Source organism: Alteromonas sp. McT4-15 (assembly GCF_020515205.1).
Lineage (GTDB): Bacteria > Pseudomonadota > Gammaproteobacteria > Enterobacterales > Alteromonadaceae > Alteromonas.
In genome coordinates this window covers 1-47,006 of sequence record NZ_JAJALG010000033.1, presented here as the reverse complement: position 1 = coordinate 47,006, position 47,006 = coordinate 1, and the positions used below count along the sequence as shown (strand labels likewise).

Here is a 47,006-nt window from a genome sequence, read left to right as displayed (position 1 = left end):
TTTTTTAACATGCCGTAGTCGTTACATTTCTACTAAGTTCAAAAATACCCATGAATGAGAAGGACACTCCTTCACATCCTCTACTAGCATAGTGGCATCGAAATCATTTGTTTCAGCCCTCATTTATAAGGGGATAAAAAGTGAAAGACAGAAATCATTTGGCCGCAGTAAAAACAACAACTAAGGTCAACATTATCGAGAAAGGGGTAGTTGATATCCCAATGCTACAGATACTTTCTTCAGAGGGTACATTGCTTGACGAGGCCGTTGAGCCAGAACTCAACCAAGAAGAAGCATTAAAAATTTACAACACAATGGAATACATTCGTGTTCTTGATGAACGAATGGTCGGTGCGCAGCGCCAAGGTAGAATCAGTTTTTACCTTGCCAGTACTGGGGAAGAAGCTGCATCAGTTGCGAGTGCTGCAGCGCTTTCTGATGACGATATGATTATGTCACAGTATCGCGAGCAGGGGGCACTAGCTTATCGCGGCTACACGACTGACCAATTCATGAATCAAATGTTCAGCAATGAGGCCGATCCTAACAAAGGCCGCCAAATGCCAATTCATTACGGTGATAAGCCGCTTAACTTCATGACAATTTCGTCGCCATTAGGTACACAAATTCCTCAAGCGTCTGGCTATGCTTATGGTCAGAAAATGTCAGGCAAAGATGTTGTCACCATATGTTACTTTGGCGAAGGTGCAGCATCTGAGGGCGATTTTCACGCTGGGCTAAATATGGCTGCGGTACTTAATTGCCCTGTTATTTTCTTTTGCCGAAACAACGGTTACGCTATTTCTACGCCTGCTGAAGAGCAATTCGCAGGAGATGGTATTGCATCTCGCGGTCTTGGCTATGGCATTAAAACCATACGGGTTGACGGTAATGACGCGCTTGCGATATATGCCGCTACAAAAGAAGCGCGCCGCATTGCGATAGCGGAAAAATGCCCGGTATTAATTGAAGCTATGACTTACAGATTAGCTGCGCACTCTACTTCAGATGACCCGACAGGTTACCGTTCACGTGAAGAGGAAGATAAATGGCGTGCTAAAGATCCTATCGCTCGTATGGCTAAATGGTTGAGCGAAAAAGGGTGGTTTGATGAGAAAGACAATAAAGCCAAAGTTGAGAAAGCACGTCAAGACGTACTGGCTTCACTAAAAAGTTGCGAAAAAACAGATATATGTCCGATAGAAGATATTATTGAAGACGTATACGACACACCGCCTTGGCACTTAAAAGAGCAACTTTCCAACCTTAAAGCACATATCAAAAAGTACCCACAGATGTACCCTAAAACAGCAGGGAGAGTGAAGTAATGGCTAAAATGAATCTATTACAAGCGATCAACAACGCCCTTATTACCGCTATGACTGAAGACGAAAAAGTCATGGTGTTTGGTGAAGATGTGGGGCATTTTGGTGGTGTATTTCGTGCAACAAGTCACCTACAGGAAAAGTTCGGTAAGGCGCGCTGTTTCAATACGCCTTTGACTGAACAAGGTATTATCGGTTTCGCAAATGGTCTAGCGTCGCAAGGCTCAGTGCCGGTTGCAGAAATTCAATTTGGTGATTATATCTTTCCTGCCTTTGACCAAATCGTGAATGAAACCGCTAAGTGGCGGTACCGTTCAGGTGGCCAATTTGATGTTGGTACATTAACTATCCGAACTCCTTATGGTGGCGGTATCGCTGGCGGTCATTACCATAGCCAGTCACCAGAGGCATTTTTTGCGCATTGCCCAGGTTTAAAAATCGTCATTCCTCGCGACCCGTATCAAGCTAAAGGTTTGTTGTTGGCCTCTATCCGCGACAAAAACCCGGTTCTTTTCATGGAGCCCAAAAGATTGTATCGCGCCTCTGTGGCCGATGTACCTGAAGACGATTATGAATTGCCGCTAGGTAAAGCCGATGTTGTTCAAGAAGGTAATGACATTACGTTACTTGGATGGGGCGCTCAAATCGAAATACTCCAAAAAGCCGCTGAGATGGCATTAGAAGATGGTGTGTCTTGCGAGATTATAGATTTACGCAGCATTCTTCCTTGGGATGTTGAGTCTGTAATGCAATCAGTTATGAAAACGGGGCGTCTTCTTATAAACCATGAAGCGCCGCTAACAGGCGGCTTTGCAAGTGAAATTGCCGCTACTATTCAAGAGCGTTGCTTTTTGTACTTAGAAGCGCCCATTGCACGTGTGTGTGGTCTAGATACACCATATCCATTGGCGCATGAGAAAGAATACATGCCTGATGAAACTAAAACATACGAAGCTATCAAGCGTACGTTGCATTACTAAGTCAGGGAGAAAGTATTATGACAATAGAATTCATTCTTCCCGATATCGGTGAAGGCATTGTTGAATGTGAGCTACTTGAATGGCTTGTAGCTGAAGGCGAGCACATTGAAGAGGATCAACCGGTTGCCGAAGTAATGACCGATAAGGCAACTGTGCAAATTCCCGCAATGCATGCTGGTCTAGTCGAGAAATTGCACTATGCAGTGGGCGACATTGCAAAGGTTCATGCACCTCTATTTTCAATGACACCAGACGATGCTGTTGAGCAAGGTTCTGAGCAAAATATAAAAGAAGCAGATGAAGCGGTTGTATCGCTAGCAAATGAAGATAGTCAGCAACTGACGGGTCAGCTTGAAAGTGCCATTGAAGATTTTATTTTGCCCGATATCGGCGAAGGTATTGTCGAGTGCGAGATAGTTAAGTGGAATGTTGCTGAAGGCGATCAAATTGAAGAAGACCAAGCTGTTGTCGAAGTAATGACAGACAAAGCTGTGGTTGAAATTCCCGCAAAAAACGCTGGTGTTGTACATAAGCTTTACTATGCACAAGGTGATATTGCGAAAGTACACAGCCCGCTTTTTGCTCTAGCGGTAGAAGGTGGTGTTCAACAGATAAATACCTCGTTTGAACAATCTGCAACGCCAAATAACAATGACAGCGCTGCAAAACGCGATAACAGTGCTGTTGATACTAGCACGCCTTCGGCTAAGGCGGCCTTACCAGTAGACAATGCAAAATTTAAAGACGGTGAATTTGAGCCACCAATTGCTATACCGGGAAAGGTACTCGCTAGCCCAGCCGTGCGTCGTATTGCTCGAGAACAGGGTATTGATTTGCTGAAGATAACGGGCAGCGGTAAAAAAGGCCGCATCCTAAAAACGGACGTTATTGCATACGTTAGTCAAGCTGGCTCAGCTTTACAGAGTAAAGAAGGCCAGCCAAGTGATATATCTGTAACGTCGAAAGGCGTTGGCATGGCATCGAGTCAAGCAACGGGTGGTGTAAAAACCGAAAAAGTGCGCGGAATACAGGCCGCAATGGCTAAGCAAATGTCTGCATCAGTTTATACCATTCCGCATTTCACGGTTAGTGATGAAGTAGTAATGGACAACCTAATGGCACTTCGTCAGGCCCTTAAGCCAGAGTTCGAAGCAAGGGATGTAAAACTTAGCTTCATGCCATTCTTTGTAAAAGCGATGTCTTTAGCGTTGACAGAATTTCCGGTTATCAATAGTCAGTTAAACGACGACGCCACAGAAATAAGTTACTTCGAAGACCACAACATCGGTTTTGCAGTTGATTCTAAAATTGGTTTGCTTGTACCAAATATTAAAGGTGTTCAGCACTTGTCGTTGTTTGAAATAGCAACACAGATGCAGGATATTATTAATCAAGCGAGGGAAGGGCGGGTGTCTGGTGAACACCTTAAAGGCGGCACAATAAGCATTTCAAATATTGGTGCTATTGGCGGTATTACTGCAACGCCTGTTATCAACAAACCCGAAGCTGCAATTGTCGCGTTAGGCAAAACACAAAAATTGCCTCGTTTTGATGATAACGGGAATGTTTGTGCACAACATATAATGGCGGTTAACTGGTCTGGCGATCATAGGATCATCGACGGTGCGACTATGGTGCGCTTTAACAATCTTTGGATGAGTTATCTGACTCAGCCAGAAAAAATGTTGATGCATCTGCGCTAGCGAAGCAAAACAGAAATACCTAAAGGCTAATGACATTGGTTATTAGCCTTTTTTTGAATACCAACACCAAATCCTATCGATGCACTATCAAAATATAATGAAAGGCATGGTTCACCTTTAGCCTAACTATTTGTGTATTGGCTCATATGGTAACTGATGTGCATATCGGGGTAAGATAGCAGCTTTATTTATTATCGCGTTTTATCGAGGTTTTGTGCTTAGTTATCAACATGCATTCCACGCAGGCAACCATGCTGATGTTATAAAACACCTTTGTTGGTTAGGTGTCATTAATTCACTTAAAAAGAAAGACAAACCTTTCACGCTTTTTGATTCACATGCAGGGGCAGGTTGTTACGACTTTAGTGACGCGATGTCGTCAAAAAATAAAGAGTATGAGACTGGTATTAGTCGAATACAAAACATATATGCAGATTCGGCGCTACTAAAAGATTATCTAACGCTTTGCGGTACATTCTTAACACACAATAACTATCCAGGCTCGCCGGCAATAAGTGCAGTTGCGAAGCGCGAAGGGGATACGCTACATGCGATGGAACTTCATCCTGCGGAGTTTGAAAAGCTCAATACTAATTTGTATCGATTAAAGTCCGCTAATACCCATGTGCACAAGCGTGACGGATACCAAGGATTACGAGCGCTTACGCCACCAAAGCCGAATAGAGGTGCAATTTTAATTGACCCACCGTATGAACGTGCAAGTGAATATTCTGATGTCATCAAAGGCGTAGAGCAGGTCCTCAAACGTTGGAAACAGGCTCAGATAGTTATTTGGTATCCACTTTTGTCTGCTCGCGCAGGTGCTAAACAAGGTGCTAGTGAGGTTATGGTAGATAAGCTGGCTCAAACTGGATTGCCATGTTTTAAAGCTGAGATAAAAATAGCACCAAACTCAGAAGACATAGGCATGTATGGTTCGGGCGTTTTGGTTATCAACCCTCCTTGGCAGCTCGACTTACAACTAAGCACTGCACTAGACGATGTCATCAAAGACATGGGTGAAGCATCGACTGCTGAATTGACTTGGATAAACCAAGACACGTAACGTCGTGGCATAGGTAAATTAGTATGACCCAGCTCAAAGGTTTAAAGCATTTCTATATCCCTGATGAACAGTCAATTTACCTATTGTCTCATGCTGATGCAAAAAAGTTAAAAGACTGGGTAAACCTTTGCATTAACCAGTTGAGAAACTTAGGCTATGGCCAAATCGAATTACTAGGTAAAGGTGCGTTTGGTTTCGCGTTTGCGGGCATAGCGCCAGACGGTGAAGAGCGTGTATTTAAATTTTCAAGGATAACGCTCCCTCAACATGTGCAAGACCGGTTGGAAGAGGAAGCCTTTATGCTTTCACATGTCCACCATCAATATGTCCCTCGTTTTATTGAGTATCAGCAAGTTAGAAAACAGTCTATTTTGGTAATGGCACGTGCGCCAGGTGAAGATTTAGAAAAGGTCAGCCTAAAGCACGGCCCATTGCCACCACGTGTTATTGTAAAAATTGCGGTTCAAGTGGGTGAACTATTGGCTAATTTTCGCCAATACAGTGAACAAGGTGAAATCAAGCCCATCGTTCACGGTGACATTAAACCGTCTAACCTTGTATGGGATGATAAAAATGAAGTCGTTGGATTGATTGACTGGGGATCATCTGTATTTGCCCAAACTGATATCAACGGCCAATATGTGGGCAATAACGTGATGGACTTGATGTCAGGCGAACTGCATCAAACAAATGCTCGCCTTGGAGACGTCTATTTTATCGGGGAAGAGCAACTAAATGGTGCACTATCAAGTCCGCGGTTTGACGAGCAAGGTCTAGCTAGTACGTTATATGCTCTGGCGTCTGGTCAATCTTGTCGCTATGGTAGCAAAGTTATTACACCATCATCGTTGGGCTTACCAAAGATGTTGGCCAACATTTTAGACTATATGCTAAGTGATGACGCTGAGAAAAGGCGGCAAGGCGGTGACTATCTTTTTAACCACTTACATGTTTTAAAAAACATGGTCTTTACAGAAGATAGAGATTATCAATACCAACCACTTATACCCACATGGGTGTCGCATCAAAAAACAAGTATTGAAACTGTTGTTTATAGCTCGAGGAAGTCATACCTAAGGCAACAAGCCATACTGGGTGAAAAGGACGCACAAGATCTACGTTACATTGATGATGCGCAGTTTGATCGTTACTACAAGAATTATCTCCAAGGTATGGGAGATACTGAAAAGGCCTTTGTATCAGCCATTAGTCGCTTAGGTAAGTATCCAGTTGTAGGCGGGATGGCTGTTCGTTGGGAGCCGGAAGGAATATACGTCGACTCAAGTCTAAATCTTTATGATGAGTCGCTAAAAACCGCGTTCGAATTAGCGGTAAATAACGTAATCAACTTAGCCAGAGCAATTCACAAACCTGCGGTATTCAAGTGTTGTATGTTCAACGCAAAGAACACCCTTCATATCGACAGAGAAAGTGAGGAAGACGAGTTCATTCCTGCACATGATTTAATTATCCCCTATGAGCTATCTCGGGTCTCTTCACATAAAGATGACTCTCGCACACATTCTTATTTTGAAGATGGCGACGACCCTGACGAGCTACTCAAGTTGCCAGACGGCATAATTGAAACAATTAAGCAACTTAATGCTATTCACCATACAGGTTGCATTATTTTTGAAGCGTTGCCTACCCATTTAAAAATTCATAATTATTATACGTTGCTTGATCACAGCCAAGAACAGAATTTCAGTGAGTTATTATTAACATTGGTCAAGCAAATACCATCAATAAAAGGTTTAGGTATTTCAGGCTTTATGAAGTTACCCTATAAAGATACTCGCTTTTTTGAGCACAAAGCTAAGTTGCCAGAAAAGTACTATCCCAGAAATCCTAAAGCCGTAGTAGAAGAGAGCAATCACAATGTCTGAGATAAAACTATCATCTTTATTTGAGTTAGAAACCGTTGAAGCGGGCATTTATCGTGGGCAGAGCTGGGACCTAGGGTTTCGTGCACTATTCGGAGGACAGGTTTTAGGTCAAGCGCTAGCTGCTGCCTATGAAACCGTAGAATCGGACCGAATTGCTCATTCGTTTCATACTTACTTTTTGTTACCCGGCGATGCAAAAAAACCGGTCGTTTATGATGTAGAAATTGTGAGAGATGGAAGAAGCTTTTCAGCACGACGGGTTAAGGCTATCCAAGACGGGCGCAATATATTTTATATGACAGCATCTTTCCAAGTACCACAAGAGGGTATGGAACACCAGCAGCCTGTCATGCCGAATGTGCCGCCCCCGCAAGAAGTTCAGTCTGATCTTGAATTTTATCAGGCCCATTTCGATAAAATTGCTCGCCCCATGCGAGAGGCACTTAGCTATCATGAACCCGTGGATATCCGAACCGTTGATGCTGCAAATTCATACCAGCCAGTAAAGCGAGAACCTACGCGCTACATATGGATGAAAGCGCGTAATCATTTGGCAGGGTCGTTATCAATGCATCAAGCTGCACTTGCCTATGCGTCCGACTATCATTTTTTAAGTACTTCTCTTCAGCCACACGGTGTCGCAGTTACAGATAAGTCATTGCGTATCGCTACAATTGATCACGCTATGTGGTTTCATCGCCCAATTGATATGAATGAATGGTTGTTATACGCAATGGAAAGTCCGTTTAGCGGAGGTTCAAGAGGATTAGTTCGCGGTCAAATTTTCAATCAGAAAGGCGAACTTGTTGCATCAACGACACAAGAAGGCCTGATGCGCAAAGTTGATTAATTCGTAAGGGAGAACACCATGATTTACAAACTAGAAAGTCAAATTCCTCAAATGGCTGATAATACGTATGTTGCACCAGGTGCTCATGTTATTGGAAATGTTGAATTAAAAGCTGGCAGCAGCGTATGGTTTAATGCAGTGCTACGCGGTGACATGGACAAAATAACGGTAGGCGAAAACACCAATATTCAAGACGGTAGTGTTTTACATACTGACGAAGGTATTTCATTGACGCTAGGTACTGGTGTTACAGTGGGGCATAAGGTGATGTTACATGGATGTGAGATCGGCGATTATTCACTTATAGGAATAAATGCAGTGGTTCTCAACGGGGCTAAAATTGGCAAGTTTTGCATTATTGGGGCGAATGCGTTGATTACTGAAAATATGGACATTCCCGATTATAGCTTGGTGGTTGGCTCGCCAGGTAAGGTTGTGAAAACGCTAGATGCCAGTGTAGAGCCCAAATTAAAAGCATCAGCAGCGCATTACGCAAACAATGCTCAGCAATACGCCGACAAACTTGAACCACTCGTTTAGCTAACTGCTCGATTAGCTAAGAGCTCGGCGAGTATCTTTATGATACCTGTAAAAGCTCCCCCCATAAAAAATGCCCAGAACAAACGTTCCGGGCCTAGGGGAATGGCTCATTGCTGAGCCGTGCGCTAACTTTTACAGGGAGAGTGTATGTAAAATCCTTCAAACGGACAATGATTATAGAATACATTTGGTTATTTTATAAACACAATGTGTGTGAATTTTATTTTACAATTCTCTTATCTCAGTAATTATTCAATTAACTCCCATAATTTCAATTAGATAGAAACTGGTCGGATCTTTACATAAAAGTGAATATATTTTATACAGACTTTGCGCACTTTCTGTACACAACTTATCCACTTTGATGTCATGTATGCATGACGCACTTGCCATTCATATTATTTATGTTCGCTACAGATGGTTGTGTGCACATGCTTTCCTTGTACTATGTCTAATAACACCACTTTACAGAACAAAATAAGGATGGAATCATGCAATCGCTTTCTACTTTTCTTCCCCCTGAACGCACATTAATGGGCCCAGGACCATCCGACGTTAACCCTCGAATTCTTAATGCAATGGCTAGACCCACATTAGGGCATTTGGACCCACTATTTATCGAGTTAATGGATGAGACGAAGTCACTTCTGCAGTATGCATTTAAAACAGAAAACGCACTTACAATGCCCGTTTCTGCGCCAGGTTCTGCTGGTATGGAAGCATGCTTTGTCAACTTGCTTGAGCCCGGAGACAAAGCGCTAGTATGTATTAACGGCGTGTTTGGCCTTCGTATGGTTGAAAATGTTGAACGCTGTGGTGCGGTGGCAGTGACCATAAATAACACGTGGGGTGAACAAACAGACCTTAATGCAGTTGAAGACGCACTTAAAGCTAACCCAGATATTAAAGTACTGGCCTTTGTGCACGCCGAGACATCAACGGGTGTGCGTAATGAAGCGAAATTACTCTGTGAGCTCGCTAAAAAATATGATTGTTTGACAATCGTTGATGCAGTGACATCTTTAGGTGGTATTGAGCTAGATGTTGACGGTTGGAATATTGATGCGATCTATTCAGGTTCGCAAAAGTGCCTTAGTTGCGTTCCCGGTATTTCGCCTGTCTCGTTTAGTGAAAAGGCCGTAAGCGTAATACAAAACCGCAAAACAAAAGTACAAAGCTGGTTCTTAGACATGAACCTTATCGTGGGTTATTGGGGGCAGGGGGCTAAGCGCGCTTATCACCACACAGCCCCAGTAAACAGTATGTATGCCATGTACGAAGCCTTATTGATCCTAAAAGAAGAAGGATTGGAAAACGCATGGAAACGCCATGCAAATGGCCATGCAAAGCTTGCCGAAGGGCTGGCTGATTTGGGCTTAGAGTTAACCGTTGATAGTGCCTATCGCTTACCACAACTTAACGTAGTTAAAATTCCTGATGGCGTAGACGACGCGGCGATACGTAAACAATTACTTGATGAGTTCAATTTAGAAATTGGTGCAGGTCTAGGGGAACACGCAGGAAAAGTGTGGAGAATAGGGCTTATGGGATACGCTTGTAAGCCTCGCAATATAGACCATTGCCTTGCAGCGTTGCGCAGCGTTTTAAAATAATAAGCGCACAGTATGATTATTTTTAAGCCAGCCCAAATGCTGGCTTTTTTAACTGCCTTAAAAATACCACCACTCACCTCAAAAGTGGTCTACCTAATCAGCCTAAATGCGTAAAGTATAGATACCCGTTCTAATGCCATTTGTGCCACACTTAAGCGATAGGCTTCGTTCATAGTGCGTTCATCACACGTTGATAAGGTATTTATCACCCAGAATTAATTGAAAGGACTTTTATGACTTTTTATCGCAATAAATCACGAATTTTTGGGCTGTTTGCTGTATTACTTACTGGGTTTTCGCAGTCAGTTTTAGCGAATGATGCAGTAATTAATGTTCAAGGAAGTGGCGCAATCGAGGTCACACCTAATGCTTATTCAGTGACTTTTGTCGTTGAAGAAGAGGGCGATACTGTGAGCAAGCTAAATAGTCAGTTAAATGCTGACTTACGCCAAGTGGTGCAGTTTCTATTGAGTCAGGGCATATCGGAAAAGCATATACAAAGCATGCAGGTAAGGTTGCAACCGCGATATGTCAATACACCTCAAGGTAGAGTTCAACAAGGCTTTAGTTTGTCGCGTGATATTATTGTCACATCTACAGATCTTGATACTTACGATAGTGTATTAGATGGCGTGTTAAAACGCGGCGTGGATAGAATACAACAATTTAATTTTATCGCACTGAGTGAACAAAATGCCTACGAGCTTGCTCTAGTCGCTGCGGTGAAAGATGCAAAGCAACGTGCACAGCTTCTTGCTAAAGAATTGGGAATAGAAGTAGGCGAAGTTGTTGCAATCTCTGAAAGTGGTGGCAATATGCCGATTCCGGTTATGCGCGCCGAAGCAATGGCCAAAGATATGTCTATGTCTTTACCAGGGCAACAACGTGTTGAAGCGCGAATTAACGTAACGTTTAAAATTGTTCAATGACAGGATTTACGATTGAAAGAACAACTCTATAACCAGTTAGTCAGCCAAGCGCAAAGCTTGGTTTCTGGTGAGCATGACCTCATTGCAAATATGGCCAATATTAGTGCACTTCTTTTTAACCAACTGGAAGATGTCAATTGGGCAGGCTTTTACTTGTACAAAGAAGAACAGCTTGTACTTGGTCCGTTTCAAGGGCAACCAGCGTGTATCAGAATTCCTATGGGCAAAGGTGTGTGCGGAACAAGTGCTGAAACACGTACAGTTCAACGCATTGCCGATGTGCATCAGTTCAAAGGACACATTGCATGTGATGCAGCGTCTAATTCCGAAATCGTTATTCCTTTGGTGCTAAATAGCGAATTAGTCGGTGTATTGGATATCGATAGCCCCATTCACGACCGTTTTAGTGAAGAGGATGAGGTAGGATTAGTAAAAATTGCCAACATCCTAATGGAATCTCAGCAATAATTATGAAAACGAGTGTTGATATACATGTTGTTCTGTCGACGTTTGAAGATATGGAAGACTTTCACGATGACCCAGATGAGGCATCAGAACGTTTAAATTTCATTCTTCACGCAATTTACGACGCCGCAGAAGAAGATATAGAAACGCAGCGATTAGAGCGAATTTTGCACTACGCATGGGAATCTTGGCAACAAGATAAGCATTTATTAGAAATAGATGACGACGAATTGCTTGATTGGGTTGACCACACGCTGGCAACTTGGGATGATGCAAGTAACGATGAAATCTCCTGAATAATTTAGAAAGTTAATGGAATCACCAGAGAAGTTTACAACCAGTAAGGAAGTTATTGCTTTCCTTGCAGAGACCTTTCCGAAATGTTTTAGCATTGAAGGCGAGGCCCGCCCACTTAAGATTGGCATTTTTCAAGATTTAGCCACTCGTTTAGAAGACGACGAACGTGTAAGTAAAACACTTCTGCGTTCCACGCTACGTCACTACACCAACAGCTGGCGCTACTTGTATAGCATCAAAGAAGGTGCTAACCGCGTAGATCTAGATGGAGTTGAAGGCGATACAATCGAGAAAGATCACGCCGATCACGCGCAACAACAATTGGAAGAGAGTAAAGCTAAGGCGGCTGAAAAGCGTAAAGCTAAGCAAGCTCAACAACCAAAGCGCAAAGAAAAACGTCAATTTAATCGCCCGAAAGGTGAAAAATCTGAAAAATCGGACCATGCTGATAGTAAGCGCGGAACTAAACCGAAAAATAACAGACCAAACAATACACCACCTGCAAAATTGACTGAAAGCGATTTGCAACAGGGAACGCGAGTTACCGTTAAACTAGGTAAGGCTCCTATGCCAGCAGTTATTACTGAAGTAGCGAAGGACGGCATTCACGTTCAGCTCGATTCAGGCATGGTGGTAAAAGTAAACGCAGACGCTTTACGTTTGGCACGCTCCAAGAGGTCGTAAATATGAGAGACATCCTTCGAATTTCCATTGCTAGTGCATTTCTTACCGTAGGGGTAGGTGCTGGCGCCGTTACTTCAACTCCAGAAGTTGATGAGCTTCCCATTCTTCAACAGGAATCTCAGCACAGTGTTGCAGCAAAACGCGTAAGCGCGCTTTTCACAAGGGCGCATTACAAGGAAATTTCGTTGGATGATGCTCTTTCTGCACGTGTTTATCAGCGCTTCGTCGACTCGTTAGACCACAACAAGCAAGTTCTTTTGCTTTCTGATGTTGTAGGTTTCGAAAAGTATCGCGGTTTGTTTGATGATGCATTGAGCAAAGGCAACTTATCGATTGCTTATGACATGTACAACGTGAGTGCAAAACGCCGAATTGAGCGTTATGAGTACGCGTTGGCATTGTTGGAGTCGGGTCCTTTCGACTTCGAGAAAGAAGGCGATAAGTTCTTTTATGATAGAGAAGATGCTGAATGGCCGACATCAACTGCCGAGTTAGACGAAATTTGGCGCCAGCGAGTTAAATACGATGCTCTAAATCTAGTTTTGGCCGACAAAACATGGGAAGAAGCCAAAGAGCTTCTAACCAAGCGTTACACTCGCGCAATTAAACGCACCAAGCAAGCGAAAAGCGAAGACGTTTTTCAAACAGCTATGAATGCATTTGCGCGCACAATTGAAGCACATACAAGCTATCTATCGCCACGCAACGCAGATCGCTTCCAAATGGAAATGAATTTATCCTTTGAAGGGATTGGCGCTGTATTACAAAGCGAAGATGATTATACCGTTATCAAAAGCATAGTGCCTGGCGGTCCTGCCGATGAGTCTGGTGCAATTAAACCTGAAGATAAAATCGTTGGTGTTGCACAAGAAGATGAAGAGTTTGTTGATGTCATCGGGTGGCGCTTAGATGAAGTTGTCGATTTAATTAAAGGCCCTAAAGGCAGTACTGTACGCTTACAAGTAGAGAAAGGTGCAAGTGATGCAAAAACCACTTCTGTCGTTAGCTTAACTCGAGACAAAATTAAGCTTGAAGATCGCGCAGCAAAATCTGAAGTGTACGTGCCTGAAACAGGCCCTCACGCTGGTGAGCCGCTAGGTGTAATCACCATACCTAGCTTTTACAACAACTTAAGTGTTGATGTGGCAAAAGAGATAGAAAGTCTCAAATCGCAAAACGTAAAGGGCGTAATAGTCGATTTACGTGGTAACGGTGGCGGCTCTTTAACTGAAGCTACGTTGCTAACAGGCTTGTTTATTGAAAAAGGGCCTGTGGTACAAATTCGATACGGGCAAACCAAAGTAAGCGTGAATCGCGATACTGACGGCGAAGTAGCCTACGATGGGCCACTTACTGTATTGGTTGACCGTTATAGTGCTTCGGCATCAGAAATTTTTGCCGCAGCGATGCAAGACTACAATCGCGCGCTAATTGTAGGTGAGCAGACCTTTGGTAAAGGTACTGTGCAGCAACACCGCGGCCTAGGTAAAATTTATGATCTTTACGATAACCCGTTAGGAAGCGTTCAATTTACTATTGCTAAGTTCTATCGCATCAATGGTGGTAGTACTCAACACAAAGGTGTTATTCCAGATATTCTTTATCCTTCTGCAATAGAACCTGCAGAGTGGGGTGAAAGTCAGGCGGAAAATGCGTTGCCTTGGGATAGCATCAACCGTGCTAACTATACAACCTTTGCAGACGGCACCGCTGCACTGGATGTATTAACTGCAAAGCACAATAAACGCATTCTACAAAACCCTGAATTCTCTTACATTCAACAAGACATTTCGGAATATAAAGAGAACAAAGATAAAAACTATATCTCATTAGTTAAGTCAGTTCGTGAAGCAGAAAAGAAGGAAGCGGAAACTAAATCCCTTGCACGTGCTAACGAACGTTTACAGCGTATGGGATTAGAAACTGTCGCAACATTGGACGACCTACCTGAAGATATGGAAGAATTAGACCCATTCTTAGATGAAGCAGCCAATATCACATTCGACATGATTGAAACTGGCCGTTACGCAATTACAAGAAATTAGTGGTGACGGAGAAAGGGCTGGTCTGTGGCCAGCCCTTTTTTTGTGTCTATAAAATACTAAAACAATAATAAAGGGAAATAACATGGCTATCAGAGGCGAATTTTCCTCTCGTATAGGATTCGTGCTAGCAGCAGCAGGTTCAGCAGTAGGGCTCGGAAACATCTGGGGCTTTCCTACGAAAGTAGCCAGTAACGGTGGTGCTGCATTTGTACTTGTGTATCTTCTATTAGCGTTTGTCTTAGCATACCCAGTGTTAATGGCAGAACTCATCATAGGGCGGAGCTCACGCTCAAATATGGTCGATGCGTTAGGTAAAATTTCAGGTAACTTCATTGGCCGCGCAACGGGGATTTGGGGTTGCATAACGGTGTCTTTGATATTGGCATTTTACGCAATTGTTGGTGGCTGGATGCTGGTCTATTTTGCAGATGCCGCCGTTCGTATCTTCGGTTTAACTTCAGCAAGCGACTGGCTACTTACTTCTTCAGTTACGCGTAACGTTGTTTTTTGTCTTTTTTTCATGGCGTTAACTGCATTTATAGTAGTAGGTGGTGTTAAAGCGGGTATAGAAAAATGGTCAGTGCGTTTAATGCCAACATTGGTTATTTTAATTCTTGCACTGATTGTCTACGTTAGCTTGCAACCTGGTGCGGTAGAAGGATGGAGTGCATACTTGGTTCCAGACTTCTCTCGTGTACTTGATCCAGAACTCTTAATTAATGCCATGGGTCAGGCCTTCTTCTCTATGTCTTTGGGTGTTGGCACCATGCTGGTATATGGCTCTTATTTAAGTAAGTCTGAAAACCTTCCAACAATTGGTGCGTCTGTCGCGCTGGTTGACATTGGCGTAGCGGTTATCGCGGGTATGTTGATAATTCCTGCCATGTACGTTGCTCTTAATAATGGCGTCGAAATATTTACACCCGATGGTGCGCTCATTCAAGGTGACACCCTTATTTTTAAAGTATTGCCCGCACTCTTTGACACTATTGGTTCAGTAGGTGTATTCGTTGCTTTTGCTTTCTTTGCGTTAATGGCCATTGCAGCAGTGACCTCATCTATTTCTATGCTTGAAGTTCCGGTCGCTTACATGGTTGAAAGTAAGGGGCTTAAGAGAAAGAAAGCCGTTGTGTTTATGGCTGCACTTATATTCACGTTAAGTTGCATTATCATTCTTAACTTTGACAGCCTGTTCGGTTTTGTCATTGCGCTTACTACAGAATACAGTCAGCCTCTACTTGGTTTCGCTTTGTGTATTTTTGCTGGATGGGTTTGGAAACGCGACGCAATTTTAGCGGAATTGAAAGAAGGCAATGCACATGCGGAACATGGTTTGTTCTGGAAGATATGGCCGTGGTACGTGCGCTTTGTATGCCCTGTAATTATCGCGCTAATGTTCTATCGCTCGGTTTTTTAACGCCGGAAGAAGTATAAAAATAAGGTTTTAAAATTAAAAACAATGACGACTAAAGAATTAAAAACACCGTCTTTACTGGATGCGCTTACCCCAATTGTAGCATTGGTTGTAATGATGGGCAGTGCCGTGTACTTGTTCGAAGACAACTCATCATATGGCCCTAACCAAATTGCATTACTTCTTGCTATGGGCCTCGCTGCAATTATCGGCATGAAAAACGGGTTTAGTTGGAAAACAATTGAAAAGGGCATTGTAGATGGTATTTCAATGTCTCTTGGTGCGTGTCTAATTCTGTTGGCGGTTGGCTCGCTAATTGGTACTTGGATGTTAGCGGGTACCGTTCCTACACTCATTTATTTTGGCTTGGAACTACTTAACCCTTCGTTCTTTTATGCAGCTGCTTGCTTGATTTGCGCAGTGGTGGCAATGAGTATCGGGAGTTCTTGGACTACCGCCGCTACCGTAGGTGTCGCATTGATGGGCGTGTCTGCGGGCATGGAAATGTCTGCAGCGATAACAGCTGGCGCGGTGGTATCAGGTGCTTACTTTGGTGACAAAATTTCTCCATTGTCAGAAACAACAAATCTTGCACCCGCAGTAGCAGGCACAGATCTGTTTGAACATATTCGTTATATGCTTTGGACTACCATTCCAAGTTTTGTCATTGCGCTTATTCTATTCACCATATTGGGCTTTAGTGAAGTTGGTGAGGCAAAGGCTGAGCGTATTGAGCAAATGCAAACATTGCTGAATGACTCTTTTGATTTGGGGTGGCATCTTCTTATCCCTCTTGTGGTATTGCTCACACTTGCCATTAAGAAAATGCCTGCATTCCCAGCGGTCTTTATTGGTGCGCTTCTTGGTGGTGTATGGGCGGTTGTTTTCCAATGGGACGTGGTTACTGCGATGGCAAGTGCAGACGACTCTACAAATATTGGCGCGTTGAAAGTTGTTTGGACAGCATTATTTGATGGCGTAAGTTTTTCAACGCCGGACGAAAACCTAAATAGCCTATTGTCACGTGGTGGCATGTCTTCAATGCTTAATACTATTTGGTTAATCATATGCGCGATGTCGTTCGGTGCTGTATTAGAACGTGTTGGGCTACTTAAACGAGCAGTGTCAGCTATTTTGCTCGGCGCAAAGTCGGCAGGTGATATGGTAAGCCGCACAATTTTGACTTGTTTTGGTACTAACTTGGTAACCGCTGACCAGTACATCTCAATTGTTATGCCTGGCCGCATGTATAAAGAAGAGTTCAAAAAGCGCGGACTCGACCAACTCAATCTATCACGTAGTTTGGAAGACGGCGGTACGTTGACATCGCCTCTTATTCCTTGGAACACCTGTGGTGCATATATGCACAGTGTGTTGCTTGTAAATCCGTTCGACTATATTTTTTACGCATTCTTCAACGTAATCAATCCGATCCTTGCTGTTATTTATGCGTACTTAGGTATCAAGATATTGCGCATTACACCACCAACTGTAGCCGCAGACAGTCAAGGTAATCAGTAATTTAACGTAGGCTTTCTTTTAGGAGGATCTATGTCAGTTCAAGCTAAGCGCCGGGCGGATTATAAACCGCCCGCTTTTTCAATAGCGACAGTTGACTTACACATCACACTTCACCCCACTGAAACACAAGTTTGCAGTAAACTCGCCATATCACGCGAAGGCAAACATAATGAGCTTCTTGTTTTAGATGGAGATAATTTACCTGTTAATTCACTCAAAATTAACGGGCAGACTATTGGCACAGATAAGTCAGCATCAAGCTACTATGTGTTAACTGACGCCACGCTTTCTATCTACACTGAGCTGAATGAATTTAGTGTAGAAATTGAGACCACAATCGCGCCAGAGAACAATAAAGCGCTGGAAGGCTTATACCTTTCAGGAGGGGCATATTGTACACAGTGTGAAGCAGAAGGTTTTAGGCGTATAACGTTTTTCATGGACCGGCCTGATGTGCTTTCTGTTTATACCGTTACTGTTGAAGCCGATAAATCAATTCCTATGTTACTCGCAAACGGTAACCCTATAGATAAAGGTGAGTTGTCAGGTAACAAGCACTTTGTAAAATGGCATGATCCACACCCTAAACCCTGTTATTTATTTGCATTAGTTGCTGGTGATTTTGATTTACTAAGTGACACCTACACCACAATGAGTGGTAAAGACGTTGCGCTAGAATTGTATGTTGACAAGGGCAAGAAAGAACAAGGGCAATTTGCGCTTGAGTCTTTGAAACGCGCGATGAAGTGGGACGAAGATGTATTCGGTCTTGAATACGATTTAGACATTTACATGATTGTAGCCGTCGACTTTTTCAATATGGGTGCAATGGAGAACAAAGGGCTCAATGTCTTTAATAGCAAATTCGTTTTGGCTGATCAGAATTCAGCAACAGATGATGATTTCTTCAATGTAGAATCTGTCATTGCACATGAGTACTTCCATAACTGGACCGGTAATCGTGTGACTTGTCGTGATTGGTTTCAACTAAGTCTTAAAGAAGGGCTTACTGTATTTAGAGATCAACAATTCAGTGCCGATATGACATCTGCGCTAAGTAACCGAATTAAGCACGTACGTGTTATGCGAGAACATCAGTTTGCAGAAGACGCCAGTGCAATGAGTCACCCTATCCGACCTGAAGAAGTCATTGAGATGAATAACTTCTACACGGTTACCGTATATGACAAAGGGGCTGAAGTTATTCGTATGTTCCATACGCTTTTAGGACCGGATGGCTTTAGAAGGGGCATGGATGAGTACTTCAAACGACATGATGGTCAAGCAGTTACCTGTGATGACTTTGTATCAGCAATGCAGTCTGCAACGTCGTTAGACTTAACGCAATTTGCAAGGTGGTATAGTCAGTCAGGCACACCAACGGTAACAATGCATCATAAAGCACTAGATGGTTGTCATACTTTTACGCTTTCACAGCATACAGAGCCGACCGCTGACCAAGCAGACAAATTGCCACTGTTTATGCCTATCAATATTGAAATAATCGATCAGGATGGGCATGCGTATACAGATAACGAAGGCCTTATCAATGAGGGAATGCTAATACTAAGTGGACCGTCAGTGACCTTTACCGTCACTGCACCAAACAAAGTGCTAACACCGGTTATTCTTGGCAATTTTTCAGCCCCTGTTAAAGTGGATAACGCACTCGATACATTGTCTCTACTGACCATTTTTAAGCACGCTAAAGACCCATTTAACCGATGGGATGCTATGCAAACCTTGTACGACAGATGTATTCAACAACTGGAGTCGTCACCTGGTAGTGCAATTAGCAATGACATATGGGATGGCATAAAAGAGGCGATTGCTCAAGAGCGTAATAATGTTGAATTACTTGGTGAGTGCCTAGTGATCCCATCATTTGAAACACTGTGTCAAACAAGAAACAACGTTAAAGTCGACGCTTTACTGTCGGCAAGAAATGCATTTTGTCGCCAGTTTTCTATCGCGTTGGAGCAGGAACTATTAAATGTATTTAACGGAATAGAAAGTGTCGAGTATTGTTATGCTCAATCGGCGGTTAATGAACGTCGCTGTAAAAATGTTGTATTGGCGCATTTGGCACGACTTCCACAATATGAATCGCTGGTACTAACGCATTTTGAAAATGCTGATAACATGACAGACACGTTGGGCGCTTTAAAAAGTGCTCAGTACTGTGATAAGTCTACATTCGACAAGCTCATGGCTGCCTTCGAGTCTAAGTGGAGTCACGACCCGCTTGTTCTAGACAAGTGGTTTGCTTTGCATGCAACGCAACCATCAGACGATATATTTGCCACGATTACCATGCTTTGTGAACATCCGCAGTTTACAATGAGTAATCCAAATCGCGTTAGAGCAGTGATGGGGAGTTTCGCTTTTTACAATAGTGAAAAATTCCATGCAATAGATGGTAGTGGGTACAAATTTGTTACTGATTATCTGTTAAAGCTTGATGGAGTAAACCCGCAAGTGGCTTCACGCATAGTAACGCCGCTAACCCAGTGGCAACGTTTTGCAACGGAGCATCAAGTACTGATGAAGCAACAATTAGGACGACTACTTAATCACAAAGGGTTAAGTAAAGACGTGTTTGAAAAGGTCAGTAAAAGTCTGGCATATGACAAGCACTAGTCGTACAGACACCACGTTTTATTTTTCTATTAATGTGCCTTACAACCAGTGTGAGGCACTTTACACGCCATCAATTCCCAATGTTGTTATGTTGAGCGAATCGGGTCTCAACGTCCAGATTCCAACCAACCGTTTGCGCCAATTCGTAACATCAATAGGCGTAAGAGGGCGCTTTCGCATGATCGTAAGTGCCGACAACAAAATTAAATCTTTTGAACGCATACGGTAACGCTAAATCACCTTTCCATTCCCATTTGACAAGCGGTCAAAAATTCTACGCAATTAGTGCAATTAATCAGCATGCTCATAAATGAATTTTATACTCGTGATAATCCATTAACTATTTGATACGGTTAATGTTGTAAAAATTGTTAACTGGTAGGATTAGTTCTTGCGGTTCTGGCAAAATGATGTAATGATTTTGTTAATCGTAATGGTTGGTCATGACGTCACGCAATCATTCGCGTCGACTTGGGAGTATAAAAATATGAAAAACAGGCCTAGCGCTTTTAAAATGTCACCGGTAGCAGCAGGAGTTCTCTCGCTGTTAGGTGCTGCCGCACTACCTGCACACGCTGCGAATTGGCAAGTGGGTGATGTAAGTATTTCTCTAGATTCTACATTCACGCTCGCCACAAGTATCCGTACAGAAGCAAGGGATTATGATCTTATTGGTAACAGTAACCATCCACAATTTGACTGGACTGGTTATCACGCAGCTTTCAACCCTTTATACCCAAGCGGTGACGTATGGGCGCTTGCTGACGGTGGCTATTCTACCAATGGCGACCTTGGTAACCTAGCTCACGATCCAGGTGATGCGTTTGCAACACAGGTTTCAGGTACTCATGAATTAGACATCAACTTTGGTGACTACGGCTTCTTCGCGCGTGGTTTCTGGTTCTATGACTTCGAACAAATGGACGGTGACCGACCTTATTCGAACCCAATTACCGGTAATCAGTACGACCTATGTCAGGACCCAGAAGCAGAAGATTTGCTTTGTACTGATATCCGTTTATACGATGCATTTTTCTATGGCGATTGGTGGCTTGGTGAAAAGCCGCTAACAGTACGTATCGGTCGTCAAGTTATCAGTTGGGGTGAAAGTACCTTCATTCAACACGGTATTAATACAACAAACCCAGTAGACGTTACACGTGCGCGCGCACCAGGTGCTGAACTGCGTGAGGTATTTCTTCCTGTAGGTATGGTTTACGCATCACTTGGTCTTTCTGACACTGTGAGCATTTCAGGGTATTACCAATACGAGTGGCAGCGCAGCTGGCTACCTGTGTCGGGTAGTTACTTTGCAGGTAACGACTTTGCTGGCGACGGTGGTCAGCGTCAGAATATTCAGTTGGGTTTCAGTGGTAACCCAGACATTGATTTGGACCACCTACTAACTGCATTAAATGGCTATGGCGATCTGCTTCGTTCAGGGGCTGACGCGGCTGACATTTCTCAGGCTTATTTAGCGTATCCAACTAAAGTCGCCATTCGTGGTTTTGGTGATTCAGCGCATAATGACGCAGACGATCAAGGTCAGTACGGTTTGCGCCTAACATGGTTCGCTGAGAACCTAAATGAAACAGAGTTTAGTTTCTATCACATTAATTATCATAGCCAACGTCCTCTTATTTCAGGTAAAACATCTGACTTTACCGCTGCAGGCATTGGTGCAGATTTGGCATTCTTAGCTCAAAACACTGTTACACGTGACAACATCACGCAGTTAGGTGCTTTTACTCAGTCAGAATTCTTCTACCCAGAAGATATCAAACTTTACGGTATGAGCTTTAACACCAACATTGGTACTACAGCACTTGCGGGTGAGTTTGCATATCGCGTAGACGAGCCGCTACAAATTGATGATGTTGAGTTGCTTTACATGGGGATGCCTGAGCAGCTAGCTAACGCGGGTCTTCGTCCAGATTTAGAGGGCATTTCACAGCTTAACAATATTGGTCGCGCAGTAGGACCAGGTGAAACAGCACAAGGCTACTTGTTCTCTGATACGTGGCAGCTTCAGTTCACAGCGTCTCATGTATTTGGACCTAAGTTTGGTGCTGACAACTTTGTACTATTAGGCGAAGCGGGCTACGTAAATATTGTAGACATGCCAGATCCAAATGTTATTCGTTTGAATGCGCCGGGTACAGCACGTACACCTTCGCTTGAGCCAACACCTACTGGTAACCCGCGTCAGGGTTTACATCAAGCACTATCTGATGGACCAGAAACTAACCCATTTGCAACTGATGATGCGTGGGGCTATCGTTTATTGGCTGTTGCTGATTACAACTCAATTTTTGCAGGAATGAATTTACGCGTTCGCGGTACGTTCTCTCACGATGTAGAAGGTACTACGCCTGATCCTTTATTCCTTTTCACAGAAGATGTTAAGTCTGCTGCGCTTTCATTTACGTTTGACTACTTAAGTAAGTGGTCTGCTACGGCATCTTATAGCGCATTCTGGGGCGGCATTGGTACAACCAACGCGCTTTCAGACCGTGACTTCATTTCGTTTAACATCAAATATGCTATCTAAAGAGTGGTTTTTATGATTAGAAAAGTAGGAATTATAGCTGCGGCGTTATCGCTAGCCCTAACCGGCGCAAACGCTATGGCAAAAGTATCTGATGCAGAAGCCAACAAGCTGGGCAATGAACTAACTCCACTTGGTGCTGAAAAGGCAGCAAATGCTGATGGTAGTATCCCTGCGTGGACGGGCGGTATTACAGCGGCTCCAGCCGGATATACTGTAGGCGATCACCATGCAGATCCGTATCCAGAAGACAAAGTTCTGTTTGAGATCACTGCACAAAACTATAAAGAGTACTCAGAGTTTTTATCCGAGGGTCAAAAGAAGTTATTTGAAGCGTATCCAGATACGTTCCGTATGCCGGTATATCCAACGCGCCGTTCGGCCTCTAACCCGCAAGCAATTTATGATGCAACGAAGGTTAATGCGACTCGCGCTGAACTACTTGACGACGGTAACGGTATAAAAGGTGCGGTGTTAGGTATTCCATTCCCAATTCCACAAAACGGACTTGAAGCAATCTGGAACCATATACTTCGCTATCGTGGTGAAGCGGTACAGCGTAATGGTGGACAAGCAGCTGTTACAACAGGTGGTGACTACAACGTTATTGGCTTTGATGAACAGCTACTTATTAAGTACGCGGAAGAGGGAGCAACACCTGAAAAGCTTACTGATGAAAACGTACTTTTCATGTTTAAGCAAAAGGTAACTAAGCCGGCTCGTTTGGCTGGAACAGCACTACTTGTTCATGAAACGGTTGACCAAGTTAAAGAGCCTCGTAAAGCGTGGACATATAACACCGGTCAGCGTCGTGTGCGCCTTGCGCCTAACATCGCTTACGACACACCAGGAACGGCAGCTGATGGTCTGCGTACAACCGACGACTTCGATATGTTTAATGGTTCTCCAAACCGTTACGACTGGAAGCTAGTGGGCAAAAAAGAAATGTATGTTGCGTACAATAACTATGCACTACATTCAGACAATGCTAAGTATGCAGATATTTTGACACCTAACCACGTAAACCCTGATTTAACCCGTTGGGAAAAACACCGTGTTTGGGTTGTTGAAGCTACACTTAAAGAAGGCTTCCGCCATATTTATCAAAAACGTGTTTTCTTCATTGACGAAGACAGCTGGCAGATCCAAGTTGCTGATATGTATGATAACCGTGGCGAACTTTATCGCGTTAGTGTAGCGTATGGTGTGAACTATTATGAAGTTCCTACTCAGTGGTCTACGCTTGATGCATACTACGACTTAAACTCTCGTCGCTATCTTGCAATTGGCTTAGATAACGAGGAAGAAATGTACGACTTCACCGTACGCCCTCGAGACGTAGAATTTACGCCTCAAGCGTTACGAAGAGAAGGTATGCGCTAATCGCCTTGAACAACAAACGGTTGGCACTTGCCAACCGTTTTTGTATACAGACAATTATAAATAGGGGGAATGGTTAATTATGAAAAAAACCATTGCAGCGTGCATTGCCGCAACCTTTGCAGTTAATTATTCAACTACTGCATTTGCCGAAGAAGCATTCATGGCACCTTTGGTTGAGCAATCTGTTCTTTTGGACATAGACGCTGATAAATTTGTCGTTATTGTCGGTGAACGGGGTCACGTTTTAGTTTCTGAAGATGGTCAGACTTTTAGCCAAAAAGCTGTACCTACGCATTCAACACTCACTGCAACGACGGTCGTTGGTGAGCACATTTGGGCAGTCGGACACGACGCTGTAATTCTTCATTCATCTGATAAAGGCGCAACATGGGAAGTTCAAAACTATCAGCCTGAATTAGAGCGTCCATTCTTAGATGTTTTATTTTTCGATGAAAAGCACGGTATAGCGGCCGGTGCTTACGGATTATTTTATCGTACTACTGATGGCGGACAAAACTGGTCTGCTGAGCGCCATGCCAGTCTTCTTGACCCCATGGACAGAGAATATCTTGAAGAAATTCGAAAAGAAGACGAAGCCTTCTATCAACAAGAATTAGAGTCTATCCTGCCTCACTTAAATAGAGTGACGTTAGATGGGAATACGCTTTACCTTGCAGGTGAGGCGGGTTTACTGGCAAAAAGTGAGAATATGGGTGAGTCGTGGGAACGCTACTACGTAGACTACACGGGTTCATTTTTTGATATCAAGCCGCTTGACGCTCGCACTGTGTTGGCGGTTGGTTTACGTGGCAATATTTTTGTTAGTCGCGATGAAGGAGAGTGGGAATATGTTCAAACTTGCTCGACAAGTACATTAAATTCCATTTTGGTTGGCTCTGAATCCAAAGTTTATGCGTTGGGCAACAACGGTATGATGATCAGTGCTCAGCGGCCACTTCCAACCAGTATGCGCGATCCCTATGCTAACCCTACAGACTGCAAAGCAGACGAAGGGATAGAAGTAACACAGATAAAAGATAAAGCCGCATTGTTAAATGCCACACAGTTTAAGGGCAATAGTATTGCCGTGACTGCTAATGGCATAAAAACATTAGCGCTAAAAAAATAGGGCAGTATAAGAACAATGACCCAATTTCTAGAAAGACTTGTCTTTGGTAACCGAAAACTTGTAGTGGCACTTTTCGCTTTAGCTACGGTGTTTCTAGGCTACCAAGCTTCACAAATGCGCCTTGACGCGGGATTTGAAAAAAATATTCCACTTAACCACGAGTACATGAAAACCTATATTGAGCATCGTCAAGATTTTGGTGGTGCTAATAACATATTGGTTTCAGTGTGTGACAAAGAAGGTAATATATATAACCAAAACTTTTTCGATACGCTTAAAAACGTTCACGACCAATTGTTTTTTATTAATGGCGTAAATCGTTCATTGGTTATTTCGTTGTTTTCACCTTCAACCCGCTTTACTGAAATAGTAGAAGGCGGTTTTGCAGGCGGCCCAGTTATTCCAGCTGACTTTAATTCTTCAAACCAAGAAGCGCTTGACCTTGTTGCGGCTAACGTAGAAAAAGCAAACATAGTTGGGCGGCAGGTTTCTAGTGATTACAGCTGTGCCATGGTTACCGCGCAATTACTTGATATAGACCCACAAACAGGTGAGCCTCTCAATACTTTAGCGTTAGCGGCAGAGTTAGAAGAGCAGCTTCGGGGCCAATACGAGAATGACAAGACCTCCGTTCATATTATCGGTTTTGCTAAGATGATTGGTGATGTAGCAGACGGTGCAAAAGATGTTTTAGTCTTCTTCGCTATTGCTATCGCTATCACAGCAGTAATGGTGTATTTCTTCTCGCGCAGTTTCATGCTAACGCTACTCCCACTAGTATGTTCAATTATTGCAGTTATCTGGCAGCTTGGGTTACTCACATCGATTGGATTTGGGATGGACCCTATGTCGATTCTTGTCCCATTCTTGGTATTCGCTATTGGTGTTAGTCACGGCGTTCAAATGATAAACGCCGTAGAGAAACAAGCAGTAACAGGAATCGGCGCAAAACGCGCTTCAATGGCGGCATTCAGAAACCTACTTGTGCCAGGCGGAATTGCGCTGTTATCTGACACAGTAGGCTTTATGACGTTGTTGGTTATCGATATCGGCATAATTCGCGAACTTGCCATTACAGCGAGTATGGGTGTTGCCGTCATCATTTTAACCAATTTGCTGCTGCTTCCGGTATTAATGAGCTTCCTAAAGCTTGACCAAAAATATATGGACAAGTTTGCAGGGAAAGAGAATGCAAACGCGAAGTTTTGGGAAGTTATAGCGGCGTGTTCACGTAAAAAGCCTGCGGCTATTATTCTTGCCATTACGGCTGTTCTATTCGTACTTGGCCATTTCCAAGCACAGAATATGAAGATTGGTGATTTACATGCAGGTGCGCCAGCGCTCCATGAAACGTCACGCTATAACCAAGATACTTTCTTGATTACCGACAAATATGAAGTAACGGTAGATTATATTTCTATTTTGGTTGAAACCACGCCTGAAGCCTGTACATCGCACAGTGTGATGAAGGCAATGGATGACTTCCAGTGGAAAATGGAAAACGTGCAAGGCGTTCAATCTGCTGTTTCGCTAGCATCAGTTGCTAAAATTGTTAACGCGGGATACAACGAGGGTAACGTAAAGTGGCAAGTACTACCGCGTAACCAACAAACACTGGTACAAGCGATTTCGCGCGTTCCTACCTCGTCGGGTTTGTTAAACAGTAACTGTTCTGTAATGCCAATTATCCTATTTATGGAAGATCACAAAGCAGAAACTATCTCTCGCGTGGTTGATGCGGTTAAACAGTATAGAACCGACTATGAAACCGACGACATGAAGTTTAGCTTGGCATCAGGTCCAGTTGGCGTTATGGCCGCGACGAATGAGGCAGTAAGTGCAGCACAAGACCCAATGATGCTTTATGTTTTTGGCGCCGTTATCGCATTGTGCTTAATTAGCTTCCGTTCAGTAAGAGCAACGTTAGTCGTTGTTATTCCACTGTACGTTGTATCGGTATTGGCACAGGCACTGATGACGTATCTTCAAATAGGGCTCACCGTATCCACTTTGCCAGTTATCGCACTTGGCGTGGGTATTGGCGTAGACTATGGTATTTATATCCTTTCGACGAAGAGCCTAATGTTGAAACAGGGAGCGACGGTTCAAGAAGCGTATTTTGCGGCGCTTAAAGAACGCGGTAGCGCAGTATTGTTCACAGGTATTACCTTGGCTATTGGTGTGAGTACGTGGGTATTCTCATCGCTAAAATTCCAAATGGACATGGGTATTTTGCTTACCTTCATGTTCGTAGTGAACATGCTTGGTGCAATAATTGTACTGCCAGCACTGGCTAGGTTCCTATGGTGGAATAAGTGTGACCCTGGTGCATAAATTATTTTTGCATAGCTACGCATAAAAAAGGGCCTTTAGGCCCTTTTTTTTGGTGTTTTTTGCATACTTATCTATCCTGTTAAATTAAGGTTAAAATTGGGCTTTCAATAGCGTCATTTATTAGAGAAAATAGTTAGGTACTCGGCACTTATACCAACAAGACTGGTATTACCACTTTAAAAAAAGGTTAACAAATGACAGTCACCTCACAGCGACACTCAGTACTGCTAGATAACGTATTTGCATTGATAGACAAGAAAGTAGATACCAAGCAGAAGTCTCTTGTGCAGCAATTCGGACGTCTGTTGTATAAAAATATATCTAGCGATGATTTAGAAAATCGCAACGACAGCGACCTTTATGGTGCAACACTTAGTTTATGGAACGGATTAGCAAAGTTCGATAACGCGTCACCCTATATTCGTGTATTTAATCCAGAGATTGCAAAACATGGTTGGCACTCAAGTCATACCATCGTTGAAATCATCGTCTCTGATATGCCGTTTTTGGTTGACTCAGTGCGTATGTTGCTGAACCGTCTTAATATTACATCGCATCTGTTCCTACATAGCCCCATTGGCATAAAACGAAATGACGCTAACAAAGTAGAAGCGTTTGCAGAGCCAGGGCAGGCGCTAGATGGCGCGAAAAAAGAGACTGTTATCTTTATTGAGATAGATAGACAGACATCGAAAAAGGATATTGAAGCGCTCACACAAGAGCTTCACTCTGTAGTTGATGAAGTTTCGCTTGCAGTTCAAGACTGGCAAGACATGACAAATACGTTGCAAGACGTGATTAAAGGCAGCGCTAAGTACAACTGGCCTGTGTCTGCTGATACGAAGAAACAAACAAAAGCGTATTTAGAATGGCTGGGCGACCACAACTTTACAATGATGGGTTACCGTTATTATGAGGTTAAAGCTATTGAAGGTGATCACCGCTGGATCCCTCAAAATGATACAAGCTTGGGTTTGTTGAAAAATTCAATTAACGATCGCGAGCGTCTATTGTCGAAGCTGCCAGCGTCTGCGCGTGCTGAAGCACTTAGTCAAAATCCATTGATTTTGACTAAAACAAATTCGCGAGCGCGTGTACATCGCCCAGCTTACATGGATTATGTTGGCGTTAAGGTATTTAACAAAGAAGGACAAGTTGTAGGCGAGCATCGTTTCTTAGGCTTGTACTCAGCCTCTTTCTACAATAATAGTGTTACGCAGCTACCTATTTTACGTGAAAAAATTAACCGTATTTGTGAGCTTTCAGGTTTTGAACCTGGTACACATGCGTTTAAAGCGTTCACAAATATCATTGAAACATACCCACGTGACGAGCTACTGCAAACGCCAGCAGAAGAGCTTGCTCAAATTGTTATGGGTATCTTTCAGATGCAAGAGCGCGGCATATCGCGTTTGTTTATACGCAAAGACATCTTTGGTCGTTTCTTCTCGTGTATGGTGTTTGTACCAAGAGAGCGTTACAACACACAACTTCGTAAAGAAACACAAGCATTATTGAAAGCTTCTTTAGGCGCTACTGAAGAAGTCGAGTTCACCACATTCTTCTCTGAGTCTGTGTATGCACGTACGCATTACATTGCCCGAGTCAACGACAACAACGCGGAATTTGACGTGAAGGAAATAGAACAAAATATTATTGAGTTGACCAAAACGTGGAACGACCGCCTGGCTTCAGCTATCAGTGCCGCTCATGGTGAAGCATCGGGTAAAGCGCTAGAACGCAAATACAATAACGCGTTTTCTCGCAGTTACATGGAACATAACCTACCATCCGCTGCGCTTGTTGATATCGGTAAGCTAGAGATGCTAGACGACAATCATACGCTTGATATGTTGTTCTACCGACCTCAAGAAGAAGATGCAGACAGCCAAGTAGTTAAGCTTAAGCTGTTTCATAGAGCAGAGCCTATCCACTTATCTGATGTTCTACCTATGCTGGAGAACTTTGGACTGCGTGTTATTGATGAGAGTCCTTACAAAATTACCTGCTCAGAAGGCGAGCGTAATTGGGTGATGGACTTCACCATGTTGCATAAAAGTGGACAACACTTTGACATGGAAAGTGCACAGATCTTGTTCCAAGATGCATTCGCTAAAGTATGGTACAAGACTCTCGAAGACGATGCATTTAACCGCTTAATCTTGGGTGCCAATATGACAGGCCGTAAGGTTACTGTGTTGCGCGCCTACGCAAAATACATGCGTCAAACAGGCAGTTCATTCAGCCGAGATTACATAGCCAATACTTTGGCCAATTACCCTGATATTGCACGTTTGTTAGTTGATTTCTTCGACCAGCGCTTTAACCCTAAGAAAAAGCGTAACGAGAAGAAAGAAGAAGCGCTGTTAGAGACGATAAAAGCGCAACTAGACAACGTTAGCAACCTTGATGATGACCGTATCATTCGCCGTTATCTCGATATGATGTGTGCGACATTGCGTACCAACTTCTACCAGACAGACGATGCAGGTAATGAAAAGTCTTACGTTTCATTCAAGATGATGCCTGAATTGATCCCTGAAATGCCGCTTCCGCTGCCTAAGTTCGAAATCTTCGTATATAGCCCGCGTGTTGAAGGCGTTCACTTACGTGGTGGTAAAGTGGCACGTGGTGGTCTTCGTTGGTCAGACAGACAAGAAGATTTCCGTACTGAAGTATTGGGCCTTGTTAAAGCACAGCAAGTAAAAAACACTGTTATCGTGCCCGTCGGCGCAAAAGGTGGATTCGTATGTAAAAACTTGCCAGTTGGGCAGGGTAGAGAAGCCATCCAAGCTGAGGGTCAAGCGTGCTACCGTACTTTCATAACAAGCTTACTTGATATTACTGATAACATTGTAAACGGTGAAATTGTTCCGCCAAAAGACGTTGTTCGTTTAGATGATGACGACCCTTACCTAGTTGTTGCAGCAGACAAAGGTACTGCTACATTTTCTGATATTGCCAATGGCATTGCTGAAGAGTTTGGTTTCTGGCTAGGCGATGCATTTGCATCTGGCGGTAGTATCGGTTACGACCATAAGAAAATGGGTATTACTGCCCGTGGTGGTTGGGAATCTGTTAAGCGTCATTTCCGTGAAATTGGTATCGACTGTCAAACCACAGATTTCACCTGCGCGGGTGTTGGTGATATGGCAGGGGATGTTTTTGGTAACGGTATGTTGTTATCAAAACACACGCGCTTAATTGCCGCGTTTAACCATTTACACATTTTCTTCGACCCGAATCCAGATGCGGCAGCAAGCTATGAAGAGCGCAAGCGCCTATTCGAAAATCCAAGTCTGAGTTGGGAAGACTACGACAGCAAATTGATTTCAAAGGGCGGCGGTGTGTTCCATCGTTCTGCTAAGTCTATAAAACTGTCGCCAGAGATGAAGAAGTGGTTGGGTACACGTCAGTTAACGATGACACCTAACGAGTTGATCCACAACATTCTTAAAATGCCTGTTGACCTGCTATGGAATGGTGGAATCGGCACCTACATTAAGAGCAAAAAGGAATCGCACTCAGAGGTGGGCGACCGTGCAAATGATGATTTGCGCGTTAACGGTCGTGACGTACAAGCGAAAATCGTTGGTGAAGGCGGTAACTTAGGCCTTACCCAACTAGGTCGTATTGAATATGCGTCTAATGGTGGTCGTGTTAATACCGACTTCATCGACAACGTGGGCGGCGTAGATTGCTCAGATAACGAAGTTAATATCAAAATCTTACTTAACAGCCTAGTAAACGATGGTGAACTTACGCTTAAGCAGCGTAATAAGTTGTTATACGACATGACTGATGACGTGTCGCGCATTGTAATTAAAGACTGTTATCGCCAGACCCAATCTATTTCAATAACCGAAATGGCAGGCGTTAAGCAACTTAAAGAGCAACTGCGATTTATTCACGGTCTTGAGCGTGAAGGGCAGCTTAACCGCGAACTCGAGTTTATTCCAAGTGATGATGAAATTTCTGATCGCGTTGCTACTGATCAAGGCTTCACTCGACCTGAGTTAAGTGTGTTGATTGCCTATGGCAAAATGGTGCTAAAAGATGCACTCAATATTCCTGAGATTACTGATAACCCGTATCACGGTAAATTGTTAGTTGAAGCGTTCCCAGAAGTGTTGCGTAAAAAGTTTGCTGATCACATGCAACAACACCCTCTACGCAGTGAAATTATTGCCACTAAGTTAACCAACAACATGGTTAACGATATGGGTCTTAATTTTGTATTCAGAATGCAAGAGGAAACCGGTGCTAGTGTTAGTGAGATTGCCGATGCATACGCTATTGTGCATGGTATCTTTAATATGAAGACGCTATGGGAGCGTATCGAGCAACTCGATAACGTTATTCCTGCACAGCTTCAGCTTAAGATGCTAGATGAAGCCAGACGTATTATGCGCCGTGCTTCGCGTTGGTACATTCGTCACGGTAACAAAGCGCAGTCTATTGATGAAGCGATTGCGAGTTACCGCGGTACTTTTGATACGCTGTCTACCAATCTTCAACATTATTTGGTTGAAAGTGAGTATGCACAGCTTGAAAAAGCAACGCAGAAATACATTAATGAGGGCGTACCACAAGATATCGCATATCAAGTGGCTAGCTTCTCAAATATGTTCTCAAGTTTCGACCTGGCACAAATTGTTGAATCAGATAAGCACGATACCGATGTGGTTGCGAAATTGTATTATCAACTAGGTTCTAAACTTGAACTGCACTGGTTCTTAGATCAAATTAACAATCAAACAGTAACTAACCACTGGCAAGCATTGGCACGCGCGTCCTATCGAGAAGAGCTTGATTGGCAGCAACGTTCTATAACTGCTAACTTGCTTGCATCTCGTGAAGATTCCAAAGATGCAAATCAAATACTGGATGAGTGGATTGATAGCAATCAAGTGTTGTTAAAGCGTTGGTATCACATGATGTCTGAATTTAAGACAAGCAGTACGCATGAATTTGCGAAATTTTCTGTCGCTTTACGTGAATTGATGCTTTTAAGCGTGAAGTCTAACCATTAGAATACACGCACCTTAATAATTTAAGCCCTGTTGAACAGGGCTTTTTTATATTTGTGAGCGTTTATTACTGTCATGCAATCCTTAGTGCAAAAATTCTTACTTCAGTGCGAGCCTGAAAAAAGTCACGATTTCACCATTAACTGGTTGAATAAGACCCAACATACACCGCTGAAATGGATGTACAGCACACCCACAATCAAAAAGCCCGTCACCATTGCGGGTATGACATTTGACAACCCTGTAGGTTTAGCTGCTGGTCTTGACAAAAATGGCGACTGTATTGATGCGTTTTCTAGCATGGGGTTTGGCTTTGTTGAAATAGGCACAGTGACGCCACGACCACAACCGGGCAACCCAAAACCACGCTTATTCCGCATTCCAGAAAAGCATGCCATTATTAATCGTATGGGCTTTAACAACAAAGGTGTAGACCATCTTGTTGAACAGGTTAAAAAGGCACAGTTTAAAGGTCCTATTGGAATAAATATTGGTAAAAACAAAGATACTGAAGAAAGTAAAGCGCTTGACGATTACCTGATTTGTTTAAATAAGGTTTACCCTTATGCAAGTTACGTCACCATCAATATTTCTTCGCCTAACACTCCAGGGCTTCGCAATCTACAATACGGTGAAGCGTTAGATAAATTGCTCGCAGGTCTTAAAGCAGCACAAGAAACCCTTACGCAAACACATGGTAAATATGTACCTTTGTTTATCAAAATAGCGCCAGATTTAAGTGACGTTGAAATCGAAAGTATCGCCCAATCGTTAATAAACACGAAAATGGACGGTGTAATTGCCACTAATACCACTTTATCTCGTGACGCTGTTCAAGGTTTACCGCATTGTGACGAAATGGGCGGCCTAAGTGGTTCTGTAATGACAGACATGAGTTTAGCGGTCACCCGCAAGCTAGCCAAAGCGCTAGACCGTTCTATGCCCATAATAGGCGTTGGCGGAATTGACTCTCCTGAGGCGGCTAAAGCGAGGTTAGATGCCGGCGCATCTTTGGTTCAGGTATATTCTGCTTTTATCTACCAAGGCCCGTCACTCGTTAAACGCATTGTAAACGCGTTATAATACATCTGAAACAATCTACTTTGGGTGCGTGAGGTTTCTTGCGCCCCTATCAAAACAGGTACATGAATGAATACAATTCTGGTGACGACCAGTCGCGGTCTTGACGAACTTCTCAAGCAAGAAGTGTTATCACTTTGTCCCGACGCCCAAATAAAACAAGGGCCCGGTACTATTCAGTTTGAAGGAAGTAAGGAAGACGCCTACAAACTTTGCTTGTGGTCTCGTCTTGCCAACCGCGTAATTTGGGTGTTAGCGACAGGGAAGGCAGGTGATGCCGAGGCACTCTATAACACCGCTATGAGCATAGATTGGCAGATGCACATGGGTTCTCGTCATACGTTATCAGTACAGTTCATTGGTACCAACTTTGCCATTAAAAACACGCAATTTGGTGCTGTTCGCGTAAAGGACGCCATCGTTGATTCTTTTGTCGAGCAAGGATTAGCACGTCCTTCTGTTGAAAGAAAGTCACCTGATATTTCGGTGTACGCTAGGTTACATCGCGATAACGTGATTTTAGGTATTGATTTGGCTGGCGCGAGTTTGCACCAGCGCGCATACCGTCAACAAACGGGAGATGCACCACTTAAAGAACATATCGCAAGTGCGATGCTTATTCGAAGTGGATGGACAGAAAACCAAGACGCGCCATTGGTCGACCTAATGTGTGGTTCAGGCACAATTGCCATAGAAGCGGCGTATATTGCACGTAATATTGCCCCAGGTATTAAACGTAGCTATTGGGGTTTTACGAAGTGGTTAGGTCACGAGCAGCCGGTTTGGGAAAAATTATTGAATAGTGCCATCGAGGCACAAAAACCGTCATGTGCGGGCATTTATGCAGGTGACTTTAGCCGAAAAATGGTGGCCATTGCAAAAGCAAACGCTGACTTTGCAGGCGTGTTTAACGATATTCAGTTTAGTCAGCAAGATGCGACAAAATCATCTCCACCTGTTTCTACACCTGGCTATGTAGTATCCAACCCGCCTTACGGTGAACGCTTGGGTGAACTCACGTCATTAATACCGCTTTTCAATGATTGGGGTAAGCGTTTCAAAGAAGCGTGGAAGGGATGGCATGTTTCACTGTTAAGTAGCAATCGAGATCTGTTGCGTGTACTTAAGCTTCGCGCTACCAAAGATTACGCAATGAACAACGGAAAGTTAGAGTGTCGCCTCGCAAATTATGTACTTGATGAAGAAAATACGGTGCAATTTGGTGAAGATGCCAGTAACCACGAATTTGCAAATCGTCTTAAAAAGAACTTAAAGCGAATGAAAGGCTGGATTAAGACGGCCAATACTAATTGCTACCGCATCTATGATGCAGATTTGCCAGACTATAACGTCGCGGTTGACCGCTATGGTGATTGGCTTGTGGTGCAAGAGTATGCGCCACCGAAGACAGTATCTGAAGAAAAAGCCCGCAAGCGCCTGCAAGAGGTATTGTTACATCTACCTGCTGTAACAGGTGTTTCACCCAAACAAATAGCGCTTAAAGTGCGTAGTCAGCAGAAAGGTACAAAACAGTACGAAAAGATAAATCAGTCTGGTGAGATGATGGAAGTGTTTGAAAACGGCGCTCGTTTTCTCGTTAACCTAACTGACTACCTTGATACCGGGCTTTTTCTAGATCACCGTAATACTCGTCAAAAAGTCATGCAGATGGCTAAAGATAAAGACGTACTGAATTTGTTTTCTTACACTGGCAGCGTGTCTGTTTTTGCAGCCAAAGGCGGCGCAAAGTCAGTTACTACAGTAGATATGTCTAACACGTATCTCGACTGGGCTAAGAAAAACGTAGCACTTAACAAGTTGTCAGGTCCACATGCTTTCATTCAAGCAGACTGCACAACATGGTTAGCGTCGCATAAGGGTAAATACGACCTCATATTTATTGACCCTCCATCGTTTTCAAATTCTAAACGCATGCAAAATACATGGGATGTACAGCGTGACCACGTCAACATGCTAAGTGATGCGAAACAGTGTTTAAAAGAGGGCGGTATTATTATTTTCTCAAATAATAAACGCGGTTTTAAACTGGATGAAACAGCTATTAGTGAGCTTGGCTTATCAATAGAGAATATTACCAAGCAAACAATACCAGAAGACTTTGCCCGAAAAGGTAATATTCATCAGTGCTGGATACTGACATCATGAAGATTTTTTTCTATACCGGGCCCCAGTGCAGTTTGTGTGATTTAGCAGATATTGAATTAAAAAATACCTCTTCGTTTAATGCCCTAGAAGTAGAGAAGGTCAATATTCGCGAGAGCACTGACCTTTACCATTTGTACGGTGCCCGCATACCTGTGCTTAAACGAGAAGATAATAACAAAGAAATCGGCTGGCCCTTTTCAAGAGAAGACTTAGAGGAGTTTCTTCAGTGAGTATTCTGCAGTTAAAAGATATCACTGTGATTTACGGTAACCCACCACTGCTTGATGGCGTTGAGTTGGTAGTGCAACCTAAAGAAAGGGTTTGCCTAGTTGGCCGAAATGGAAGTGGCAAGTCTACTTTGATGAAAGTCATTGCTGGCGATGTTATCGCTGACGATGGGCAGCGTATTATTGAAAACAATACAGTCATCGCACGATTGGAACAAGATCCGCCCCAGACCACAGATGTAACCCTATTTGATTACGTGGCAGAGGGCTTGTCAGATGTGGGTGAAACACTTAAAGCCTATTTTCATCAAACAAAACTGGTTGGTGAAGACCCAAGCGAAGCCAATCTAAACAAACTTCAGCGTTTACAAGAGACTCTAGAGGCGCGGGATGCATGGCAGTTTGAACAGCAAATTGAACAAACGCTAACCATGCTCAAACTCGACCCGGATATATCGCTATCTACCTTATCAGGTGGGTGGCGCCGTAAAGCTGCTCTTGCTCGTGCACTAGTTCGCTCACCTGATTTGCTATTGTTGGATGAACCGACTAACCACCTTGATATTGAAATGATTCGTTGGCTCGAATCTAGTTTAAGCAACTATAAAGGTGCAATTGTATTCGTTAGCCACGACCGTGCATTTATCCGCGCAATGGCCACGCGCATTGTCGATTTAGACCGTGGAACCGTAACAAGCTACCCAGGCAATTACGAAACTTACCTTGAGAAAAAGCAGCACGACTTGGAAGTTGAAGCGTCGCAAAACGCTGAGTTTGATAAAAAGTTAGCGCAAGAAGAGGTGTGGATACGACAAGGGATCAAAGCAAGACGTACTCGCAATGAGGGTCGAGTTCGTGCACTTAAAAAGCTCCGTGAAGAGCGCAAAGCTCGTCGAGCGGTGCAGGGCAGTGCAGTTGTAAACCAACACCAAGGCGGTCGCTCAGGCAAAATGGTATTTGAGGTTAAGGGCCTCAGTTATAGCATTGAAGGTAAGCCAATTGTAAAAGGCCTTAACCTCAATGTAATACGTGGCGATAAGCTAGCGCTTATTGGACCTAACGGCAGTGGCAAAAGTACACTTATCAAACTATTACTTGGCGAATTGACACCTGATTCGGGTAATTGCAAACAAGGGACAAACCTTGAAGTGGCGTATTTTGACCAACATCGCCATGGCCTTGACCTAGAAAAATCAGTGATTGATGCCGTTGGTGACGGCAAGCGCGATCTGATGGTCAACGGTCACCCTCGTCATGTTATCAGTTACCTGCAAGATTATTTGTTTACGCCAGAACGTGTTAATGCGCCCGTTAAGTCGTTATCAGGTGGTGAAAAGAACCGCTTGATGCTCGCAAAATTAATGCTTAAACCGAGTAACGTATTAGTACTCGATGAACCGACAAACGATCTTGATGTTGAAACTCTCGAAATGTTGGAAACCTTACTCAATGAGTATACGGGAACGGTATTACTAGTGAGTCACGATAGGGAATTTGTTGATAATGTTGCCAATAGCAGCCTTGTATTTGAAGGCAATGGGAAACTCAGAGAGTTTATCGGGGGTTTCACTGACGTTGAAAACTGGTATAAAGAGCAGCAGGAGAAGCGTCAGCAGATTGAAAAAGAAGAAAAAGCCAAGGTAAAGAATGAAACTAATTCAACTTCAAGCAGTCCTAGTGCTAAGTCTTCTCCCCGCAAGACGAAAAAGCTATCATATAAGGATCAGCGAGAGCTTGAATCATTGCCTCAAGAATTAGAGTCTTTAGAGGCTGAGCTTGAAGCTATGCAAGAACAGGTAAACGACCCTGATTTCTTCAAACAAGATAGTGATACCACCGCTAAGGCCCTAGCCGCATTAGCAGAAAAAGAAGAATTACTTTCCCAGAAGTATGCGCGCTGGGATGAACTAGAAAGTATGCTGGAAGATAATCAGCAGTAAATAGGATTTTAAATGAAACGAACTCAGCTTGCCGCCGCCGTTCTGTTGGCAACAGGAAGTGTTTCGGCAATGGCCGCGACCTATTCAGTGACGCCTCTTCCTTTACAGGATACCGCAGTAAACAACTTTGCCCGCTCAATAGACAACTCAGGCAAAATGTTAACTGTCGTTCAGCGCGAATTTAATCCGCCTGTCGATGTAGACCAGTTAGAAAATGACACTACATTTTTTACCCAGTTTGGTGCAGCACTAGAAAATGAAGATGACGCATTACAAGGCGTATTCACTGATGCTGACTACACACTTATCGTTAACTATCTGCTTTCAAACGTAGGGGCCACTCAAGGGCAAAAACTCGCGGAATACAGAACCTACATCACCGATACTCAAGATTTTTCATTAGTGCCTGGGTTAGACCAAGTTACTGATAAATTTGACGATTATACCTTTTCAGTAGAAGCTACTGGTCGCGATAGTTTAAACGGTGATTTTATCGTGGGTGACTCTGCAGGTCTTGTAGTACTTGATCCGTATGAGAACGAAGATGGTGATACCATTAACTACACCTACGCAGAATCTACTCAGCAAGCATTTGTGCAGGTAGCTGGAAATACTACAAAACTACCTCCGGTGGATGACACGTTGGGCGGTTATGCCTCTGCGCAAAGTGTTAATGAGAACCTGCAAGTTGCCGGATATAGCTCAGTGAGTTTCTTAGATGTGGTTAATGATGCAATTGAGAATTGTGCTGACCCCGAGGCGCGCACCGACATTTCAGAAGGCCGTTGTCGCTCGAACGTTTATTCAGGATCATTTGTCGTACCGCGCATTGACACCTACTTTATCAATGCAAGTACCCGCACAAGAGCATTGGCAAGTTTTGTACTCGCTGCTGAAGTAAATGCGACCATCTGGCAGTTAGACGCTACTGGTGATGTCATCAGTACACAAACCTTCCCGCTATTGTTCGAACGCGAAGAAGATGACACCAATCACTACTATAGTTACGCATTTAGCATAAACAATCAGGGGATTGCGGTTGGTGAAGCACTAACTGGTGACAGAGTTTCTGTAACCCGTCCTAATAGCTCTGCGTTGTTAGAGAGTGAACGCGTTGCAACCGTGTATCGCGATGGTGAGACAATTGAACTCCTACCTAGAGACGAGAATATCTTAAGCCAAGCAATAGATATTAATGACAACAACTGGGTGGCTGGGGCAGTCTTGCGTTCGCGCAGCGATATAGCCCGTTCACGTTTATTCGCTTATAACCTAGATACTCAAGAACAGTACTATCCTGATGGTTTCTTTACGAGTTCAGGTGTTACCCCAAATGCCATTAACAATAACAATATTATTGTTGGTAAAGCAGATTCAGTTATAAGCAATGATTCTATCCGTCAAACAGCGGCGTTTATGTATAACATTGAAACGCAAGAGTTTACTGATTTGAACGATCTCATTGCATGTGACAGTGATTATGAGTTAGTTGAAGCGGTTGATATCAACGACAATAACGAAATAATTGCAAATGCCCGTGTTAAGAATACCAACCGTTATGCAACGGGTGTAGATATTATTAATAGTGATGGCGAAACAGAACTTGTTGATAATATTATTGCTGTAAAACTTTCTCCGCTAAGTAATGGCAACATTGAAGAATGCGAGATTCCTGACGATGAACAACCCTATGAACGCCAGGGTGCGTCAATGGGTTGGCTAAGTGTGTTAGCACTTCTTGGTGTAACGCTAATGCGCAGACGCATTAAAAAGTAATCACATTGATTGTGTAAAAGACCGCATCTCGATGCGGTTTTTTTTTATGCCTTTGAGATGTAAAAACTGAAATAATTATGCATAAAAAATGTAATAAATATTTCATTTAAACTTCATCAATTTAAAGATTGTCAAGACCTTTAATTTTTTATTTTTCTTGAACCAATTGGTCAATTGCACTATCAAAGTAGTGTACGCAAAATTTTTCCAGCACTATCGACCTAAGATGATGTAGAGCGCTCGTGAAATATTTTGTTGTGCACCCAACAAACAAAAGAGGCTAATCAATGAAAAGACAAAAAAGAGATAAACTGACTCGCGCACATGCAAAAGGCTATCAAGCTGGTATCAGCGGTCGTTCGAAAGAAAATTGTCCATTTCAGCAAAACGATGCACGTTCACAGTGGTTAGGTGGATGGCGCGAAGCGGTAGAAGATAGACACTTAGGTTTAAGTGTTAAGTAACACTTTCTCTTTTATGAACTGATTAAGCAAAAGGAAGAGCCCCTGCAAAGGGGCTTTTTTCTGTCTTAAATCCCTAAAGATTAAAACTAGAAATTGGACGTATCTTGAAATAGGCCTACTTTAAGATCTTTGGCTACATAAATTTCGCGACCATCAACTTCTACAACGCCATCTGCCATGCCCATAAACAATTTGCGCTTAATAACACGCTTCATTGTAATCTTGTAGGTAACCTTTTTCGCAGTAGGCAAAATCTGCCCTGTGAATTTAACTTCGCCAACACCTAACGCACGGCCTTTGCCGGGGCCTCCGCTCCAACCTAAGAAAAAGCCAACGAGTTGCCACATAGCATCTAAACCTAGACAGCCAGGCATCACAGGGTCGCCAGGGAAGTGACACTCAAAAAACCATAGATCAGGGTTAATATCGAGTTCTGCAATTATTTCACCCTTGCCGTGCTCACCACCATCTTCAGTGATTGAAACAACACGATCCATCATTAACATGTTCGGCGCAGGTAATTGACTGTTACCTGGACCAAACATTTCACCACGACTACATGCAAGTAAATCTTCTTTGTTAAAGCTATTTTTCTTCTCTGACATTCCCAGCTCGTTATTGTTGAATAATTTCGTTGCTAATTTAGCGAACACTTGTACGCCAAACAACTCTGAACAGTCATTTTTCTGAAGAAAAACGCGTGTTAGACTAAACGTAACGCAAAATTATGTGATTACTATGACAGATAAAATAGCAAAAAAACGCAGCGAGAAAAGCCCTTCAGAAAAAGCTAAGGCTAATGCGGATAAACAACGTCGGTTTAGAGAGCGACAAAAAGAGGCCGGTAAAAAGCTTGTACGCGGCTATGTAACCCCTGAAGCGAAAGCTTGTTATGATGAAATTCGCGAAAAAACAGACTGGACTGACAGCGAAGCCATGTCTAATGCGATGCGCTTAATGTACGCGGCCTACAAGTGCGGGCAAATAAAGCTATTAAATGAGTGGCTCAGAAAAAATAATCGCTAGTAGTACATCTACGCATGCGTCGTTACGTTTTCGCTTCTGCCTAATGTAATGCTTGTTTTTGTTTAAGCCAAGAGCGGCTTGGACTATTTTGCATTGTATGTCGTTCGACAATGCGCTTGGCATGTTTAATAACATCATCGCGTTCGCGATAGTCCCATAAACGTTTTGCCGTAAGTTTACTGAGCGCAGCTATATCGATTATTGGTTCTACGTAGTCTCGTGTTAAGTCAAAATCGAGCATTTGCGCTTCTAGGGGAGGGAGCAGGTGTGGTGCATGCACTGCGTCATCAGGGAGTTTCCTTAACTCGGGAACCCATTTTTTTATAAATACGCCTAACGGATCTAGCTTTTTTGATTGTGTGAGTGGGTTATACAGCCTGACGGTGTGTATACCTGTTATGCTAGCTTGCATCTGTATTTGGGGGTAGTGTATTCCGGGTTCGAAGTCTAAAAACTGCGTTGCAAGATAGTGGGCGGCTTTAAGCCAATGCACGTTTAAGTGGTGACATAAAAAACTCGTTACCATAGCGCGCATTCTAAAATTAAGGTAGCCGGTTTGCGCGAGTGCGCGCATGCATGCATCGACCAATGGATAACCCGTTTTCCCCGTTTTCCAGAGGTAAAATCGGCGTTCGCATTCAGGACCCTCAATATAAGGAAAGTGCGCGTAACCATCGTTCATTGCCCTAAATTCAATGCTATGTTCACTTTCAAATTTCTGAATAAAATGGCAGTGCCAATGAAGGCGTGAAGTGAGAGCGTTTAATGCTCTTAGCCATTGTGCTTTTTGCTCGCCTTGTAAACGCCGCTTGTCACGCTTGTGATTTATAACTGCGTGGTAGGCTTGTCGTATAGATAAATTACCCCACGCAAGATAAGGGCTTATACGTGTACATGCTTCACGAGACGCTTCTGGTTGTGAAATATGTTTGTGGTAATTTATGCCGCGCGCTTCGAAAAAGTGTTTTAACGCTTGCCATGCTCTGCGTTCACCGCCTTGTTGCATCTTGGAATTATGTGCTACGGATGGATTAATCGTTTGGTAATCACAATATTGTGCGAAGAGTTTTTCGTTGCCTTGCCAGTGCACCCATTTTGCATCACCAATAGGAAAATCGAACGTATTTTTGGCGAATTGTACTTCCCAATTAGCTTGCCAGCGCGTTCTATTTGGTAAACCTCTTATTACCGCACCGTACTGACATTCTATAAATGATATATTTCTATTTTTCAGATAGTTAGAGATGCTCACGTCACGGTTATACGTAACCTTCAAACCTATTTCCTGGTGACTCCTAACCGTGTTAATGCGGTATTGTTGAGCAATAAGGCTGATAGCGTCAGCAGCTTCCATATAAAGTTGCAACACACGCTTGTTATTTGGCAATTGTGCATCGATGTCAGCAAGGCTTTGACTTACAAATCGCCAATGTCGCTCATCCATATGAGGGTCACATAATAACGATGGCTCCCAACAATAAAGAAGTAAGATATTTTCGTTATTATTGTATGCACTAAATAGGGGCTCATGATCGCGCAAGCGTAAATCCCGCTTAAGCCAAACTACTGTGATAGTGTCATTTGATGACTTCATTACCAACATCAACCGCAATTTCTATGTAGGCTTGAGCCATTTGGCGCGAAAGCTACCGTCAGTGTCGTAGATTTCAGTCTGTTTTTGTAGATTGAATTGTCTATGGCCTCTTGGGTCGCTACCTACACCTGCAAGGTACAGCCAATTGCCCCAATTGCTGCCTACGTCATAGTCTACTAGTTGTTGCTCAAACCACGCCGCACCATAACGCCAATCTAGTCCGAGTTCATGCACGAAACAACTGGCTACAAGTTGCCTTCCACGGTTAGACATGTATCCGGTGTGAAGCAGTTGGCGCATACACGCATCAACAATAGGGTAGCCTGTTGTGCCATTACACCACTTTTCAAACGTTTCTTGATCATGCCGGGTGTTCGGTGCTTTATTTTGAATTCCAGAAAATGCGAACCACTGACTGTGATATTTTCGTTGTAGCCAATAGAAAAACTCTCTCCACAACAATTCAAAGTATATCCAATAGGTTGAATCATTCTTTTCAACAGTCTGCTCAAAATGCGTAACTTGTCTTACAACCTCTCTTGCAGAAAGTGAGCCATTTGCAAGCCATGCTGATAGTTTCGTACTGTGTCGCCATGTATCCAAAGCGTTTCTAGTTTCTTTGTATGATGAAGCGGCCTGCCATTTAAATAAGTAGTGCTGTAAATGAGCGAGAGCTGCGGTTTCCCCACCAATAAACTTTCCTTCTTCGTAAGAGAAACTATTACTCGTTGTAATGTCGTCTAATACCTCTGGTAATTTGGTTAATAATTGCTTTGGTGTGTAGCTCAATGGGAAATGTTGAGGTATCTCACAAACAGTGCGCGGCGTTGACGCTTTTTCAATTTTGCGCCTAAACGGGCTGAATACGTCTGGCATGCTATTTATGCTAAAAGGCAGGTCATTTTCATTAAATAGACCAAAGGTTTCTTGCGCTACAAATTCAACAGCGGAAAGTTTTTTTCTTAACTCATCTTCCTCACAACGTTCGTACCATCCATTGTGTACACTCATGCCAACATGTGTAAAAGATTCACTGTCGACAAGAGACGCTACGCAGCTAATAGGGTCGCCAGAGTAAATGTGAAGTTTGTGGCCCAGTTTGAGTAAATTATTGGATAAATCCCACAGCGATTGTTTTAAAAAACCTAAACGATGAACGCCAATCCGTGACAGACCCATTTTATCTGTATTAAGTAGTTTCTCATCAAATATATAGATAAATGTGGCCTCATCGACACTTTCACACATCACTTTCAATGCTTGGTTGTCGTGTAGCCTTAGGTCGTTCCTAAACCAATAAAGCCCTCGTTTTGTTTGTTTTTTATCACACTGATTAATTGGTTGATTTACCATATATTTTCACTATTAGTTTTTTAATTTTCTAACGGATCCTGAACCGAACGAATGTCGTAGTAAATGAAATACGTAACCGACTAAAAAATAGAACAACGAAAAAAGGAAAAATAGTGACCGTTCCTGTTAGCATCATGTGGTTCAGACAAGACTTACGCGTTAAAGATAATCCTGCGCTTAACGCTGCCTGTGATATGGGAAAAATTGTACCCATTTATATTTATGACGAGGCAACACCTGATGGAAGGATCCCTGGTGGGGCGAGTCAATGGTGGCTACACCACTCTCTGGCTTCATTAAATGAACGCCTCAATGGACACCTTCAAATCTTTAAGGGCGATCCAAAGCAACTTATCCCTAAATTGTTAAAAGAATTCAGCGCCAAGTCTATATTTTGGAATCGCTGCTATGAGCCGTGGCAAAAAAATCGTGACACGAGTATAAAAAAAGCCCTTGTAAACGACGGATTCGACGCACAGAGCTATAACGGAAGTTTGCTCTGGGAGCCTATGAAGGTACTCAAGAAGGATGGTACGCCGTACAGAGTGTTTACGCCTTATTATCGAAAAGGCTGTTTGCAAATTGATGAACCCAGATACCCTAAAGCACCACCTGCGAGGATCACTTACGCCGATGTAAAGGATATTGGCGATGGGCTCGAAGCATTAGATTTGCTTCCAACAATACCGTGGGATGAAACCATTAAGTCTAGTTGGAAGCCAGGCGAAGAGGGCGCAGCTGACAACCTATCGAGTTTCATCGAAAACGCGGCACGAAATTATAAAGAAGACAGAGACATTCCTTCTGTCAAGGGAACATCGCGGCTATCGCCACATCTCCATTTTGGTGAAGTCTCTCCTAATCAAGTGTGGTACGCCATAAAAGATAAATTTGGAAATAGCGAAGATAAGAGTATTGATACCTACTTAAGCGAATTAGGCTGGCGCGAATTTAGCTATTACTTGCTGTATCACTTTCCCACATTGCCGAATAAAAATTTCAACGAAAAGTTCGATAAGTTCCCATGGCGAACTGATGCTAAAGCGCTCAAAGCGTGGCAAACGGGCAACACTGGCATTCCTATCGTCGACGCTGGCATGCGCGAACTATGGCAAACCGGTTATATGCACAACCGAGTACGAATGATTGTGGGGTCGTTTTTAGTGAAGAACTTGTTGCTGAGCTGGCATGAAGGCGAGCGATGGTTTTGGGATACCTTGCTCGATGCTGACCTTGCGAGCAACAGTGCCAGTTGGCAATGGGTCGCGGGCTCTGGTGCAGACGCAGCACCGTACTTTAGAATCTTTAACCCTATTTTACAGGGAGAAAAATTCGATAAAAAAGGCAACTATGTGCGTCGATATTGCCCTGAGCTTAAAAACTTGCCAGACAAGTACATCCACAAACCATGGGAAGCCCCAGGAATCATTGCGAAGGACGCAGGTATTGAACTAGGTAAGGACTACCCTAAGCCAATTGTAGATTTAAAAGCGTCACGCCAACGAGCGCTCGACGCGTTTCAAGAGATAAAAGAGTAGGGTATGTCTTCACTCATATTAGTACTTGGCGATCAGCTAACTGAAACGCTTCCGGCTATTGCCAACGCGCGTAAAACCAAAGATACAATACTGATGGCTGAAGTTCGCGAAGAAGCTACTTACGTAAAACATCATAAGAAAAAAATCGCTTTTTTGTTCAGCGCCATGCGTCATTTTGCTAAAGCTCTGAAAGATGATAATTATCGTGTGGACTATGTGTCCTATCTTGATGACAACAATCAAGGTAGTTTACTTGGTCAAGTTAGGTATGCGCTAGATAATGGCGACTTTGAACGCGTGGTATGCACAACGCCTGGTGAACACAGGCTGCTTAAAAGTATGCAGCAGTGGGAGAACGAGTTAGGTGTTCCGGTTGAAATCTGCGAAGACAACCGCTTTCTGGCTACTCCTCAAGAGTTTAGTGACTGGGCTCACGGTAAAAAACAGCTTCGTATGGAGTTTTTTTACCGAGAAATGAGACGGAAACACCACGTGCTGATGGACGATAAAAACCCCATCGGTGGGAAATGGAACTACGATTCACAAAATCGTGAGTCAATGCCTGAGACACACAAGGTACCTAAGCACACCACGTTTGATATTGACGATATTACGCAAGACGTTATTAAGCTTGTAGAGAGTGAATTTGGACATCATTTTGGTGAGTTAGAGAATTTCTTTTTTGCTGTCACGCGCAAAGATGCGCTTAAAGTGCTTGATACATTTATTGAAGAGCGACTACATAACTTTGGTCAATATCAAGATGCCATGGTTGAAGGCAAACCATGGATGTATCACTCACATATTGCCTTTTATTTAAACTGCGGTTTGCTTACTCCCAAAGAAGCCATTGACGCCGCTGAACGGGCTTATCACGCCGGTCAGGTTCCACTCAATTCTGCCGAAGGGTTTATTCGTCAAATTCTGGGTTGGAGAGAGTATGTCAGAGGATTCTATTGGCACTTTATGCCTGGCCTCAAAACGGACAACTATTTTGGAAACACGCGCTCATTGCCATCTTTCTTTTGGGATGCCCAAACCAATATGAAATGTATGCGCCAGTGCATAAAAGAAACTGAGCAAAATGCGTATGCGCACCATATTCAACGTCTTATGGTAATTGGGAACTTTAGCCTGCTGACTGAACTTAGCCCGGAAGAAGTACAGGCTTGGTACCTGTTAGTCTATGCAGACGCCTATGAGTGGGTTGAACTGCCTAACGTTGCGGGCATGATTCTATACAGTGATGGCGGCAATTTGGCCAGCAAGCCTTATGTGGCAAGCGGTAGTTACATCAATAAAATGTCCAATTACTGTAAGAGTTGTGGCTATCAAGTATCCAAAAAAACAGGGCCCAAAGCCTGTAATGCCGTTCACTTAAGGTGAGCGGCATTTTTCTTTCTGCTGTATCGCTGTGGTCTCTTCTTAACTGTTCGGGGGAAGCTGCGTTCTCGCCGTGG

At 43.3% G+C, this 47,006-nt stretch carries 34 protein-coding genes; 31 read left to right on the top strand and 3 right to left on the bottom strand.

What is annotated here, in order from left to right; translation table 11 throughout:
• Positions 1-140 precede the first annotated feature (140 nt).
• The 28 genes from LHL20_RS17345 to rmf all read left to right on the top strand — a co-directional run bounded on the left by LHL20_RS17345 (position 141) and on the right by rmf (position 40,035).
• Positions 141-1,328 (top strand): thiamine pyrophosphate-dependent dehydrogenase E1 component subunit alpha, encoded by a 1,188-nt coding sequence (locus tag LHL20_RS17345; protein ID WP_226434203.1) that lies wholly within the window; start codon positions 141-143, stop codon positions 1,326-1,328.
• Entirely contained in the window at positions 1,328-2,305 is a 978-nt protein-coding gene (locus LHL20_RS17340; protein WP_159624452.1) for an alpha-ketoacid dehydrogenase subunit beta, read from the top strand. The genes LHL20_RS17345 and LHL20_RS17340 overlap by 1 nt, the downstream gene beginning before the upstream one ends.
• A gap of 17 nt (positions 2,306-2,322) precedes the next feature.
• Positions 2,323-4,008: a dihydrolipoyllysine-residue acetyltransferase gene (locus LHL20_RS17335; RefSeq protein ID WP_226434202.1), complete on the top strand. Its 1,686-nt coding sequence runs from the start codon at positions 2,323-2,325 to the stop codon at positions 4,006-4,008.
• Between the two features lie 214 nt (positions 4,009-4,222).
• Positions 4,223-5,074 (top strand): 23S rRNA (adenine(2030)-N(6))-methyltransferase RlmJ, encoded by an 852-nt coding sequence (locus LHL20_RS17330; RefSeq protein WP_226434201.1) that lies wholly within the window; start codon positions 4,223-4,225, stop codon positions 5,072-5,074.
• Between the two features lie 23 nt (positions 5,075-5,097).
• Positions 5,098-6,960: a serine/threonine protein kinase gene (locus LHL20_RS17325; RefSeq protein ID WP_226434200.1), complete on the top strand. Its 1,863-nt coding sequence runs from the start codon at positions 5,098-5,100 to the stop codon at positions 6,958-6,960.
• Entirely contained in the window at positions 6,953-7,810 is an 858-nt protein-coding gene (gene tesB / locus LHL20_RS17320) for an acyl-CoA thioesterase II (protein WP_159624460.1), read from the top strand. Before LHL20_RS17325 ends, tesB begins: the two co-directional genes overlap by 8 nt.
• An 18-nt stretch (positions 7,811-7,828) precedes the next feature.
• Positions 7,829-8,350: a gamma carbonic anhydrase family protein gene (locus LHL20_RS17315; protein WP_226434199.1), complete on the top strand. Its 522-nt coding sequence runs from the start codon at positions 7,829-7,831 to the stop codon at positions 8,348-8,350.
• Positions 8,351-8,841: 491 nt separating this feature from the next.
• On the top strand, positions 8,842-9,963 hold the full coding sequence (locus LHL20_RS17310) for a pyridoxal-phosphate-dependent aminotransferase family protein (RefSeq protein WP_226434198.1): 1,122 nt from the start codon (positions 8,842-8,844) through the stop codon (positions 9,961-9,963).
• A 233-nt stretch (positions 9,964-10,196) separates the two neighbouring features.
• Positions 10,197-10,892 carry an SIMPL domain-containing protein gene (locus LHL20_RS17305; protein ID WP_226434197.1) on the top strand — a complete coding sequence of 232 codons (696 nt, stop codon included), beginning with the start codon at positions 10,197-10,199 and terminating at the stop codon, positions 10,890-10,892.
• A gap of 12 nt (positions 10,893-10,904) precedes the next feature.
• Entirely contained in the window at positions 10,905-11,360 is a 456-nt protein-coding gene (locus LHL20_RS17300; protein ID WP_226434196.1) for a GAF domain-containing protein, read from the top strand.
• 2 nt (positions 11,361-11,362) lie between these two features.
• Positions 11,363-11,653, top strand: coding sequence for a hypothetical protein (locus LHL20_RS17295; RefSeq protein ID WP_226434195.1), 291 nt, complete (start codon positions 11,363-11,365; stop codon positions 11,651-11,653).
• A 16-nt stretch (positions 11,654-11,669) separates the two neighbouring features.
• Positions 11,670-12,338 (top strand): RNA chaperone ProQ, encoded by a 669-nt coding sequence (gene proQ / locus LHL20_RS17290; RefSeq protein WP_226434194.1) that lies wholly within the window; start codon positions 11,670-11,672, stop codon positions 12,336-12,338.
• Positions 12,339-12,340: 2 nt separating this feature from the next.
• On the top strand, positions 12,341-14,383 hold the full coding sequence (prc, locus tag LHL20_RS17285) for a carboxy terminal-processing peptidase (protein ID WP_226434193.1): 2,043 nt from the start codon (positions 12,341-12,343) through the stop codon (positions 14,381-14,383).
• Positions 14,384-14,465: 82 nt separating this feature from the next.
• Positions 14,466-15,800 carry a sodium-dependent transporter gene (locus LHL20_RS17280; protein WP_226434192.1) on the top strand — a complete coding sequence of 445 codons (1,335 nt, stop codon included), beginning with the start codon at positions 14,466-14,468 and terminating at the stop codon, positions 15,798-15,800.
• A 42-nt stretch (positions 15,801-15,842) separates the two neighbouring features.
• The gene (gene nhaC / locus LHL20_RS17275) at positions 15,843-17,318 is read left to right on the top strand and encodes a Na+/H+ antiporter NhaC (RefSeq protein WP_226434191.1); all 1,476 of its coding nucleotides are present in this window, start codon (positions 15,843-15,845) and stop codon (positions 17,316-17,318) included.
• A 30-nt stretch (positions 17,319-17,348) separates the two neighbouring features.
• On the top strand, positions 17,349-19,958 hold the full coding sequence (pepN, locus tag LHL20_RS17270) for an aminopeptidase N (RefSeq protein WP_226434190.1): 2,610 nt from the start codon (positions 17,349-17,351) through the stop codon (positions 19,956-19,958).
• Positions 19,945-20,187 carry a DUF2835 family protein gene (locus LHL20_RS17265; RefSeq protein WP_226434189.1) on the top strand — a complete coding sequence of 81 codons (243 nt, stop codon included), beginning with the start codon at positions 19,945-19,947 and terminating at the stop codon, positions 20,185-20,187. The genes pepN and LHL20_RS17265 overlap by 14 nt, the downstream gene beginning before the upstream one ends.
• 258 nt (positions 20,188-20,445) lie before the next feature.
• The gene (locus LHL20_RS17260; RefSeq protein ID WP_202265777.1) at positions 20,446-22,509 is read left to right on the top strand and encodes a DUF1302 domain-containing protein; all 2,064 of its coding nucleotides are present in this window, start codon (positions 20,446-20,448) and stop codon (positions 22,507-22,509) included.
• 12 nt (positions 22,510-22,521) lie between these two features.
• Positions 22,522-23,889 carry a DUF1329 domain-containing protein gene (locus LHL20_RS17255; protein ID WP_226434188.1) on the top strand — a complete coding sequence of 456 codons (1,368 nt, stop codon included), beginning with the start codon at positions 22,522-22,524 and terminating at the stop codon, positions 23,887-23,889.
• A gap of 79 nt (positions 23,890-23,968) precedes the next feature.
• Complete coding sequence (locus tag LHL20_RS17250) at positions 23,969-25,018, top strand: WD40/YVTN/BNR-like repeat-containing protein (RefSeq protein ID WP_226434187.1); 1,050 nt, start codon at positions 23,969-23,971, stop codon at positions 25,016-25,018.
• Positions 25,019-25,033: 15 nt separating this feature from the next.
• The gene (locus tag LHL20_RS17245; protein WP_202265771.1) at positions 25,034-27,352 is read left to right on the top strand and encodes an efflux RND transporter permease subunit; all 2,319 of its coding nucleotides are present in this window, start codon (positions 25,034-25,036) and stop codon (positions 27,350-27,352) included.
• 194 nt (positions 27,353-27,546) lie between these two features.
• Positions 27,547-32,385 (top strand): NAD-glutamate dehydrogenase, encoded by a 4,839-nt coding sequence (locus LHL20_RS17240; protein ID WP_226434186.1) that lies wholly within the window; start codon positions 27,547-27,549, stop codon positions 32,383-32,385.
• 72 nt (positions 32,386-32,457) lie between these two features.
• Positions 32,458-33,465, top strand: a complete 1,008-nt coding sequence (pyrD, locus tag LHL20_RS17235) for a quinone-dependent dihydroorotate dehydrogenase (RefSeq protein ID WP_159624491.1) — start codon at positions 32,458-32,460, stop codon at positions 33,463-33,465.
• Between the two features lie 66 nt (positions 33,466-33,531).
• Complete coding sequence (gene rlmKL, locus LHL20_RS17230) at positions 33,532-35,628, top strand: bifunctional 23S rRNA (guanine(2069)-N(7))-methyltransferase RlmK/23S rRNA (guanine(2445)-N(2))-methyltransferase RlmL (RefSeq protein WP_226434185.1); 2,097 nt, start codon at positions 33,532-33,534, stop codon at positions 35,626-35,628.
• Complete coding sequence (locus tag LHL20_RS17225; protein WP_159624495.1) at positions 35,625-35,858, top strand: glutaredoxin family protein; 234 nt, start codon at positions 35,625-35,627, stop codon at positions 35,856-35,858. Before rlmKL ends, LHL20_RS17225 begins: the two co-directional genes overlap by 4 nt.
• Positions 35,855-37,795, top strand: a complete 1,941-nt coding sequence (gene uup, locus LHL20_RS17220) for an ATP-binding cassette ATPase Uup (RefSeq protein WP_226434184.1) — start codon at positions 35,855-35,857, stop codon at positions 37,793-37,795. The genes LHL20_RS17225 and uup overlap by 4 nt, the downstream gene beginning before the upstream one ends.
• 12 nt (positions 37,796-37,807) lie before the next feature.
• Positions 37,808-39,571 carry a DUF3466 family protein gene (locus LHL20_RS17215; protein WP_226434183.1) on the top strand — a complete coding sequence of 588 codons (1,764 nt, stop codon included), beginning with the start codon at positions 37,808-37,810 and terminating at the stop codon, positions 39,569-39,571.
• Between the two features lie 287 nt (positions 39,572-39,858).
• Positions 39,859-40,035 carry a ribosome modulation factor gene (rmf, locus tag LHL20_RS17210; protein ID WP_159624501.1) on the top strand — a complete coding sequence of 59 codons (177 nt, stop codon included), beginning with the start codon at positions 39,859-39,861 and terminating at the stop codon, positions 40,033-40,035.
• An 86-nt stretch (positions 40,036-40,121) separates the two neighbouring features.
• Here the strand turns inward: rmf and fabA are convergent, their stop codons facing one another.
• On the bottom strand, positions 40,122-40,640 hold the full coding sequence (gene fabA, locus LHL20_RS17205) for a bifunctional 3-hydroxydecanoyl-ACP dehydratase/trans-2-decenoyl-ACP isomerase (protein WP_202265756.1): 519 nt from the start codon (positions 40,638-40,640) through the stop codon (positions 40,122-40,124).
• Positions 40,641-40,773: 133 nt separating this feature from the next.
• On the opposite strand from fabA, the gene LHL20_RS17200 reads away from it, so the two are divergent.
• Positions 40,774-41,061, top strand: a complete 288-nt coding sequence (locus LHL20_RS17200) for a hypothetical protein (RefSeq protein ID WP_226434182.1) — start codon at positions 40,774-40,776, stop codon at positions 41,059-41,061.
• 40 nt (positions 41,062-41,101) lie between these two features.
• Here the strand turns inward: LHL20_RS17200 and LHL20_RS17195 are convergent, their stop codons facing one another.
• Complete coding sequence (locus LHL20_RS17195) at positions 41,102-42,655, bottom strand: cryptochrome/deoxyribodipyrimidine photo-lyase family protein (RefSeq protein WP_226434181.1); 1,554 nt, start codon at positions 42,653-42,655, stop codon at positions 41,102-41,104.
• A gap of 21 nt (positions 42,656-42,676) precedes the next feature.
• Positions 42,677-44,008, bottom strand: coding sequence for a DASH family cryptochrome (locus LHL20_RS17190; protein WP_226434180.1), 1,332 nt, complete (start codon positions 44,006-44,008; stop codon positions 42,677-42,679).
• A gap of 113 nt (positions 44,009-44,121) precedes the next feature.
• Here LHL20_RS17190 and LHL20_RS17185 point away from each other — a divergent pair, with 113 nt between their 5' ends.
• Both LHL20_RS17185 and LHL20_RS17180 read left to right on the top strand, forming a co-directional pair.
• Positions 44,122-45,546, top strand: coding sequence for a cryptochrome/photolyase family protein (locus tag LHL20_RS17185; RefSeq protein ID WP_226434179.1), 1,425 nt, complete (start codon positions 44,122-44,124; stop codon positions 45,544-45,546).
• Between the two features lie 3 nt (positions 45,547-45,549).
• Positions 45,550-46,932, top strand: coding sequence for a cryptochrome/photolyase family protein (locus tag LHL20_RS17180; RefSeq protein WP_226434178.1), 1,383 nt, complete (start codon positions 45,550-45,552; stop codon positions 46,930-46,932).
• The last annotated feature ends 74 nt before the right edge of the window (positions 46,933-47,006 follow it).

Excerpts from the sequence above, each read along its gene's own strand:
- LHL20_RS17340 (WP_159624452.1), top strand. The coding sequence starts at position 1,328 with ATGGCTAAAATGAATCTATTACAAGCGATCAACAACGCCCTTATTACC.
- LHL20_RS17335 (WP_226434202.1), top strand. The coding sequence starts at position 2,323 with ATGACAATAGAATTCATTCTTCCCGATATCGGTGAAGGCATTGTTGAA.
- LHL20_RS17325 (WP_226434200.1), top strand. The coding sequence starts at position 5,098 with ATGACCCAGCTCAAAGGTTTAAAGCATTTCTATATCCCTGATGAACAG.
- tesB (WP_159624460.1), top strand. The coding sequence starts at position 6,953 with ATGTCTGAGATAAAACTATCATCTTTATTTGAGTTAGAAACCGTTGAA.
- LHL20_RS17315 (WP_226434199.1), top strand. The coding sequence starts at position 7,829 with ATGATTTACAAACTAGAAAGTCAAATTCCTCAAATGGCTGATAATACG.
- LHL20_RS17310 (WP_226434198.1), top strand. The coding sequence starts at position 8,842 with ATGCAATCGCTTTCTACTTTTCTTCCCCCTGAACGCACATTAATGGGC.
- LHL20_RS17305 (WP_226434197.1), top strand. The coding sequence starts at position 10,197 with ATGACTTTTTATCGCAATAAATCACGAATTTTTGGGCTGTTTGCTGTA.
- LHL20_RS17295 (WP_226434195.1), top strand. The coding sequence starts at position 11,363 with ATGAAAACGAGTGTTGATATACATGTTGTTCTGTCGACGTTTGAAGAT.
- proQ (WP_226434194.1), top strand. The coding sequence starts at position 11,670 with ATGGAATCACCAGAGAAGTTTACAACCAGTAAGGAAGTTATTGCTTTC.
- prc (WP_226434193.1), top strand. The coding sequence starts at position 12,341 with ATGAGAGACATCCTTCGAATTTCCATTGCTAGTGCATTTCTTACCGTA.
- LHL20_RS17280 (WP_226434192.1), top strand. The coding sequence starts at position 14,466 with ATGGCTATCAGAGGCGAATTTTCCTCTCGTATAGGATTCGTGCTAGCA.
- nhaC (WP_226434191.1), top strand. The coding sequence starts at position 15,843 with ATGACGACTAAAGAATTAAAAACACCGTCTTTACTGGATGCGCTTACC.
- pepN (WP_226434190.1), top strand. The coding sequence starts at position 17,349 with ATGTCAGTTCAAGCTAAGCGCCGGGCGGATTATAAACCGCCCGCTTTT.
- LHL20_RS17265 (WP_226434189.1), top strand. The coding sequence starts at position 19,945 with ATGACAAGCACTAGTCGTACAGACACCACGTTTTATTTTTCTATTAAT.
- LHL20_RS17260 (WP_202265777.1), top strand. The coding sequence starts at position 20,446 with ATGAAAAACAGGCCTAGCGCTTTTAAAATGTCACCGGTAGCAGCAGGA.
- LHL20_RS17255 (WP_226434188.1), top strand. The coding sequence starts at position 22,522 with ATGATTAGAAAAGTAGGAATTATAGCTGCGGCGTTATCGCTAGCCCTA.
- LHL20_RS17250 (WP_226434187.1), top strand. The coding sequence starts at position 23,969 with ATGAAAAAAACCATTGCAGCGTGCATTGCCGCAACCTTTGCAGTTAAT.
- LHL20_RS17245 (WP_202265771.1), top strand. The coding sequence starts at position 25,034 with ATGACCCAATTTCTAGAAAGACTTGTCTTTGGTAACCGAAAACTTGTA.
- LHL20_RS17240 (WP_226434186.1), top strand. The coding sequence starts at position 27,547 with ATGACAGTCACCTCACAGCGACACTCAGTACTGCTAGATAACGTATTT.
- pyrD (WP_159624491.1), top strand. The coding sequence starts at position 32,458 with ATGCAATCCTTAGTGCAAAAATTCTTACTTCAGTGCGAGCCTGAAAAA.
- rlmKL (WP_226434185.1), top strand. The coding sequence starts at position 33,532 with ATGAATACAATTCTGGTGACGACCAGTCGCGGTCTTGACGAACTTCTC.
- LHL20_RS17225 (WP_159624495.1), top strand. The coding sequence starts at position 35,625 with ATGAAGATTTTTTTCTATACCGGGCCCCAGTGCAGTTTGTGTGATTTA.
- LHL20_RS17215 (WP_226434183.1), top strand. The coding sequence starts at position 37,808 with ATGAAACGAACTCAGCTTGCCGCCGCCGTTCTGTTGGCAACAGGAAGT.
- rmf (WP_159624501.1), top strand. The coding sequence starts at position 39,859 with ATGAAAAGACAAAAAAGAGATAAACTGACTCGCGCACATGCAAAAGGC.
- fabA (WP_202265756.1), bottom strand. The coding sequence starts at position 40,640 with ATGTCAGAGAAGAAAAATAGCTTTAACAAAGAAGATTTACTTGCATGT.
- LHL20_RS17200 (WP_226434182.1), top strand. The coding sequence starts at position 40,774 with ATGACAGATAAAATAGCAAAAAAACGCAGCGAGAAAAGCCCTTCAGAA.
- LHL20_RS17195 (WP_226434181.1), bottom strand. The coding sequence starts at position 42,655 with ATGAAGTCATCAAATGACACTATCACAGTAGTTTGGCTTAAGCGGGAT.
- LHL20_RS17190 (WP_226434180.1), bottom strand. The coding sequence starts at position 44,008 with ATGGTAAATCAACCAATTAATCAGTGTGATAAAAAACAAACAAAACGA.
- LHL20_RS17180 (WP_226434178.1), top strand. The coding sequence starts at position 45,550 with ATGTCTTCACTCATATTAGTACTTGGCGATCAGCTAACTGAAACGCTT.